Below are 56,657 nucleotides of genomic sequence, written 5' to 3' on the forward strand. Positions count from 1 at the left end.
CCGGTGTGGGGTCCGGGTCGGCCGGTGTGGGGCTCGGGTCCTGGACGGGTGGGGTGGCCGGTGTGGGGTCCGGGTCGGCCGGTGTGGGGCTCGGGTCCTGGACGGGTGGGGTGGCCGGTGTGGGGTCCGGGTCGGCCGGTGTGGGGCTCGGGTTCTCGACGGGAGGGGGATCCGCGGGAGTCGAGGGCTCCGGGTCCGGAGCGGGGTCGGGTGTCGGTGCGCTCGGGGTCTCGGGTCCGGGGGTGCCCTCGGTGGGAGCTTCCGGTGCCTGAGGGGGCTCTTGGACGGGCTCTTCGACGGGCGGTGCCGGCGTGGTGGGGGGCTGCTCAGTGGGCGGTGCCGACGTCTTCGGAGGTTCCTCGGTGGGGGGCTCCGGTGTCTTGGGGGAGTCCTCGGCAGGGGGTGCCGGAGCCTCCGGGTCGTCCTCGCCCGCCCCTCCGGTCGTCGGCGGTGCCGGATCCGCGCCTCCAGGCGTGCTGCCACCAGGCTCCTCCGGCGGCGCGGTCTCGGTGGGCGGCGGCGTAGCGGCCACCGGCCCCTCCTCCGCCTCCGCCTCCGTCACACCGGTTACGCCCCCGCTCCCGCCCTCGGCCCGAACCTGCACACCGCGCTGGACGTCGGCCGCCCCCTCCGCCGTACCGCCGCTCTCGACCCCGTCACCCGTCGCCGGCGCCTCCGCCACCGGAACCTGGGCCACCGGTGCCTCGGCAACGGGCGCCCGCTGAGCCGGAATCGAGCCGGACTCGACGGGCCCGAGGGCGAGGAACACCGCGGCGGCACCCACCACCACGGCACCCGCGGCGGCCGCGGCCTTGGACCCCCCGACCGAGCTGTGCCGCATTCCGTCCAGCAGCCCGCCACCGGATCCGCCGAAGGCGGTCGCCGTACCCGCGAACCCCAGCAGGAACTTGCCGGTCCCGCCCACCGCGAACACCAGCAGCGCGGGCCCGACCAGCGCCGGCAGCCGGTTGTTGGCGCTCATCAGCGCCGCCAGCCGCGCCCGGCAGTCGTCGCACGCGTCCACATGCCCGAGCAGCCGCTCGGACTGCCGGGCGGTGGCGGAACCCCGTACATAGGCAGGCATACGAGCCCAGTGCACCTGGCACGCCGGATCGTCGGGCGCACCGGTCTGCGTCCGCAGAAACGCCAGCCGCATCCCTTCCCGCGCCCGATGCAGCAGTACGGCGGTGGCGCCCTCCTTGGTCCCGAGCTGCGGCCCGATCGCCGCGAGCGGCTGCCCCTCCGCCTCGGCCAACCACAGTGCCTTGACCCACCGTTCGGGCAACTGCCCCAGCACCCGCACCACCATGTCGACGGAGGACACGTGCTCGGCCGGATCGTCCCCGTGCCGCCCGGCCTCGGCCTGCTCGCCGGCCTGCGGATCCTGCGGGGTCTCCCGTACGGCACTCCCCGCGGCGCTCGCCAGATGCCGCACGGTCGTCATCAGATACGCCGGCACGTTGTCGATCCCGTGCCCCGCGGCCAGCCGCCGCCACACCCGGAAGTGCGCCTCGGCGACGAGGTCTTCGGCGGTGTGGGCGTTCCGGGTCAGGGAGCGGGCGTACGCGACGAGACGCGGCTGCTGCTCCTCGTAGATCCGGGCGTAGTCGGCGGTGGAAACGGCGGTGGAAACGTCGGACATGGCGAAACGCTCCAGGGGCCTGCTCTAGGGCGGGGAAGGATTTGTAAGCCTAGATGGCAAAAGTTTCAAACAAAGTTTCAGCCATCGCGGAAAGTGACGCACGTCACTCCCGTAACGGCGTAATCAGAGACCCCTCCAGTCGCTCGTACACACGTATCGGCCCAACCAGCCCCACATCGGAGCCCGTCCATGTACTTCGCCCTGGAACAGCCCACCGGCGCGCGTCTGCTCACCGAGGACGACGAGGAGCTGGCGGTCCCCGTGACCCTCCGCTACGCCTCGGACGACCCGCTGGCCGTCCACTTCGTCTTCCCGCCCTGGATCTCCCTCGACGGCGACGAGGTCACCTGGACCTTCGCCCGCGGCCTGCTGGAAGAGGGCCTCGGCTGCCCGGCCGGAGTCGGCAACGTCCACGTCCAGCCGTACGGCCCGTCCCGCACCGCCGTGGAGTTCCGCGCACCGGAGGGCATCGCGCTGGTCGTCTTCGAGACGACGGCACTGCACCGGTTCCTGCTCCGCTCGTACGCCGTCATGGAACCGGGCGGCGAGCCCCTGGAACCGGCCCTGGAGCGTGGGTTGGCGTCCTTGCTGGGCGGGGTGTGAGCTAGGTTCACGGGATGGTCGACTGGAAGACCGGCGACGGAGTGTCGGGCATCGACGACCCCGCCGAGGTGGACGCCGCGTTCGAGCGCGGTGAGTGGCCGCTCGGTACGGCGGTGATCGCGCTGGCCTTCAACTGCTCGCTGGAGGAGGCGTCGCCGCGGATCGTCAGGGCGACGCGGTTGCCCGATCGCGATCAGCGGTGGTTCGCGTTCACGGCGGTGGCTGTGGCGGCGCGGCTCAACGGGGCGTTGACGCCGGAGCTGTACGCCGTGCTGCGGGCCGCGGGTCTGCAAGGGACCGCCGAGGACGCCGTCAGGGACACGCTGACATTCGTGCCGTACCGGGATCTGCCGCCGTGGCTCAAGCGGCTGCGGCTGCGGCTCACGGTCGTGGACAAGCTGGACTACTGGAGGCTGGTCGTCACATACGCGGCCGAGGACGTCTGGAAGGCGCTGCGCGGACGCCGTTCCTGAACCCCGCCCGTCTCAGCTGCCCTTGGAGCCCTTCTCCTCGGTCTGCACCTTGCCCTCAAGGCCCTTGGCCAGTTCGTCCTCCAGCTTCTTGAACTCGCGGACGACGGCGTCGGACATCTCGGCCAGCGCTCCGAGCTGCTGGGTGATGTCCTCGCGGCCGTCCTCCCAGTTGGACTCGAAGTCCTCGAGGGCGTCATTGACGCTGCCGTCGCCGATGTCCTCCTTGTACTGGGCGAACAGCTTCTTGGTGTGGTCCAGGCGAGTGTTGATCGAGCGCAGCCGGCTGCCGTATCCCTCGAGTTCGGCGAGCGGGAGCGAGAGGTCCTTGCCTTTGCCCATGATTCAGATCCCCCGGATACGTGTTGGGTCAGACGAAGCGGAAGGTACCCGTCACCGCGTCGAAGATGTCGTGGAAGGCCTCGGCCAGGTCCAGCACGGGACTTGCCCCGGAGACCAGGACTACCTGGTCAGTGGCACCGGGAACAGGGATGTACGTCTGCATCATCACCATCCGCAGCGTACGGCTGTCACCCCGCTCGACGGGCACGTCCTCGACGCCGAACGTCCGCGCCGCCGTGCCGACTTCGGGAATGTCGACGGTCGTGACCTTGCGCCATGCGTCGCCCTCGCGGCGGGGCGTGACGGTGGAAAGGCTCTCGGCGATGACGCGGGGGTCCGTGGACAGCGCCACACCCTGCTGGTTCTTCGCCCCCACCACGGAGACCGTCACGGTCGCGGTGAGCGGAATGCCGTCGAAGTTCTCCGCCATGCACCCCATGTAGATCGCACCGGACTCCTGCGCGTCCTTGGCCATCTTGCGGAGCATGGCGGTCAAGTCGGCGCGGTAGGGCTCCAGTTCGGGCGTCGCCCGGACCCGCTCGTCGACGAGGGCGCGGATCGTGGCCTCGCGGCCTTCGGGGCGGACGTCGAACTCCCACCACGATTCGGGGACCGACAGGGAGATTCCGACGGGGGCCGGTTCCCTGGCGGCGTCCTGGGGTTCGTTCTCCGAGGGGGTGGTGGCGCGGTGGGAGCCGTCGCCTGCGGGCAGCCAGTCCAGCAGGTCTTCCGAATCCTCGGAGACCACCGCGTCGGTCGTGAACGAGAGCGGCAGCCCCAGCGTGGCCACGCGGGTCATCAAGGTCGGCGAAAGGACGACCTGAGTGCGGGGGCGCACAAGACCGCTGAGGTCGAGTTGTACCGTCAGCCCGGAATCGCGAAGACCCTGAATTCTCTCCAGAGCGCCGGAGATCTGATTCCCCAGCTCGTCCAGTGAGTACTCCGGTCCTTGGTCCTCGGTGCCAGTCACCTGGAAAGCCCAGAGGCCTTCGCCGGAACGGAATGAGGCAGGGGATCCGGATTCCCGAGAAGTCGTCGGATAAATCCCCAGCCGGCGCGTGACATCGTCCGGTACCAGTTCGGCTCCTGTGATGAGCAGGGTAGCCGTGGGGCCGGACCAGGAGTTTGCCGAGGTCGACATGGCTCTCGCTATCGTTCGCTGGTGCTGGGGGAGACGACGAAGGGAATGTTCAGCGCCGCCACCTGCGAAATGGCATCAGGGGTCAAGCTGAATGTGCTGCCGCGGCCGACGAAACCCGAGACATTGATCGAGACCTCGTATCCCCGCGCCGCCAGGGAGGAGATCGACGGGGCATGAGGGGTGATCTGACGAAGCAGTTCACGGAGTTGGTCGTCGATCCCGCCGGGCAGCCTTCTGTGCACGGCCAGCGACCAGACACCTTCGTCGGGGAGGCCGAGGCGTCGGGATTCGTCGGTCGGAAGGCTTACGGCGGTGGGGGTCAACGGAAGCTCGCGCGCGAGGAGATCGGGGTCCAGATCGGACTTCCGGATGAGGAGCTTGACGTCGGTCTCGACCCAGGCTCCCTCGGTGTAGTCGTACTGCATCTGTCGTCCGGCTCCTTCAGAAGATCTCACGGCAGGCGGCCCAGTGTACGTCTCCCATACCGGCCTTCAGCAGCTCGTCAAGCTTTGTCCGTTCGGCGACGGTGACCGAATTCTCCATGACGCTGAAACTCATTCCACCCGACCCTGCCGGTGCTGCAAGTGTGTAGTTGGGAATCTCGTCTCCGGCGCGGGCTATCTGAAGTGCTTCGCCGGGGTAGACGCCGGCTTCCACGGACACACCGTGCAGGCCTCCGAGTTGATCGCCGTGGTCTACGTAGAACGACACCGATGTGCCTTCCGGAACCTTTATCGTGCCGGCGCCTTGCTCCAGGAATCCGTGACCGGCGAGAACCGTTCCATCGGTTCTGCCTCCCTGGAATACGCGAGTCGCGTAATAGTGGCCCTGCTCGGCTGTATAGGTCTTCTTCGACATTTGGAGGCCGGCGTTCATGAGCGCTTGTTTGACTGCGCCCACTTCAGGGATGGAACCCCCGGATCCGCGAGACGCCATGCCCTTGAGCCACGATCCGTCGAAACCGCGGAAGATGTTCCGCGCGCTCCCGCCGAGGTTGCGGATGCCGTTCGCGAGGTTTTTGAGGCCGCCGCCGATGCCGCCCATGGCTCCTGCGCCGAGGGCCCGCAACCCTCCGGCTTTCCAGAGCATGCCGAGTTTGGCGATGCTGGTGAGGCCTTTGGTGGCGGGTATGCAGTCGAGGAGGGCCCAGGCGAGATCGCCCCAGCCGGCTGTGCCGTTGAGTACTTTTCGTGCGGTGTCGGCGAGGACGACGAGGGCGGCGGCGAAGACGAGCCAGCCGAGGGGTCCGCCGATGATCATGACGATGATGCCGACGATGGCCACGACCCATTTGCAGACGGTGACGATCTCGTCCCAGTGGTCGGCGACCCAGTCGCCGATCTCCTCCCACCAGTGGCGGTTGGGGATGCCGGCGTCGGAGGCTTCCTTGAGTTTGGTGACGGTGCGGCGGGCGGCTTCCTCGCGCAGTCCTTTGGCCTGGCCGGCGAGTTTCTTGGCGGCGTCGAGGGCGTTCTGTGCGCTTTCGACGTTGCGTTCGGCGGTGGCCTGGCGGGACTTGGCGTGCTGGGCGTCGCGGGTGGCGCGGCGGACGTCGGCCTCGTCGGGTTTGGGGACGTCCTTGCCGGGGTTCTTGGCCGGGTCGTAGGAGTCGACCTTGGTGGTGGCGGTGTGGACCCAGTCGTTGGCGCCGGACAGGGCGGTCTGTGCGGTGCCGAGTTCGTCGCGGGCCTTGCGGCCGTCGCGCAGGGCCTTGTCGGCCTTGGTCTGGGCGATCTCCAGGTCGGGCCAGAAGGAGGCGAGGGCGTCGCCCGCGAGGTCGTAGGACTTGCGGAGTTTGCGCAGTTGCTTGGGGGCGTCGCCGAACTGGTCGGCGAAGGTCTTGGCGGTCTTGCCGGCCCAGGAGAGGATCTCGTCCTCGGTGGCTATGCCTTTGAGGTCGCGCAGGGCGTCGGCCACGTCGTCGGCGAAGTCGTGCAGGGTGCCGGCGAGTTTGCGGATGCGTTGCGGGTCGCCCGGGGTCGGGTCCTTGTCCAGGTCGAGTATGTGCCAGTCCGTCGGCCTGTGTGACATGTGTTGCCCCCGTAACACCTGCAACGCTTACATCAGAACTTGCGTGTGAATGTAGCGCATGAGGTCGCTGGTGCCGGAGGGGGTTGGGTTCGCGTTTCTCCGTGGGTTGCGCCTCATCCGAAGTACTTGTGGATCTTCTGGGGAGGGCGTCCGCGCCTCTGCCACTCGGCCGCCGGATGGGCGGCGAGCAGGGGAAACCTCTGACCGCGTCCCGTTCCTCCGAGGAGCCCGAGAGGCTTCCGCCGCTCGGACTCATGCGGAGGGCGGGGATGGGGGTGCCGTTCGAGTCCGCGGGGCGGATTGAGTCGGACCGCTCGTCGAGGAGGAGGAACACCTCGTACGTGCCGTCGACTTCGCCTCTGCAGAGAGGGGCGGGGGAGTGGGTGTCAGAGGTGCGTGTGAGGCGGAAGAAGTAGGTCACCGAGGTTCCGAGGGAGGAGGGTGGGAACGATGTGGGCTGACTGGCAGGATCTACGCCATGGGCCTCACCCCGACCCTCACCCTCACCGAGCGCCGATCGCCATGGGTTGTCTTCACGCGTGGTGACGACCCGTGGGTGTACGTCGAGACTGCCGAACTCCGGAAGTCGGGCGGGCGCGTCTTCCGCCTGGACGGGCGGGAACTGCTGGAGCCGACCGCTCTGTTCGCCGTGTTTGCCCGGGAACTCGGTTTCCCCGGCTACTTCGGCCACAACTGGGACGCGCTCGTCGACGGTCTGCACGACCGGCACGACACGACGGACAGTGTGGTCCGGATCGAGCATGCCGATGGTCTGCTCGGCGCCGACTTCCTGGGGGTCTTCGTCTCCGCGCTGTGCCAGGCCGCGTGGCGGGCCAATCTGCAGCTGGACGCTGACGGGGTGCCGGATCCGGACCGGACGCCGTTCGCCCTCCACTTCGTCCTTCTCCTCGACGACACCCTGCCCGCCGACTTCGCAGAGGCTGCCGGGGGTGGGCTGGACGTGGAGGTGTCGTTGGGAGAGGGCCGGCTGGTGGCGACCCTCTCCGGGGAGGACTGGCCGGAGGCGTAGGTGTTGGTCAGCGGGAGTCGACGTGCTGCCAGTCGAGGGCGGTGATCCGGGCGGCCTTCGGCGTCAGTTCGGCCATGCCCTGTCCCTGGAAGACATCAGTGATCAGGTCGCCCCTGATGGCACCGAGAGCGGCCTGTTCCTCGCTGGGGACGAGTGAACGGCTGGAGCGGTAGGCGGACTTCACCAGGATCTCCTGGTTGTGCGCGGAGGGGAACAGGGCCAGGACGCCGCCGTCCGCGGTCCGCAGCGCGTACACGCTCGGGTCGGCCGGGGGCTTGGCGAAGAACATCTTGGTGGCGACGCCGTCGGCGGTGCCGTTGGTACTGCTGTCCTTGTAGATCCCGACGGCCTGCTTGACCAGCTTCGTGGAGGCGAGGTTCTTGCCCTCCTTCTTGCCGCCGGTCGCGAGGAGGTCTTCGTAGGCGGCGCTGACGTCGGACGGGGAGAGCTTGCCGACCTCGGTGTCGGCGTCGACGGCCTCCGCGAGCCCTTGCTGGTCCACGGCGAGCTTGGGCAACGGCTCTCCGTCGTCGGCCCACAGGGACAGCACCATCTTGTGGGTACCGCCGACCTTGTCGAAGACCAGCAGTACCGAGCTCTTCTCGTCCTCGCTGGATGTGGCCTGGACGGCGAACCAGTCACCTGTGCCCTTCTCCGGGATCACGTACCGGCGGTCCCGGTAGTAGAAGGGCTTGGCGTAGGCCTTCCGGTCCTTTGCGGAGAAGGTCGGGACGAGGGTGTAACTGGCCTTGTCCATCTCGTAGACCTGGCCGCCCTCGACCGTGCCCAGCAGCTTCTCGTCCAAGGCCGCGTTGGCTTTGTTGTTGACCTTCTCGTAGTTGGCGAACACCGAGGCGGCGGCCTTCGCCGTCAATACGCCCTGCGGCGCGGCGCTCGCGGAGGCGTCGCCGTTCGCGCCGTCCGCCTCCCCGCCTCCGCCGCACGCGGTCAGAGCGGCCGACGCGGCCATGCCGAGCACGGTTGCGGTGAGGCGGTGCCTGTACGGGGCGTGGGAGCGGGACGTCATCAGGCTCTCTTCTCTTGTCGTCGTGGAGGGTTGGCGGGCGGACCGGACGCCCGTCAGCGGTTGATCGACTGGATCTCCTGGACGTTCATGTCCTGCGTCGTCTCGAAGGTCCCGTCGGGCAGGTCGCCGCCGGTGCCGTTCGCGCCCTGCCAGGTGATCTGCCAGGTCACCGAGGCCGACAGGCGGTACGGCGTGCCGTCCGTGGCCTTCAGGTAGCGGATGCCGCAGGGCGGGGTCCGGTCGGAGTCGCCCTTTTGGTACGGCGTGCCGATCGATCCGTCCTCGTTGATCTCGCAGTTGCCCGAAGCGGGGATGGCTTGCGCGTACTCCGTGCCCGGGTTCAGGTGCAGGGCGACCGGCTTCGCGGTGGTCTCCGCCCACAGACCCGTGTTCGGGAGCTCCGCGCGAACCTTGATCTCCCTGAAGGTCCCCTTGTCCAGCCAGACCCAGGTCGGGGCGTTGACCGTGGACTTGGTCGCCGGCTTCAGCTCGATCTCGGTGCCCGGGACCTTGACCTTGTCGTACGCGTACTCGGCGAGGGTCTTCGGCGTGGGGGCGTTCGGTACGTCGGGGATGTCGCCGGCGTTCTGCCAGAACATGACGCGCTCACAGCCGAACGAGTCCGGGTCGGAGGTGTCCCGGGCAACGCCGCGCCAGAAGTAGCCCTTCTTGCCGATGTTGTAGTTGTCGTACCCCTCGCGGGACACGAGCGCGTTGTCCTCGTAGTTGTACGCGACCTTGCTGTCCCGGTAGTGGTCCGTCCACAGCTTCTGGCCGCCCCACATTTCGTGAGGGCTGACATATCCGAGCGGATTGTCACCCTCCGAGAACGCCTTGAGCTGCTCCGGTGTGTAGACGGGCTCGTACCAGCAGGGCGGTGGCTCCCAGTTCACGTCCGTCGAGGAGATGCTGCCGGTCTTGCCGCCGGTGGGGCCGCTGACCTGGGTGACCTTGATCCGGGACACGGCGGCGGACAAGTCACCGTTGTTGTCGGCGTTGCCCGACGTCGGGGGAGGAGTCGTGTTGTCGGCGGGTCCGTTCGCGTGAGCCGTGCCGCCGGTCCACAGCACCGCTGCCGCGCCGACGAGGCCGCACCGGCGCAGCAACCGTCGTGAGGGAGTCACGGCCGGCACTCCTTCGCCTTGCCGATCACCTCGATGGTGAAGGCTCTCCACACCTTTGAGGAGCCGGACGGGGGGATCATGCGCAGCCGGAACGTCTGGTAACTCGCCAGGTTCTCCTCCGAGTAGAGGACCTTCCCGCTCTTGATCTCCTTGCCGTAGAACTTGGCCTGGTTCCGGCAGAACTCGACCAGGACGCCCTGGCCACCACTCAGGGTGCTGACCTCTTCGTCGTAGTACTTGTCCGTCCCGGTGACGGTCCAGCCGCCCTTCTTCCAGGTCTCGATCTGCGACTTGGCGTACTGCGCGGCCTGGTTGAGCGAGTAGTAGCGGTACGCCGGGTCGTTCGGGTCCTGCTGGTCGATGCCGTGATCCAGCGCACGGATGTAGTTCTGCGCGCCGGCGAGCGCCGCCGCATGCTTCGCGTCGGACGGCTCGTCGAAGTCGAAGACCAGGTCGAGGTCCTTCGGAACGCTGATGTCGGGTGCGCCTGCCGGCGTCGACGCCGAAGCCGAGGCCGACGGACTCCCCGACGCCGTGCCCGCCCCCTTGATGTCGTCCGGAGACCCCCCGTCACCCCCACCGCACGCGGTGAGCAGAAGGGTCGCCGTCATGGCGAACGCGGCGGCGGTGACGGGCAGGGCGCGGCGGGCCACGATGGATCTCCCCCGGAGGTCGGCGTGTGCAACGGGGAACGAAGCTATCAGGGGCAGGTAAGGGGCCTTTGACTACCTGCGGGGGATTGTGTAGAGAGCGTGAGGGTGTGGCGTGGCGATTGCGAACGATGCTCGCGGTCGGAGCTCAAAGGGGCGTCAACTCGGGCATGTCCGGCAGGTCGTGAGGAAGTGAACCGAGAGTGTGTCCACAGGGCCCTGCCCGACCTTCGACGCCGTACATAAGATCTCTGTAGGCTCAGTACACCCCTCAGGACACCCACACCCACTCCCTCCACACACCACCCAGGACACCCGCCATGCCGCGACGCCGCACTTCCAGCTCGTCAAGCTCGACGGGAAGCTCGACGGGCAGCCCGAGTACCCCGAGGAACCGGACCCCGCAGGCCGTGCGGATCCGGCGGCGCTCGTTCGGGGACTTCGTCAAGGCGTTCTTCGCGTTCGTCGCGCTGCTCGTTCTCGTGGTGGGAGTGCCGGGGGCGCTGGCTGTCGCCGTCGGGTGGCCGCTGCCCAACGGGGTGCCCAGCCTCGACTGGCTGCAGAAGCCGATCACTACCGGCACCTTCCTGCACATCCTGACCGTCATCGTCTGGCTCGCCTGGGCCCAGTTCACCGCCTGCGTGCTCGTCGAGATAAAGGCCGCCGTCTCCGGCGTCGGTGTACCCGGGCGTGTTCCCGGCGGCGGTCCGAGCCAGCTCCTCGCCCGCCAGCTCGTCGCCGCCCTGCTCCTCGTGGGCGCCACCGCCGCCAGCCTCACCCCGGGGCTGTCCCAGCTCGGGCACAGCTTCGACGAGAACCAGCGTGGGACCGTCGCCGCCGCCCAGCAGACCCCCGGCGGCGGCCTCTTCGCCCAGCAGCAGGAGCAGGCCGCCAGTACCGCCGCCGCCCTCGCCGAGCAGGCCGCCGGCGCCGCCGCGCACGCCGATGCCGGGGGCAGCGCGTCCAAGGCCGACGACACGAAGTACTACCGGATCCAGCCGCCCGAGGGCCGCCACCACGACTCCCTCTGGGAGATCGCCGAACGGCACCTCGGTGACGGGCGCCGGTACAAGGAGATCTTCGACCTCAACAAGGACCGGGTGCAGCCGGACGGCTCCAAGCTGTCCGAGGCCAGCCTCATCCGGCCCGGCTGGATCATGGAGATGCCGGGCGACGCCCGGGGCGGGGACCTCGTCGAGATGCCCGAGGCGTCCGGAGGCTCCGCCGCCCAGCAGCAGATCCACGACTACGGCCAGAGCGGCGACCACGCCCAGGGCGGCGGAGCACAGCAGGGCGGCGGGGCCGACCAGGTCTCCCTCCCGGAGCAGCGCCCCGCCCCCGACCAGCAGACCGGCCACCAGGAGCAGCACCAGCAGCACGCCACCTCCACGAGCGCCGCCTCCGACGCCTTCGGCCTCCCGCAGGCCCTCGTCGGCGCCCCCCTCCTCGCCGCCGGTCTCCTCGGCGCCCTCGGCCGTCGCCGCCGGCAGGCCCTGTGGCAGTCGGCCTTCGGCGCCGTCGGCGGCCGGCGCGGCATGGAGCCGCCCACGCCGACCGGGGACGCCGCCGACGCGCAGGACGCCCTGCTCGTGGGCGCCGACCCCGAAGGCGTACGACTGCTGGACCGCTCCCTGCGTGGGCTCGCCGCCTCCCTCGGCGCCGAGTCGCGTCCCCTGCCCACCGTCTACGCGACCTGGCTCAGCAACAACGGCGACCTTCACCTCCAGCTCGCCCAGCCGTCCGGAAACCCGCCGGCCCCCTGGCAGCTCGGCCAGGACCAGACGTTCTGGATGCTCGCGCGCACCGACGCCGAGCGGTACGAGGACGTCGACGCCGCCGCCCCCTACCCCGGCCTCGTCAGCCTCGGCACCTTGGACGACTCCCGGCTGCTGCTCAACCTGGAGTCGGTGCCCGGCATCGTGTCGCTGAGCGGCAGCGAGGCCGACCGTGCCGCCGTCTTCGCCTCCGTCGCCGCCGAACTGGCCACCAACGGCTGGTCTGACCGCATGACCATCACCCTCGTCGGCTTCGGCGAGGACCTCACGCCCCTCGCGCCCAACCGGCTGCGGCACATCGAGGGGATCGAGGACCTCGTCGAGACCATGGAGGCCGAGACCCGGCAGCGGCGCGGTGCGCTGGGGGCCGCCGGGCACGACTCGGTCCTCACCGGGCGTACCGGCCCCGCCCAGCACACCCGTTGGGCCCCGCACCTCGTCCTCCTCGCCGCCGAGCCCTCCGCCGACGACGCGATGAAGCTCGCCGAACTCGCCGCGGACGCCGGGCGGCTCGGCATCGGCTATCTCGTCGGCACCGAGAGCGGCGATCTGCCCGGCGCCGCCTGGGAGATGGAGATCACCGGCGAGGGCAAGCTGCTCGCACCGCTGCTCGGCCTCGAACTCGACGCCCAGCTCCTGCCCGTGCCCCTGCAGCGCGCGGTCGTCGAACTGTTCGTCGAGTCCGACCCGGAGCGCGAACCGCAGGGACCGGCCACCGCACCCCCGTTCCTCGTCGACGTCAGCGAGCAGGGACGGCCGGCGGTGTACGCGCGGCTCGTCGGGCCGTACGAGATCATCGGCCTCGACACCCCCGACGGCGATCGCAGCGCCCTGCTCCACGAGGCGCTCGCCCTGCTGCTCCTGCACCGCGAGGGCGTGCACCCGCGCGTGCTGTCCTCCGCGCTCTGGCCGCGCGGCGTCACGGACGACGTACGCGAGGCCCTCCTCGACCGGCTCCGGGCCTGGCTCGGCACCGACCCCGACGGCTCGCCGCGCCTCAGGACCGACAGCACCGGACGGCTCACGCTCGCCAAGACCGTCGTCTCCGACCTCGACGTACTGCGCTCCCTCTACCACGAGGCCACGCAGGGCCGCGGTGTCGACAGCCGTGCCGTGCGCGGCCGGCTGCTCACCGACGCGCTCGTCCTGGTGCGCGGCCCGCTCCTCGCCGACCGGCCCGAGGGGCGCTACCGCTGGCTCACCCACGAGATCATCGACGCCCAACTCCCGCTCCTCGTCGCGGACATCGGCCTCGCACTGTCCGAGTTCCACCTGGTCAAGGACCGTGCGGAGAAGGCCATCGAGGCCCTCGGCGCCGCCCTCAACTCCGCGCCCGGCGACGAGCGCCTCTGGCACGAACTGCTCCGCGCCACCCACGCCACCGGCGACACCGACCGGCTCCGGACCCTCGCCGCCGACCTCATCAACCGCAGCGGGGCCCGCGGCCTGCCGCCACGCACCGAGGCACTCCTCGACGAGCTCCTGCCGACGTGGCGCAACGGCGTCGCGGCCGTGGGATGACCACCTTCCTCGTGATCGCCGCCGCGCTGTGGGGCGCGGCGGCGGGTGCCTTTCTGCCGAGGGCCGCCTATCGGTTCTCCGTCCCGTCGGGGGAGGAGTGGCGGACCACCTGCCCGGGTGAGCATCCCCTCGGGGGGTGGATCGGATGGGCGCGCTGCAAGCGGTGCGAACAGCGCGAACAGTCCTACGGCCCTCCCGCGGCCCTCCTCTCCACCCTCACCGCCCTCGTCTGCGCCGCCCTCGCCGCCGCGACCGGCACCCGGCCCGAGATCGCCGTCTGGCTGCTGCTCGCTCCGGTCGGCGTACTGCTGGCCGTGGTCGACCTGCGGGTGCAGCGGCTGCCCGACGTCCTGACCCTGCCGCTCGCGGGCGCCGCCCTCGCACTGCTGGGCGTGATGGCGTTCGTGCCCGAGCACACCGGGGACTGGCCGACAGCACTCCTGGGCGCCCTCGCGCTCGGCGGCGGCTACTTCGTGCTGTTCCTGATCAACCCCGCCGGCATGGGCTTCGGCGATGTGAAGCTCGCGCTCGGGATGGGGGCGGTGCTGGGCTGGTACGGCTGGCCGACGGTCATGCTGGGGACCTTCGCAGGGTTCCTGCTGGGGGCGCTGTACGGCGGTGCGCTGGTCGTCGCGCGGAAGGCGGGGCGCAAAACGGCGATCCCGTTCGGACCGTTCCTGATCATGGGGGCGTTCGTCGGGCTGCTGATCGGCGCGTACGCGGCCTGACGTGTGCCTCGCAAAACCGCTGGCGTAGGCTGGCGCAGTCCGTCCATTACGGATGGTTCCGTCCACAACCCTTGACGAAAGGGACGCTCCGGTGACCGAGAAGGCCGACCTTCAGTCCGTCCTCGACCGCGCCGCATCCGGTGGGCGGATCACTCCGGAGGAGGCGCTCGACCTCTACCGCGACGCCCCGCTGCACGCGCTCGGCGCGGCCGCCGACGCGGTACGACGCCGTCGGTACGCCGGGACCGAGCACATCGCGACGTACATCATCGAGCGGAACATCAACTACACCAACGTCTGCGTGACGGCGTGCAAGTTCTGCGCGTTCTACGCCCCGCCGACCGCCAAGGACAAGGGCTGGACGCGCGACCTGGACGACATCCTGCGCCGCTGCGCGGAGACCGTCGAGCTGGGCGGTACGCAGATCATGTTCCAGGGCGGCCACCACCCGGACTACGGCGTCGAGTACTACGAGAAGCACTTCTCCGCCATCAAGCAGGCCTACCCGCAGCTGGTGATCCACTCGCTGGGCGCGTCCGAGGTCGAGCACATGGCGCGGATCTCGAAGGTCAGCGTGGACGAGGCGATCCAGCGGATCCACGCCGCCGGTCTCGACTCCTTCGCCGGCGCCGGTGCCGAGCTGCTGCCCGAGCGTCCCCGCAAGGCCATCGCGCCGCTCAAGGAGTCCGGCGAGCGCTGGCTGGAGATCATGGAGACCGCCCACAGGATGGGCGTCGAGTCGACGTCGACGATGCTCATGGGCACCGGCGAGACCAACGCCGAGCGCATCGAGCACCTGCGGATGATCCGTGACGTCCAGGACCGCACCGGTGGTTTCCGGGCCTTCATCCCGTACCTCTACCAGCCGATGAACAACCACCTGAAGGGCCGCACGCAGGCCACGATCTTCGAGTACCTGCGGATGATCGCGATCTCCCGGCTCTTCATGGACAACATCGCCCACATCCAGGGCTCCTGGCTGACCACCGGCCAGGACGCCGGCCAGCTGACCCTGCACTACGGCGCGGACGACCTCGGCTCGATCATGCTGGAGGAGAACGTCGTCTCGGCGGCCGGTGCCAAGCACCGCTCCAACCTCCAGGAAATGATCGACATGATCCGTACGGCGGGGCGGGTCCCGGCCCAGCGCTCCACCACGTACGAACACCTCGTCGTCCACGACGACCCGGCGAACGACCCCGTCGACGCGCGGATCGTGTCCCACATCTCGTCGACGGCGATCGAGGGCGGCACGGCGCATCCCGAGCTGAAGATCCTCGCGTCCAACTAGCCCGCAGATGGAGACGATTCACGCCGCCGACGAGGTCCGGTACACCTGGACCTCGGAGCCGATCAAGGGCGGTGCCGTCCTGGTGGGGCGGGACCGGGTCGGCGCCGTGGGGACGCTGGAAGAGCTGCGCGAGCGGTTTCCCGGCGCCCGGGTCCGCAGGTGGCCCGGTGTCCTGGGCCCCGCCCGCATCCACGAGGGCCCGCTCCCGGACGCCCCGAGCCCACGTGAACGCATCCACGCCGTACTGAAGTCGGGCGCGGTGGCGGTCCTGGAGGAGTACGCCGACACGCCTGAACTCCGCGCGGCGGCCGAGCGGAACGACGTGGTCGTGCTCCCCGGTGTGCAGTCCACAGCGATCAGGGAAGTGGGCCGCGCGGATCTGGCCGTCTTCGACGAGAGCGGCGAGTGCATCGCGACGGTGTGCGCGGGCCGGCTGGTCCACAGACGCCGCTAGCGACGCGCCCCGAAAGGGGCGCGGGGAACCGCGCGACCGGCCTCCACCGGGCCCGCAGCCGACCCACTACTCCGCGAACGCCTCCGCGAACGCACCCGAACTCTGCTTCACCCCGCTGCAGTTGGTGAGCTCATCACCCTCGTCGTCACACTGCTGGTCCCGGAACGTCGACCACATCGACACCCACCCGATCTCCTTCTCCTCGGCGAAGGAACGCACCTGAGCCGCGTCCGACAACGTGAACGTCTCGTTGTCGACGTCGTTGACCCCGATCATCGACGTCAGCGCGATCGCTCGCCACGCAACGGCGTCCGACGTCCCGAAGACATCCCTCAGCTGTGTGTGCGCGGCCTTCGCCGAGGTGATCGCGTAGTCGCCCATGTCCTCGTCGTACGACTCGCTGTAGTTCATGGTCATGAGGTTGATCGTGGAGACCTGTACGGCACTGTTGTTGGCGGACTCCAGCAGCGCGATGCTGTCGTCGTCGAGCCCCGACGGCATCACGGGCAGCGTGAAGGACACGGTGAGGTCGCTGCGCGACTTCTGCAGCAGCGCGATCGCCTCCGACCGCAGCTCCACCGACGCGGAGTCCGTCAGCGCGTCACCCTCGATGTCGAAGTCGGCCTGGGTGGAGCCGGCCGCGTCGAGGGCCTCGCCGTACGCCTGCGCGAGCGCCGTCGCACTGTCGCAAGTCTCCGCCAGCTCCTTGCCCGACGCCCCGCCGAAGGAGACCCGGACACTCGCGCTGTCCTCCTTGAGCTGCGAGATCCGGGAGGCCACCGAGGTGTTGCCGATGGCGTGCGAGTCGTTCCACGTGGGCGTGCAGTCGCTGCCGTCCGCGATCACGAAGGCCAGGTTGTACGTCGTCGGAGCGCCGGCCGAGTCGTTGTCGGAGGCTTCCGTGGCGCTGACGTAGGGGGCGTACGACGTGCTCGACGAGGTCTCTTCGGAAGCCTCGGCGGACTGGGCCGGCGTCGCTTCCGAGGTGGTGTCGGTGTCCGAGGAACAACCCGCCGTGGCCAGGGCAAACAGGCAACTCAGCCCTGCCGCCGGCCTCAGGAAACGCCGCATTCGGCATGCACCCGCTCTCGTGATTTCTGTCTCAGGATGGAAACAAACTGTGTTGGGCGAGTGGAAATCTCTCACACGGGGCTGAGCTTCATGAGGACAAGATTTACACAGAGAACGCATGGGCATGCGTGAATAAAACGGCCTATTCGGTCACCTAAAGCGGACGATCAACCCCTTTCCCCTCCGTGGGAGTTGCGCAGGCGTTCCAGTGAACTCTCAGAGAAGAGACAGGTTAAGACGTTTCTCATACGGGCCTCACATGGATTCCTGAGTTTCGGACACATAAAGACTCTCTAACGTCCGGGGAATGCATTCCGAGCCTGCCATCGAAAACCGCGCCGAACGTGGTCGCCGCCGCAAACGCCGCGGCAACGAGTCCGCCGACGGGCCCGTGTTCGTTGACAACTCCGGACGCCGCTCCAAGCTGCTGCGCCGGATCGGTCTTCTCGTCGGTGTCCTGTGTGTGGGGTACGCCGTCGTCCTGGGCCTCGCCTTCATGGGCATCGGCACCTCGAACCCGTCCTCGCTGCTGCCCTTCGGGGGCGGTCAGGGCCAGGGAGGTCCGGGCACCCAGAACGGCAACGGACCCGGCACCCAGCCGCAGGGCGGCATCGGCAACAGCGTGAAGCCCAGCGGCTCTCCGCCCGCGCTGCCGTCGGGCGTGCCCACGCCGTCCGCCTCCGCGACCGCCAACTGACCGGAGCGCAGCCACCCTTATGACTACGACGACTCCCTCCCGCGGCCGCCGCCGCGCCCCCTCGCGCCTGGGGCGGGCGGCGGGCAAGGCCGCGGCGCTCCAGAAGCCGCGCGTCCTCCTCGCCGGCCTGCTCCTGCTCGCGCTGACCAGCGTGATGCTGCTCGACGGCTATCTGCGCGCCGAGGTCGGCGGCGACGAGCGGGTCCGCGACGGGGCCAGCTCCAGCAAGGTGCCGGACAAGATCCTCGACGGCGGCCCGATCATCAGCTTCCGCGGCGGCTCGGCGACGAGCGTCTCCGTCCCGGACAAGACGATCGCGCTGACCTTCGACGACGGTCCCAACCCGACGTACACGCCGCAGGTGCTGAAGATCCTGGAGAAGTACGACGTCCCCGCCACGTTCTTCGTGGTCGGCTCGATGGTCTCGCGCTACCCGGGCATCGTGAAGGACATGGTCGAGCAGGGCAACGAGGTGGGCATCCACACCTTCACCCACGTCGACCTCTCCTACCAGAGCGACGCCCGGGTCAACCGTGAGATGCAGCAGACCCAGTTGGCACTCGCGGGCGCGGCGGGCATCACCACCACGCTGTTCCGGGCGCCGTACTCCTCGGAGACGGACGCCATCGACAACTACAGCTGGCCCGTCTACGAGAAGCTCGGCGAGGACGGCTACACCAGCGTCTTCGTCGACACCGACAGCGACGACTGGAAGAAGCCGGGCGTCTCGAAGATCGTCAAGTGGGCGACGCCGGACGACAACGACGGGGCGTCCGTGCTCTTCCACGACGCCGGTGGTGAGCGCTCGCAGACGATCAAGGCGCTGCCCGAGTACATCGAGAAGATGAAGGCGAAGGGGTACACCTTCACCACCATCAGCGGGGTCATCGAGAAGGAGCAGTCGGCGAACGGCCAGCAGGCCGGTGGACCGGCGGCCGCGGACGGCCGGCAGCCCGGCGGAGGCACGGGTGCCGGCAACCTCCAGGCCGCCCACCGCGAGGCCACCGGAGCGACCCTCTACGAGGGCGAGGCCCTGCTCGCGGCCGTCGCCGTCGCCGAGTACGCCGTACCCACGCTGTCGGTCGGCCTCATGGTCGTCGGCGTCGCCGTCATGGGGCGGTTCGGGATGATGCTGATCCTCGCCCGCCGCCACTACAGACAGCGCAACAAACGCCGCTTCAGCTGGGGGCCGACGGTCACCCGGCCGGTGAGCGTGATCGTCCCGGCGTACAACGAGAAGGAGTGCATCGCCAACACCCTCAGGTCGCTGGCGCAGAGCACCCATCCGATCGAGATCATCGTCGTCGACGACGGTTCGACGGACGGCACATCCGAGATCTCGCGCAACGCCGCCTACGAGCTGGGCATGACGAACGTCCGGGTCATCCGCCAGGAGAACGCGGGCAAGCCGGCCGCCCTCAACAACGGGGTGCGCAACGCCAGTTACGACATCGTCATCATGATGGACGGCGACACCGTCTTCGAACCGGACGCCGTGCACCAGCTGGTGCAGCCCTTCGCCGACCCCGAGGTGGGCGCGGTCGCCGGCAACGCCAAGGTCGGCAACCGGGACACGATCATCGGTGCCTGGCAGCACATCGAGTACGTGATGGGCTTCAACCTGGACCGCCGTATGTACGACCTGCTGCGCTGCATGCCGACGATCCCCGGCGCGATCGGCGCGTTCCGCCGCGAGGCGGTCCTCGAGGTCGGCGGTATGAGCGAGGACACGCTCGCCGAGGACACCGACATCACCATCGCCATGCACCGCGGGGGCTGGCGGGTCGTCTACCAGGAGCACGCCAAGGCCTGGACGGAGGCGCCGGGTTCGCTGAAGCAGCTGTGGTCGCAGCGCTACCGCTGGTCGTACGGCACCATGCAGGCGTTGTGGAAGCACCGCAAGTCCCTGACCGACAAGGGTCCTTCGGGCCGCTTCGGCCGGGTCGGGATGCCGCTGGTGGTGATCTTCCAGATCGTCACGCCGGTCTTCGCGCCGCTGATCGACGTCTTCACCGCGTACTCGATGATCTTCATCGACTTCCAGGCGGCGCTGCTGGCCTGGCTCGCGGTGCTGGCGGTGCAGCTGGTCTGTGCCGCGTACGCCTTCCGGCTGGACAAGGAGAAGTACCGCTATCTGCTGATGATGCCGCTCCAGCAGCTGGCCTACCGGCAGATGATGTACCTCGTCCTCATCCACTCCTGCATCACGGCCCTCACGGGCGGCCGGCTGCGCTGGCAGAAGCTGAAGCGCACCGGCGAGGTCGGGACGCCGGCGGGGGCGAGCTGATGAGCTGGGAGCAGCAGGGGTACCAGCAGCAGGGGTACGGCTACGGATACGGGGACGGGAACGGACAGGCGTACGGCGGCAATGAGCAGCCGCGGTACGCACAGCCGCAGTACGTACAGCCGACGTATCCGCAACAGGCGTATCCGCAACAGGCGTATCCGCAGCAGCAGTACGTGGACTACGGGCAGCCGGTGGCGGTGGAGGAGACGGCTCCGCTGCCGCCGGTCGAGCCGGAACCCGAGCCCGAAGTAGCGGTCGTGGGGGAAGAGCCCGCGGACGAGGCGGCGGAGGAGAAGCCGCCGCCGAAGCCCGCCGGTCGCGACCGCTACTTCGACACCCTCCGGGCCGTCGCCCTCATCCGGGTCGTCACCTATCACACCTTCGGGTGGGCCTGGTGCGGGATGGTCTTCCCCTCCATGGGGATCATGTTCGGCCTGGCCGGCACCCTGATGGCGAAGTCGCTGGAGCGGCCCGCGCTGAAGGTCGTGAGGAGCAGGCTCCGCCGGCTGCTGCCCCCGTTCTGGTTCTGGGGCTTCTTCGTGGTCCTCGCGATGCTGATCCACGGCTGGATGCCGCACTGGGAGATCGTCTACTGGATCGTGCCGTTCGGCGATCCGCCGGGGAACCAGTGGGGCGTACAGGCCTGGGAGATCCTCTGGTACCTGCGGACGTATCTGTGGTTCGTGCTGCTGTCCCCGCTGCTGCTGAAGGTGTTCCGGTCGGCGCCCGTCCCGGTGCTCTTCCTCTCCCTGGCGCCGATCCTGGTCCTCAACTTCGTGTGGTCCGGGCCGGAGGGACGGCTCGGCAACGAGATGTGGGACTTCTCGACGTACCTCTTCTGCTGGATCCTCGGCTTCGCGCACCGCGACGGCGTGCTCCAGAGGATGAAACCGGCGCTCGTGGTCGTCCTGTCCTTCGCCGCGATCGGCTACGGCGGCTGGTACGCCTTCTCCCACCAGGGCGAGGTCGGCACCTACGACCTCGACGAGATCCCGCTCGCGCAGGCCTTCTGGTCGGCCGGGTTCGTGATGCTGCTGATGTGGGCCAAGGCGTACTTCGCGATCGACTTCGTGTGGCTCACCCGCTTCAAGCGGCTCGACCGGGTCGTGACGGTCTTCAACGCGCGCGCGGTGACGATCTACCTCTGGCACGAGATCGCCTTGATCCTCGCCGTACCGCTGATCGACCAGTTCTGGAACGTGCCGGCCTTCGAGAAGTACCTGCCGCTGGAGAGCCAGTGGTTCATGTTCGGGATCGGGTGGGTGCTGATCGCGGTGTTCGTCCTGGCCTGCGGCTGGGTGGAGGACGTGGCGGCGAGGAAGAAGCCGAAGCTGCTGCCGTGAGCGGGGCCTCGGCCGCTTCCTCGGGGGCGGCTGCAAGAATGGGCCCGTGACCCGCGCTTCCCTGAACAAGCAGCCGCACGAAGTCGCCTCGATGTTCGACGACGTGGCGGAACGGTACGACCTGACGAACGACGTGCTGTCGCTCGGCCAGGACCGGGCGTGGCGCAGGGAGGTCGCCAAGGCGGTCGACGCCCGGCCCGCGCAGAAGATCCTGGACCTGGCGGCCGGTACGGCCACCTCGTCCCTGCCCTTCGCGCGGACCGGCGCCTACGTCGTCCCCTGCGACTTCTCGCTGGGCATGCTCAAGGTCGGCAAGAAGAACCACCCGTGGCTGCCGCTGACGGCGGGCGACGCGACGAAGCTGCCGTTCAAGGACGACACCTTCGACGCGGTCACGATCTCCTTCGGGCTGCGCAACGTGCAGGACTTCGACGCCGGGCTGCGTGAGATGTACCGGGTGACCAAGCCCGGCGGCCGGGTCGTGATCTGCGAGTTCTCGCACCCGACCTGGGCGCCCTTCCGCACGGTCTACACCGAGTACCTGATGCGCGCCCTGCCGCCGGTGGCCCGCGCGGTGTCCTCCAACCCCGACGCGTACGTCTACCTCGCCGAGTCCATCCGCGCCTGGCCCGACCAGCCCGCGCTGGCCGAGCACCTGCAGAAGGCGGGCTGGTCGAAGGTGGCGTGGCGGAACCTGACGGGCGGGGTCGTGGCCCTGCACCGCGGGTTCAAGGCGAGCTGAGGGTTCAGGGCGGGCCGATCCCGACGGTGCAGGGGTCGCCGGGTTCGTCCAGCTCGCGCTGCAGTCCGCCGCCCGACGGGTTCGGCACGCGCGGCTCGCGCATGCCTCCGCCGCCCTCGCCCGGACCGAAGTCCAACCACACGTAGACCATCGACTCCCGCGGCACCTCGGCGCCGGGCTGCGGGTACTGGCGTACGACGTAGTCGACGACGGCGAGGTGGAAGTCCTGCCGGTCCGGCGCATTGATGGACAAGCCCTGTGCCTTGGCCGTCTCGCGCGCGTCGACGGCCATCAGACCGACCAGACGAGGGACGCGCACTTCGGGCGTTTTGGGTGTTATTCGCACAGATGTCACCCCCAGCGGTATTGGCAGAGTAACCGCACTGGGGCGCTACCTGGAAGCGCTGAGTATTTTTCTGTAGCCGATTATCACTCTGCGTCACAGATCAAGGCGGAAGCACAGCGCGTCCTCCGGCAGCCGCGGATGCGGGAACGTCTCCGCCGCCACCATGCCGAGCCGCCGGGTGACCGCGATGGACCGTTCGTTGCCGGGTCTGACCAGCGCCACGACGTTGGTGACGCCCGCTGCCCGCAGCCGTTCCAGCGTCATCTGCGCGGCCGCGGTGGCGTACCCCTTGCCCCAGTGCGCGCGCCCGAGCCGCCAGCCGATCTCGATCTCACCCTTGGGGCCCCAGTCCTGCGGCCAGGGCTGGGCGCCGGTGAACCCGATGACCTGCCCGTTCTCGTCGACCATGGTCCACAGACAGAACCCCCGCTCGGCATCGTGCCGGCGCTGGCGGGCGGTGAGTTCCTCATAGACGTACAGCTCCGCCGACCTGCCTCCGTGGAACTCCATGACGTCCCGGTCGTCGAAGATCCGGTGCCAGGCGACGGCGTCCTCGTCGGTGGGGACGCGCAGCCTTACTACAGGGAGAGCTCGGTTCACGGGGCAGCCCTTCAGCCGGGTGATCAATCGTGCTGAATAGACTGCCCATGTCCAGTGCCGGTCGGCACGCAGATTTCGAACTTGGGGAGATCCCGCCGTGACCGCCGTGACCGAGCCCCACTCCGAGCCCCTTTCCGAGAACACCGCCGATGTCATCGTCGTCGGCGCGGGGCCGGCCGGCTCCACGACCGCGTACTACCTCGCGAAGGCCGGACTCGACGTGCTTCTCCTGGAGAAGACGGCGTTCCCGCGCGAGAAGGTCTGCGGCGACGGCCTCACCCCGCGCGCCACCAAACAGCTGGTGGCCATGGGCATCGACATCTCCGAGGAGGCGGGCTGGCTGCGCAACAAGGGCCTGCGCATCATCGGCGGCGGCGTCCGCCTCCAGTTGGACTGGCCGGAACTCGCCTCCTTCCCGGACTACGGCCTCGTCCGCAAGCGCGACGACTTCGACGAGCAACTCGCCCGCCAGGCGCAGAAGGCGGGCGCCCGGCTCTACGAGCGCTGCAATGTCGGCGCCCCGATCATCGACGACCGCACCGGTCGCATCACCGGCGTGCACGCCAAGATCGGCGACACGGGCGAGAAGCGGGAGGTCACCTTCCATGCGCCGCTCGTGGTCGCGGCCGACGGCAACTCCACCCGGCTGTCCCTGGCGATGGGCCTGCACCGCCGCGAGGACCGTCCGATGGGCGTGGCCGTCCGTACGTACTTCGAATCGCCGCGCCACGAGGACGACTACCTGGAGTCCTGGCTGGAGCTGTGGGACCGCCGGGGGCCCGAGCCCCGGCTGCTGCCGGGCTACGGCTGGATCTTCGGCATGGGCGACGGCACCTCGAACGTCGGCCTCGGCGTGCTCAACACCTCCGACTCCTTCAAGGAGCTCGACTGGCGCGAGGTGCTGAAGGCCTGGTGCGCGTCGATGCCGGAGGAGTGGGGCTACACGCCGGAGAACATGACGGGCCCGATCCGCGGCGCCGCCCTGCCGATGGCCTTCAACCGCCAGCCCCACTACACCAAGGGCCTGCTCCTGGTCGGTGACGCCGGCGGCATGGTGAACCCCTTCAACGGCGAGGGCATCGCCTACGCCATGGAGTCCGGCAACATCGCCGCCGACGTCATCGTCCAGGCCCACGCCCGGGCGACGCCGGCCCAGCGTGAGATCGCGCTCCAGCGGTACCCGCAGGTCCTCAAGGACACCTACGGCGGCTACTACACGCTGGGCCGCGCCTTCGTGAAGCTCATCGGCAACCCGAAGGTCATGAAGATCGCGGCCCAGCGCGGCCTCACCCACCCCCTGCTCATGAAGTTCACCCTGAAGATGCTGGCCAACCTCACCGACCCGACGGGCGGCGACGCGATGGACCGCATCATCAACGGGCTGAGCAAGGTGGCCCCGAAGGCCTGAGTCAGCTGCTCAGCGCCTCGATGTTGGCGGCCCGGCGTGCGAAGACCTCCTCGCGCCGGTCCGCCACCTGTCGTAGCGCGTCCTTGCGTTCGCGCCGGGAGAGCCGGTCCAGGTAGACGTGTCCGTCGACGTGGTCGGTCTCGTGGGCGAGGCAGCGGGCGAAGTAGCCGGTTCCCTCGATCGTGATCGGCTCACCGTCCTTGTCGAGCCCGCGCACGACGGCCCGGTCCGGACGGGGTACGTCCATCACGGCGCCCGGCACGGAGAGGCAGCCCTCGTGGTCGTCGAGGAGCCTGCGTCCGGCGGGATCGAGACGCTCCAGCACCGGGTTGACGATGTGCCCGACGTGCCGGACCCCGTCGTCGTCCGGGCAGTCGTACACGAACAGCCGCAGATCCACCCCGACCTGGTTCGCCGCGAGCCCGGCCCCCTCCGCGATGTACATCGTCAGGAACATGTCGTCGATGAGCGCGGCGAGATCGGGCCCGAACTCGGTCACGTCCCGGCACGGCCTGTGCAGGACTCCTTCGCCGACCTCGGTGATGCGCCGTACCTGTCCGCGCCGGGCCTCGGGCGCGAGGCGGGGGTAGGAGTCGGCCGGCCTGCCTTGAACGAACACGCTGGGCATGTTTCTCCCTGTTGTGTGGATGCTGTGGGCGGTGGGTCATCGGGGTTCCGGCCTCCGGGGCCTCTCCCTACCCTCCGTTGCCCATGACAACAGAACACATGGAGCAGACCGACGGCCACACCCGCAGACGGTTCCTGGCCGGTACGGGGGGAGTGGCCGGCGCGCTGGCGTTATGGCCCGCCGGGAGCGCGAAGGCGGCTTCCGGCAGGCGGGTGGCCGTCCTCGGCGGCGGTGTCTCGGGCCTCAGCGCCGCGCACGAACTCGCCGAACGCGGCTACGCCGTCACCGTCTACGAGTACTACGACGCCCTCGGCGGCAAGGCCCGCTCGATGCCCGTCCCCGGCACGGCGGCCGGCGGCCGCGCGGACCTCCCCGCCGAGCACGGCTTCCGATTCTTCCCCGGCTTCTACCGGAACCTGCCGGACACGATGCGCCGCATCCCCTTCGCCGGCAACGCGAACGGCGTCCACGACAACCTCGTCAGCGGTACGGAGGCCCTCTTCGCACGCTCGGGCGGCCGTCCCGACCTGCACTTCCCACTGCGCCGCGCCACCACCCCGCCCGCCCCCGGCGACCTCACCCCGTCCTGGATCCGTGACCAGATCCTCTCCGTCCTGGACCTCGGCACCCGCCTCCCCGCCCACGAGGCCGCCTACTTCGCCGACCGCCTCCTGGTCCACCTCACCAGCTGCGACGCCCGCCGCGAGGACCAGTGGGAGAAGGTCGCGTGGTGGGACTTCATCCGCGCGGAGGAGATGAGCGCCGAGTACCAGACGCTGCTCGGCATCGGCCAGACCCGCAACCTGGTCGCCACCCGCGCGGAGGTCGCCTCCACCCGCACCGTCGGCCGCGTCATCATCGAGGCGCTGCTCCTGTGGGGTCTCCTCGGCCGCGGCATGGACGGTGACGCCGACATCGACCGCGTCCTCAACGCCCCCACCAGCGAGGCCTGGATCGACCCCTGGGAGCGGCATCTGCGCACCCTGGGCGTCGAGTTCGTCCTCGGCACGCAGGTTCACGACGTCCTGTACGCCGGCGGCCGGGTGACCGGCGTCCGCGTCTCGGCCCGCGACGGCGGCGACGACCGGACCGTCACCGCCGACCACTACGTCTGCGCGCTGCCCGTCGAGCACGCGCGCGTGACGTGGGGCTCGGCCCTGCGCGCGGCGGATCCGCAGCTCTCCCGGTGCGACGCGCTGCGGACCGACTGGATGACCGGCGTGATGTTCTACCTCCGCACGCCCGAGCCGGTCGTGCACGGCCACATCAACTGCCTCGACTCACCCTGGTCGGTGACGGCCGTCGGCCAGGCGCAGTTCTGGCCCGGACGGGACTTCCCGCGCGACTACGGCGACGGACAGGCGCACGACTGTCTCTCGGCGATCATCTCCGAGTGGGACAAACCCGGCATCCTGTACGGCAAGACGGCCAAGGAGTGCACGAAGGACGAGGTCGTCGCCGAGCTCTGGGCCCAGTTGAAGGACGGCCTCAACGACGCCGGCAAGACGACCCTCGTGGACGCCGACCGGCTCGGCTGGTTCATGGACCCGGCTGTGACGGGCCTGGGCGGCCCTGAGCCGCGCAACCGCGAGCAACTCCTCATCCACCCCACGGGCACGCTCCACAACCGCCCCACGGCCCGCACAAAGGTGCCGAACCTCTTCCTCGCGGGCGACTACGTCCGCACCGACGTCGACCTGGCGACCATGGAAGGCGCCAACGAGTCCGCGCGACTGGCCGTCAACGCACTGCTGGACGCGGACAATTCGGACGCCGAGCGGTGTGAGATCCAGGAGCTGTACCGGCCCCCGGAGATGGAGCCGCTGAAACGGATCGACGAGGTGCGCCACCGGCTGGGGCTGCCCAACACCTTCGACCTCGGCTAGGCGGGCTCCGCAAGAGGCGGAAGGGCCGCTGCCCCCGAGCGGCTGCGGCCCTTCCGGCGTTCGTGACGCGCGTGCGTGCTCGTCAGAGTACGCGCACCGCGCCCGACGCCGGGTATCCGGACAGGTCCTGGATGACGACACCCTTGGAGGGGTTGGCCGCGTCCAGGTACTGGCCATTACCGATGTAGACGCCCACGTGGTAGGCGGAACCCTTGCCGCCCCAGTAGAGGATGTCGCCGACCTGGATCTGCGACAGCGGGATGTCGGTGCCCTGCATCGACTGGTCCTGCGAGACCCGCGGCAGCTCGACGCCGACCTGCTTGAACGCGGCCTGGACCAGGCTGGAGCAGTCCCACGCGTTGGGCCCGGTGGCCCCCATGACGTAGGCGTCGCCCACCTGCGCCTTGAGGAAGGCGATGACGGTCGCGACGCTGCCGCTGGCGGGCGCCGAGGCGGTCGTGGTCGTCGAGGCGGAAAGGGTGGTCCGCTCCGAGGAACGCGAGGCGGCGGCCTCCGCGGCGGCCTTGCGGGCCTCCTCGGCCTTCTTCTTCGCCTCGGCCTTCTTCTTCGCCTCAGCGAGGTCCTTCTTGGCCTCCTTGGCGGCAGCGGCGGCGGCCGCGTCGCGCTCGGCCTGGAGCTCGTAGTTCGCGGCCGCCTGCTGCGTGGCGTCCGCGGACTCGGCGACCTGGACGGCCAGATCGGCCGTCAGGGTGGGCAGTTCGAGGGTCTGCGTCGTCGACTCGGCGGCGTACGCCGAAGCCGACGCGCCCGCCGCTGCCATGCTGAGGACGCCACCGGCGACTCCGGCGCGCACGGCGATCGAAGTCGTCGCGCTGCGGCGGGGCTTCCGGTGGCTACGTATGTGAGCGGTGTGGGACATGAGACCAAGCGGTATCAGGGGCTCCTCCATACCTTCAAGAAACGTGTGCTGCGCCACAGTTGTTCAATGGCCGCCCCGAATTCCTGGTCCGCCGCTCCTTATTGACGCCGTAACGGACATTGCGGACGCGACCCAACAAGGCCTTGATCACGCACTTTCGTGTTTACGTCCGAATTGCCCCGCGCCTACCACCGGTTGGGACAGGTGGCCAAGCCCGGTTCTCGGAGGTCTCGCATCGATGTGGCGGAGGTCACGCAACGGTTACAGCGGCGGCTGCGTCACGCGCATGCATCCCGCCCTCACCCGCTCGTGAATGTGTGCACGCGTCCACATCACGCCTCGCGACTCCTCCTGATGTGTGAACACGGCGCACTACCAAGCAGTCGAGTCCAGCGCCAATTTGCATGCAAGGGAACCATCTTGATATGGAGACGCCTACTCCCAGCTGCGCCGACGAGCCAAGATGTCACCTCTGGTGATCGCTCGGACGCTTCACGTACGAAGATCACCGCTCATCCGACTTCATGATCCTTCGTCGGGTGGTGGAGATCACAAAGCTTGTGCAATACCCCGTGTCGCAGATCACAGACCGGCGGGCATAAGATGCGGGTCAGTTGGGCTTGTGACCTGCTTCACATGTTCGCGATCTTCGCCGGGACGGGCGGGACTTGCGGGACGGGTGGGGCGGAAGCGAACTCGACGCCATCGCCAGCAGTCAGTGCCGACTGAGAGGAGCGAGGAGCGGTGAACGCGTATGCGCCCATCCTCGTACTGGGAGCCCTCGGGGCAGGCTTTGCGATCTTCTCCGTGGTCATGGCCACGCTGATCGGTCCGAAGCGTTACAACCGGGCCAGGCTCGACGCCTACGAGTGCGGGGTCGAGCCGACCCCCACGCCGGCCGGCGGCGGGCGCTTCCCCATCAAGTACTACCTGACGGCGATGCTCTTCATCGTCTTCGACATCGAGATCGTCTTCCTCTACCCCTGGGCCGTCACCTTCGACGCCCTGGGTGTTTTCGGGCTCGTGGAGATGCTGCTCTTCGTGCTCACCGTCTTCGTTGCGTACGCGTACGTGTGGCGGCGCGGCGGCCTGGAATGGGACTGAGGGGCCTCCAACTCATGGGACTCGAAGAAAAGCTGCCGAGCGGCTTCCTGCTGACCACCGTCGAGCAGGCCGCGGGCTGGGTGCGCAAGGCGTCCGTCTTCCCGGCCACCTTCGGCCTCGCCTGCTGCGCCATCGAGATGATGACCACCGGCGCCGGACGCTACGACCTGGCCCGCTTCGGCATGGAGGTCTTCCGCGGCTCACCCCGCCAGGCCGACCTCATGATCGTCGCCGGCCGGGTCAGCCAGAAGATGGCCCCGGTGGTCAGGCAGGTCTACGACCAGATGGCGAACCCGAAGTGGGTCATCTCCATGGGGGTCTGCGCCTCCTCGGGCGGGATGTTCAACAACTACGCGATCGTCCAGGGCGTCGACCACATCATCCCCGTCGACATCTACCTCCCGGGCTGCCCGCCGCGGCCCGAGATGCTGCTGGACGCCATCCTCAAGCTCCACGAGAAGATCCAGGGCTCCAAGCTCGGCGTGAACGCCGAGGAGGCGGCCCGCGAGGCGGAGGAAGCGGCGCTCAAGGCCCTGCCCACCATCGAGATGAAGGGGCTGCTGCGGTGAGCGAGGCGAACGGCGCCGGCGACGGCGCGAACCCCGAGAAGGACCTCAGCGCCTCCAACCTCCCCGGTCAGCGCGGCCAGGGCGGCGAGGAGATCCGCGTCCAGCGCGGCATGTTCGGCGCCAACAACGGCGGCGACACCTCCGGCTACGGCGGCCTGGTGCGCTCGGTCCGCCTGCCGGGACCCGCGGCCCGCCCCTACGGCGGCTGGTTCGACGAGGTCGCCGACGAACTCGAGGGAGCACTGGAGGAGCAGGGACTCCTGCCCGACAACGCGATCGAGAAGACGGTCGTCGACCGCGACGAGCTCACCTTCCACATCGAGCGCGAGCACCTGCTGCGCGTCGCCCGCACCCTGCGCGACGACCCGGCCCTGCGCTTCGAGCTCTGTACCGGCGTCAGCGGGGTGCACTACCCGCACGACAAGGGCCGCGAGCTGCACGCCGTCTACCACCTGCGCTCGCTCACCCACAACCGGCTGATCCGCCTCGAGGTCAGCGCCCCGGACGCCGATCCGAAGATCCCGTCCCTGGTCTCCGTGTATCCGACCAACGACTGGCACGAGCGCGAGACCTACGACTTCTTCGGGATCGTCTTCGACGGTCACCCGGCCCTGACGCGGATCATGATGCCGGACGACTGGCAGGGCCACCCGCAGCGCAAGGACTACCCCCTCGGCGGCATCCCCGTCGAGTACAAGGGCGCCCAGATCCCGGCTCCGGACCAGCGGAGGTCGTACTCGTGAGCACGCAGTCAGCATCCGCCCGGGAGACCACCGAGGGCACCGTCTACACGGTCACCGGTGGCGACTGGGACGAGGTGGTCCAGTCCGCGGCCCGCGCCGACGACGAGCGCATCGTCGTCAACATGGGCCCGCAGCACCCGTCCACGCACGGAGTGCTCCGCCTGATCCTGGAGATCGACGGCGAGACGGTCACCGAGGCCCGCTGCGGCATCGGCTACCTCCACACCGGCATCGAGAAGAACCTCGAGTACCGCACGTGGACGCAGGGCACCACGTTCGTGACGCGCATGGACTACCTGACGTCCTTCTTCAACGAGACCGCCTACTGTCTCGCCGTCGAGAAACTCCTCGGCATCGAGGACCAGATCACCGAGCGAGCCAAGATCATCCGGGTGCTCCTGATGGAGCTGAACCGGCTCTCCTCGCACCTGGTGTGCATCGCCACCGGCGGTATGGAACTCGGCGCCACCACGATCATGATCTACGGATTCCGCGATCGTGAAATGATTCTCGACATCTACGAGCTCATCACGGGCCTCCGGATGAACCACGCGTTCATCCGCCCGGGCGGACTCGCGCAGGACCTGCCGCCCGGCGCGGTGGACCACATCCGCGAGTTCGTGAAGAAGATGAAGAAGAACCTCCCGGAGTACGACAAGCTCGCCACCGGGAACCCCATCTTCAAGGCCCGTATGCAGGACATCGGCTATCTCGACCTGGCCGGCTGCATGGCCCTCGGCGCCACCGGCCCGATCCTGCGCTCCACCGGGCTGCCGTTCGACCTGCGCAAGGCGCAGCCGTACTGCGACTACGAGACCTACGACTTCGACGTCCCGACCGCCGACACCTGTGACTCCTACGGCCGCTTCCTGATCCGCATCGAGGAGATGCGCCAGTCCCTCAGGATCGTCGAGCAGTGCCTGGACCGGCTCCAGCCCGGCCCGGTCATGGTCGCCGACAAGAAGATCGCCTGGCCTGCCCAGCTCGCCCTGGGCCCCGACGGGCTCGGCAACTCCCTCGACCACATCAAGAAGATCATGGGCACCTCCATGGAGGCTCTGATCCACCACTTCAAGCTGGTGACCGAGGGCTTCCGCGTCCCGCCGGGACAGGCGTACGCGGCCGTCGAGTCGCCCAAGGGCGAACTCGGGGTGCACGCCGTGTCCGACGGCGGTACCCGCCCCTTCCGGGTCCACTTCCGGGACCCGTCCTTCACCAACCTTCAGGCCATGGCGGCGATGTGCGAGGGCGGCCAGGTCGCCGACGTCATCGTCGCCGTCGCGTCCATCGACCCCGTGATGGGAGGCGTCGACCGGTGACCACCTCTTCTTCCGAGCAGGGCGTCAGCCTGGGCATGCCCGAACTGCCCGCGCCCGTCTACCCGGACGACGTTCGAGCCCGGCTGGAGGCGGACGCGCGCGAGGTCATCGCCCGCTACCCCGACTCCCGGTCCGCGCTGCTTCCGCTGCTGCATCTCGTGCAGTCGGAGGAGGGCCATGTCACGCGCACCGGGATGCGGTTCTGCGCGGACGTACTGGGCCTGACCACCGCCGAGGTCACCGCGGTCGCCACCTTCTACACCATGTACCGGCGCAGGCCGAGCGGTGACTACCAGGTGGGCGTCTGCACCAACACCCTGTGCGCGGTGATGGGCGGTGACGCGATCTTCGAGGAGCTCCAGGAGCACCTCGGCGTCGGCAACGGCGAGACCACCGAGGACGGCAAGGTCACGCTGGAGCACATCGAGTGCAACGCGGCCTGCGACTTCGCGCCCGTCGTGATGGTCAACTGGGAGTTCTTCGACAACCAGACCCCGGCCAGCGCCAAACACCTCGTCGACGACCTGCGTGCGGGCCGGACGGTCGAGCCCACGCGCGGGGCGCCGCTGTGCACCTTCAAGGAGACCGCGCGGATCCTCGCCGGCTTCCCCGACGAGCGGCCAGGGGCCGTCGAGGCAAGCGGCGGCGCGGGACCCGCGTCGCTGGTGGGCCTCCGCCTGGCCAGAGGAGAGGCCGCACCCGCGCGCGTGGTCCACCCGCGCGACGGCGGCCCGCACGACGAGCCGCAGGACAGGGCCGTACACGACCCGTCACCGACACAGCATCTGAGCTCGCACGACGCGCCTCAGGACACGTCGGCCTCCGACCCGGCCCACCCGGCAGGGCCTACCGCCGAGGAGGGGGAGTGATGACCTTGGCACCCGAATTGAAAGACACCAGCCCCGAGAAGCTGCTCGCACCCGTGCTGTCGGCCTTCTGGGACGAGGACAAGTCCTGGTCTCTGGACGTCTACCGAAGGCACGAAGGATACGAGGGGCTCCGCAAGGCGCTCGCCATGTCACCGGACGACCTGATCGCGTACGTCAAGGACTCCGGTCTGCGCGGCCGCGGCGGCGCGGGATTCCCCACGGGAATGAAATGGCAGTTCATTCCCCAGGGTGATGGAAAGCCGCACTATCTAGTTGTCAACGCCGACGAATCGGAACCGGGAACCTGTAAGGACATCCCGCTCCTGTTCGCGAACCCGCACAGCCTCATCGAGGGCATTGTCATCGCGTGTTATGCCATCAGGTCGTCGCATGCCTTCATCTATCTGCGGGGTGAAGTCGTCCCGGTCCTGCGGCGGTTGCACGAGGCCGTGCGCGAGGCCCGTGAGGCGGGCTTCCTCGGCGAGAACATCCTGGGCAGCGGGCTCGACCTGGAACTCACCGTGCACGCGGGCGCAGGCGCGTACATCTGCGGTGAGGAGACCGCACTGCTCGACTCGCTCGAAGGCCGCCGCGGTCAACCGCGGCTCCGTCCCCCTTTCCCTGCCGTCGCGGGCCTCTATGCGTGCCCGACTGTGGTGAACAACGTGGAGTCGATCGCGTCGGTTCCCGCGATCCTGCAAAAAGGAAAAGACTGGTTCAGGTCGATGGGCAGCGAGAAGTCCCCGGGCTTCACGCTCTACTCGCTCAGCGGCCATGTCACCAGCCCCGGCCAGTACGAGGCCCCGCTCGGCATCACGCTTCGCCAACTCCTGGAGATGAGCGGCGGAATGCGGCCCGGGCACCGGCTGAAGTTCTGGACGCCGGGCGGCTCCTCGACGCCGATGTTCACCGACGAGCACCTCGACGTCCCCCTCGACTACGAGGGAGTGGGCGCCGCCGGTTCCATGCTCGGCACCAAAGCCCTCCAGTGCTTCGACGAGACGACCTGCGTCGTGCGCGCCGTCACCCGCTGGACCGAGTTCTACGCCCACGAGTCCTGCGGCAAGTGCACACCCTGCCGCGAAGGCACGTACTGGCTCGTGCAGTTGCTGCGCGACATCGAGGCCGGCAAGGGCGTCATGTCCGACCTCGACAAGCTCAACGACATCGCCGACAACATCAACGGCAAGTCGTTCTGCGCCCTCGGCGACGGTGCCGCCTCGCCGATCTTCTCCTCGCTCAAGTACTTCCGCGAGGAGTACGAGCAGCACATCACGGGCCGCGGCTGCCCCTTCGACCCGGCCAAGTCGACGGTCTGGGCCGACTCCCGCACGGAGGTGAACGCATGACGGTGACCACGAGCGCTCCCTCCGGTGGGGGAGAGGCGGCGGTCCCGCCGGAAGATCTCGTCTCGCTGACCATCGACGGCGTCGAGATCAGCGTGCCCAAGGGCACCCTGGTCATCCGCGCCGCCGAACAACTCGGCATCGAGATCCCCCGCTTCTGCGACCACCCCCTCCTCGACCCGGTCGGCGCCTGCCGCCAGTGCATCGTCGACGTCGAGGGCCAGCGCAAGCCGATGGCGTCCTGCACCATCACCTGCACCGACGGAATGGTGGTGAAGACCCATCTCACCTCGCCGGCCGCGGAGAAGGCCCAGCACGGTGTGATGGAGCTCCTCCTCATCAACCACCCGCTGGACTGCCCCGTCTGCGACAAGGGCGGCGAGTGCCCCCTGCAGAACCAGGCCATGTCCCACGGCCAGGCCGACTCCCGCTTCGAGGGCAAGAAGCGGACGTACGAGAAGCCCGTACCGATCTCCACACAGGTACTCCTCGACCGCGAGCGGTGCGTGCTGTGCGCCCGCTGCACCCGCTTCTCCAACCAGGTCGCGGGCGACCCGATGATCGAGCTGGTCGAGCGGGGCGCGCTGCAGCAGGTCGGCACCGGCGAGGGCGACCCCTTCGAGTCGTACTTCTCCGGCAACACCATCCAGATCTGTCCGGTCGGCGCGCTCACCTCGGCGGCGTACCGCTTCCGCTCGCGCCCCTTCGACCTGGTGTCCTCCCCGAGCGTCTGCGAGCACTGCTCCGGCGGCTGCGCCACCCGCACCGACCACCGGCGCGGCAAGGTCATGCGCAAGCTCGCGGCCAACGACCCCGAGGTCAACGAGGAGTGGATCTGCGACAAGGGGCGGTTCGGATTCCGCTACGCGCAGCAGCGCGACCGCCTGGAGACGCCCCTGGTGCGCAACGCCGACGGTGTCCTCGAGCCCGCCTCCTGGCCCGAGGCCCTGGAGGCCGCCGCTCAGGGACTTGCCGCGGCCCGCTCCCGGACCGGAGTCCTCACCGGTGGCCGGCTCACCATCGAGGACGCCTACGCGTACAGCAAGTTCGCGCGCGTGGCGCTCGACACCAACGACATCGACTTCCGCGCGCGTGTGCACAGCGGTGAGGAGACCGACTTCCTCGCCGCGCGGATCGCCGGACGCGGCCGTGACCTCGACGGCACGGGCGTCACCTACACCGCGCTGGAGAAGGCGCCCGCCGTCCTGCTGGTCGGGTTCGAGGCCGAGGAGGAGGCGCCCGGCGTCTTCCTGAGGCTGCGCAAGGCCTGGCGCAAGCACGGGCAGAAGGTGTTCGCACTGGCCACGCACGCCACGCGCGGTCTGGAGAAGGCCGGCGGCACGCTGCTCCCCGCCGCTCCCGGCACCGAGACCGAGTGGCTGGACGCGCTCGCGGGCGAGGTCGGCCTGGAGGGCGACGGAGCTCAGGCCGCCGAGGCGCTGCGCTCCGAGGGCGCGGTACTCGTCGTCGGTGAACGGCTGGCCGCAGTGCGGGGCGGACTGACCGCCGCCGTACGGGCCGCGTCCGCGACCGGCGCGCAGCTGGTGTGGATCCCGCGCAGGGCGGGAGAGCGCGGCGCCATCGAGGCGGGCGCGCTGCCGTCGCTGCTGCCGGGCGGACGTCCGGCGACCGACCCACGCGCGCGTGAGGAGGTCGCCGTGGCCTGGGGCGTCGCCGAACTCCCGCACCGCTACGGCCGCGACACCAGCCAGATCGTCGAGGCCGCCGTCACCGGAGAACTCCAGGCGCTGGTCGTCGCGGGCGTCGAGGTCACCGACCTCCCGGACCCGGCACGCGCACGTGAAGCACTTCACGAGGTCGGCTTCCTGGTCTCGCTGGAGCTGCGGCCGAGCGAGGTCACCGAACACGCGGACGTGGTCCTGCCGGTCGCCGCGGTCGCCGAGAAGGCCGGCACCTTCCTCAACTGGGAAGGCCGGGTGCGCTTCTTCGAGGCCGCGCTCAAGCCCGAGCAGATGACCCGCCGCCTCGCGCCCACCGACGCGCGCGTGCTGCAGATGCTGGCCGACGCCATGGACGTCCACCTGGGTCTGCCGGACCTCAGGACCGTGCGCGGCGAGATCGACCGGCTCGGCGCCTGGGACGGATCCCGGGCCACCGAACCGCTCGAGACCGCGGCCCAGTTGCCGCGGCCGGCCGCCGGAGAGGCCGTACTGGCCGGGCACCGGCTGCTGCTCGACCAGGGCCGCCTCCAGGAAGGTGACGAGGCGCTCGCCGGGACACGGCACGCGGCCCACGCGCGTGTGTCGGCCGCGACCGCCGCCGAGGCCGGAGTGAAGGACGGCGACGTGCTCGCCGTGACCGGTCCCGCCGGTGCCGTCGAACTCCCGCTGCAGATCACCGAGATGCCCGACCGCGTGGTCTGGCTCCCCCTGAACTCCGCGGGCGGGGGTGTCGCCTCCGACGCCGGTGCGGTGCCCGGCTCACTCGTCCGCATCGGCCCGGCGACGCTCGCCGCCGAAGCCCCCAAGGAGGTGGAGGCATGAGCCCGTACCTCGCCGCTGAAGACCTCTCGATGTTCGGCACCGACCCGTGGTGGCTGGTCGTCATCAAGGCGGTGTTCTGCTTCGCCTTCCTGATGTTGACCGTGCTGTTCTCCATCGTGTGGGAGCGCAAGGTCGTCGCCTGGATGCAGCTGCGCATCGGCCCCAACCGGCACGGACCCTGGGGCATGCTCCAGTCGCTCGCCGACGGCGTCAAGCTGATGCTGAAGGAAGACCTCATCGTCAAACGCGCGGACAAGGTCGTCTACGTCCTCGCACCGATCATCGCGGCCATCCCGGCCTTCATGGCGATCGCGGTGATCCCCTTCGGCCCGGCCGGCAACGAGGTCTCGATCTTCGGCCAGCGCACCACGATGCAGCTCACCGACCTGCCGATCGCGATGCTCTACATCCTCGCGGTCGCCTCGGTCGGCATCTACGGCATCGTGCTTGCGGGTTGGAGTTCCGGATCCACCTACCCGCTCCTCGGCGGTCTCCGCTCCTGCGCGCAGATGATCTCGTACGAGATCGCCATGGGCGCCGCGTTCGCCTCGGTGTTCCTCTACTCCGGGTCGATGTCGACCTCGGCGATCGTCGAGGCGCAGCAGGACCGCTGGTACGTCATCCTGCTGCCGGTCTCCTTCATCATCTACATCATCACGATGGTCGGTGAGACCAACCGCGCCCCGTTCGACATGCCCGAGTCCGAGGGCGACCTGGTCGGCGGCTTCAACACCGAGTACACGTCGATCAAATTCGCGCTGTTCATGCTCGCCGAGTACGTGAACATGGTGACGGTCTCGGCCGTGTCCGTGACGCTCTTCCTCGGCGGCTGGCGGGCCCCCTGGCCCATCAGCACCTTCTGGGAGGGCGCGAACCACGGCTGGTGGCCGATGCTCTGGTTCGTCATCAAGGTCCAACTGCTGCTGTTCTTCTTCATCTGGCTGCGCGGCACGCTCCCTCGTGTCCGCTACGACCAGCTGATGAAGCTCGGCTGGAAGGTCCTCATCCCGGTCTCCGTGGTGTGGCTGATGCTCGTCGCGACCGTGCGGACCCTGCGCAACGAGAACTACGACTTCGCCGACATCGCCCTCTACGTCGGCGGCGGCGTCCTGCTGCTCCTGCTGCTGTCCTTCGTCGCGGACATGTTCCGCGGGAAGCCGAAGGAGGAGCCCGCCCCGCCCGTCGGCTTCGACCCGATGGCCGGCGGATTCCCCGTACCGCCGCTGCCCGGACAGGAGTTGCCACCCGCGCCCAGGCGCCGTCCGCGCCGGGAGCGGGAGCTGATTGTCAGTGGCGGGCCCGATACTCAGAGTGACGGATCTCTGGATGGAAAGGAGGCGTCCGATGGCTGAGGAGTCCAAGGAGGCCGGGCAGTCGTCGCCCGGATTCCAGAACCCCGTGGCCGGCTTCGGCGTGACCTTCAAGGCCATGTTCAAGAAGCGGCTGACCGAGCAGTACCCCGAGCAGCAGAAGACCACCGCTCCCCGTTTCCACGGACGGCACCAGCTCAACCGCCATCCGGACGGCCTGGAGAAGTGCGTCGGCTGCGAGCTGTGCGCCTGGGCCTGCCCCGCCGACGCGATCTACGTCGAGGGCGCGGACAACACGGAAGAGGAGCGCTACTCGCCGGGCGAGCGGTACGGGCGCGTCTACCAGATCAACTACGCCCGCTGCATCCTGTGCGGCCTGTGCATCGAGGCGTGCCCCACGCGCGCGTTGACGATGACCAACGAGTTCGAGCTCGCCGACTCCAGCCGGGCCAACCTCATCTACACCAAGGAGCAACTGCTCGCCGGGCTCGAAGAGGGCATGGTCGACTCGCCCCACTCGATCTTCCCGGGGACGGACGAGCAGGACTACTACCGGGGACTGGTGACCGAGGCCGCGCCCGGCACGGTCCAGCAGGTCGCCGTCTCCAAGGGAGACAAGCCGGAGGAAGAGGAGGTCGGCGCATGAGCATGCAGCTCGCCGCCACAGCCACTCTTTCTGCCGGCACCTCCACCGGCGAGGCCTTCCAGTTCTGGGTGCTCGGCACCGTCGCCGTGATCGGCGCCCTGTGCACCGTCTTCATGAAGAAGGCCGTGCACAGCGCGCTCTGTCTCGCCGGCACCATGATCATCCTGGCGGTGTTCTACCTCGCCAACGGCGCCTACTTCCTGGGCGTCGTGCAGATCATCGTCTACACCGGCGCGATCATGATGCTGTTCCTCTTCGTGGTGATGCTCGTCGGCGTCACGGCCGCGGACTCCCTGAAGGAGACCATCAAGGGCCAGCGCTGGCTGGCCCTTCTCTGCGGCCTCGGCTTCGGCATCCTGCTGGTCGCCGGCATCGGCAACGCCTCCCTCACGGAGTTCAACGGGATGGCGCAGGCCAACGCCAACGGCAACGTGGAGGGTCTCGCGACCCTCATCTTCACCAAGTACGTGTTCGCCTTCGAGATCACCGGCGCCCTGCTGATCACGGCCACCGTCGGCGCCATGCTGCTCACCCACCGCGAGCGCACCGAGCGCGCCAAGACCCAGCGGGAGCTGGCCGAAGAGCGCGTCCGCGAGGGCAAGCACCTTCCGCCGCTGCCCGCGCCCGGTGTCTACGCCCGGCACAACGCCGTGGACATCGCGGGCCTGCTGCCCGACGGCACCCCCTCCGAGCTCACCGTCAACAAGACGCTGCGCGAGCGCGGCCAGATCCGTGACGTCTCGACCGAGGCGCTCAACGATCTGCGCGCACTGGAACAGCGCGCCGAGGAGCGCCTGGAGCGGACCGACACGGCACCGGCGAACCTCAAGCGGGCCGAGGAGGCGTCGAAGTGAACCCCGTCAACTATCTCTACCTCGCGGCGCTGTTGTTCACGATCGGCGCCACCGGCGTACTGATCAGGCGTAACGCGATCGTCGTGTTCATGTGCATCGAGCTCATGCTCAACGCCTGCAACCTGGCGTTCGTCGCCTTCTCCCGGATGCACGGCAACCTCGACGGCCAGATCATCGCCTTCTTCACGATGGTCGTCGCCGCCGCGGAGGTCGTGGTCGGGCTCGCGATCATCGTGTCCCTGTTCCGCTCCCGCCACTCGGCCTCGGTCGACGACGCCAGCCTGATGAAGCTCTGAGGGGTCGCTGAATCGTGGAGAACCTGATTGCGCTGCTGGTGGCGGCGCCTCTGCTCGGAGCGGCCGTACTGCTGTGCGGCGGCCGGCGGCTCGATGCCGTCGGCCACTGGATCGGCACGGCCCTCGCGGCCGCCTCCTTCGTGATCGGCGCCGTACTCTTCGCCGACCTGCTCGGCAAGGACGCCGAACACCGGACCCTGACGAGCCACCTGTTCAGCTGGGTCCCGGTCGAGGGCTTCCAGGCGGACATCGCCTTCCGCCTCGACCAGCTGTCGATGACGTTCGTGCTGCTGATCACCGGCGTCGGCTCGCTGATCCACCTGTACTCCATCGGGTACATGGAGCACGACGAGCGGCGCCGCCGCTTCTTCGGCTATCTGAACCTGTTCCTCGCGGCGATGCTGCTGCTCGTCCTCGCCGACAACTACCTTCTGCTGTACGTCGGCTGGGAGGGCGTCGGTCTCGCCTCCTACCTGCTGATCGGCTTCTGGCAGCACAAGCCCAGCGCCGCGACCGCCGCGAAGAAGGCCTTCCTGGTCAACCGCGTCGGCGACGTGGGCCTGTCGATCGCCATCATGCTGATGTTCACGACGTTCGGGACCTTCGCCTTCGGACCGCTCCTCGGCAGCCATGAGGAGCCCGGGCTCGTCACCGGCGCCTCCGAGGCCACCCTCACCGGCATCGCCCTGATGCTGCTGCTGGCCGCCTGCGGCAAGTCCGCCCAGGTGCCGCTGCAGTCCTGGCTCGGCGACGCGATGGAGGGCCCGACCCCGGTCTCGGCCCTCATCCACGCCGCGACCATGGTGACCGCGGGCGTCTACCTGATCGTCCGCTCCGCCAACATCTTCAACCTCGCTCCGGACGCCCAGCTCGTCGTCACCGTCGTCGGTGCCGTCACGCTCCTGTTCGGTGCGATCGTCGGTTGTGCGAAGGACGACATCAAGAAGGCGCTGGCCGGCTCGACCATGTCGCAGATCGGCTACATGGTGCTGGCCGCGGGCCTCGGCCCCATCGGCTACGTCTTCGCGATCATGCACCTGGTGACGCACGGCTTCTTCAAGGCCGGGCTGTTCCTCGGCGCCGGATCGGTCATGCACGGCATGAACGACGAGGTCGACATGAGGAAGTACGGCGGCCTCCGGAAGTACATGCCGGTCACCTTCATCACCTTCGGCCTCGGCTACCTCGCGATCATCGGCTTCCCGGGTCTGTCCGGCTTCTTCTCCAAGGACAAGATCATCGAGGCGGCCTTCGCCAAGGGCGGCACCGAGGGCTGGATCCTCGGCGGCTGCGCGCTGCTGGGCGCGGCCATCACGGCGTACTACATGACGCGCGTGATGCTGATGACGTTCTTCGGCGAGAAGCGCTGGCAGCCGGACGCCGAAGGCCACGAGCCGCACCCGCACGAGTCACCCAAGTCCATGACGATCCCCATGATCGTGCTGGCCTTCGGATCGGTCTTCGCGGGCGGCATCTTCGGCATCGGCGACCGCTTCCTGCACTGGCTCGAGCCCATCACCGGGCACGACCACGGCGACGCGCCCATCAGCGCCACGACGGTCACGGCCGCCACGGTCGCCGTGATGGTCATCGGCGTCACCTTCGCCTACCTCCAGTACGGCCGCCGCCCGGTCCCGGTCGTCGCCCCGCGCGGATCCCTGCTCACCAGGGCCGCCCGACGCGACCTGCTCCAGGACGACTTCAACCACGTCGTCCTGGTCCGCGGCGGCGAGCACCTCACGCGGTCCCTGGTGTACGTCGACCACACCCTGGTCGACGGCGTGGTCAACGGTACGGCGGCCTCCATGGGCGGCCTCTCCGGACGGCTCCGCAAACTGCAGAACGGCTACGCGCGGTCGTACGCGGTCTCGATGTTCGGCGGTGCGGCAGTGCTGATCGCCGCGACCCTGCTGATGAGGGCGGTCTGATACCGATGTCCTTTCCTCTGCTGACAGCGACGGCGGCGCTCCCGGCGATCGGCGCGATCGCCACGGCCGCCGTACCGGCCGCGCAACGCACCGCGGCCAAATGGCTCGCGCTGCTCGTCTCGCTCGCCACACTCGTGCTCGCCGCGATCGTCCTGGTCCGCTTCGACCCGGACGGCGACCGCTACCAGCTCACCGAATCCCACTGGTGGATCAAGGACTTCGGGGTCAGGTACGAGCTGGGCGTGGACGGCATCGGGGTGGCGCTCCTCGCGCTGACCGCGCTGCTGATCCCGTTCATCATCCTCGCGGGCTGGCACGACGCCGACCCGCTGGAGACCGGCAACACGAGGTGGCGGCCGACGCAGGGCTTCTTCGCCCTGATCCTGGCCGTCGAGGCGATGGTGATCCTCTCCTTCGAGGCCACCGACGTCTTCCTCTTCTACATCTTCTTCGAAGCCATGCTGATCCCGATGTACTTCCTCATCGGCGGCTTCGGGGACCGTGCCCACGAGCACGGCGAGGAGACGGCGTCGACACAACGGTCGTACGCCGCCGTGAAGTTCCTCCTCTACAACCTGGTCGGCGGTCTGATCATGCTGGCCGCGGTGATCGGCCTGTACGTGGTCGCCGGGAACTTCAGCCTTCAGGAGATCGCCGAGGCGCGGGCCAACGGCTCGCTCGACATGGCCACCAACACCGAACGCTGGCTGTTCCTCGGCTTCTTCTTCGCCTTCGCGGTGAAGGCGCCGCTGTGGCCGCTGCACACCTGGCTGCCCAACGCGATGGGCGAGGCCACCGCCCCGGTCGCCGTCCTCATCACGGCGGTCGTCGACAAGGTCGGCACCTTCGCGATGCTCCGCTTCTGCCTCCAGCTCTTCCCGGAGGCCAGCAAGTGGGCGACGCCCGCGATCCTCGTCCTGGCGGTGATCAGCATCATCTACGGGGCGCTGCTCGCGGTCGGCCAGCGGGACATCAAGCGGCTGGTGGCGTACGCGTCGATCTCGCACTTCGGCTTCATCATCATGGGCATCTTCGCGATGACCAGCCAGGGCCAGTCCGGCGCGACGCTCTACATGGTCAACCACGGTATTTCCACCGCCGCGTTGATGCTGGTCGCCGGGTTCCTGATCTCGCGGCGCGGGTCGCGGCTCATCGCCGACTACGGCGGGGTGCAGAAGGTCGCTCCGGTGCTCGCCGGCACGTTCCTGATCGGCGGTCTGGCGACGCTGTCGCTGCCGGGTCTCGCACCGTTCGTGAGTGAGTTCCTGGTCCTGGTCGGCACGTTCGCGCGCTACCCGGTGATCGGGATCATCGCCACCTTCGGCATCGTGCTCGCCGCGCTCTACACCCTCGTCCTCTATCAGCGGACGATGACGGGCCCGGTGAAACCCGAGGTCGCGACGATGCCTGACCTCAGGGTGCGTGAACTCGTGGTGGTCGCGCCACTGGTCGTACTGCTGATCTTCCTGGGCGTCTACCCGAAGCCCGTCACGGACATCGTCAACCCGGCGGTCAAGGCGACCATGTCCGACGTACAGAAGAAGGACCCCCAGCCCGAGGTGGAGGCGGCCAAGTGAGCGCATCAGCCGTCCACAGCCTGTGGACAACTGCGGCCGATCCGATCTCGAAGATCGATACGCCGAAGATCGAATACGGACAATTGTCACCCACGTTGATCGTCGTCGGTGCGGCGATCATCGGAGTGCTGATCGAGGCGGCGGTACCGCGCAAGCAGCGGTACTACGCCCAGGTGTTCGTCTCCGCGGCAGCGCTGATCTCGGCCTTCGCCGCGGTCGTCGCGCTCGCGGAGGGCGGATACGCCACCACCAAGGCGGGCATCGTCGCGATGGGCGCGATCGCCGTCGACGGACCGGCCCTCTTCCTTCAGGGCACGATCCTGCTGGCGGGCCTGGTCGGCCTGTTCACCTTCGCCGAACGCCGCCTGGACCCGGTGGAGCACGGAAAACAGGTCGACTCCTTCGCCGCACAGGCCGCCTCCGTGCCCGGCAGCGACAGCGAGAAGGCCGCGGTGAAGGCCGGTTTCACCACCACCGAGGTGTTCCCGCTGCTGCTGTTCGCCGTCGCCGGCATGCTGATCTTCCCGGCGGCCAACGACCTGCTGACGCTGTTCATCGCGCTGGAAGTCTTCTCGCTGCCGCTGTACCTGATGTGCGCCCTGGCCCGCCGTAAGCGGCTCATGTCGCAGGAGGCCGCGGTCAAGTACTTCCTGCTCGGCGCCTTCGCCTCCGCGTTCACCCTGTTCGGCATCGCACTGCTGTACGGGTACGCGGGCTCGGTGTCCTACGCGACCATCGCACAGGTCGTCGACGGCACGGTCACGAACGTCGACCCGGCCCTCGCGGACACCATGGGCAACGACGCGCTGCTGCTCATCGGCGCCGCGATGATCGTGATGGGCCTGCTGTTCAAGGTCGGCGCGGTCCCGTTCCACATGTGGACGCCGGACGTGTACCAGGGCGCGCCGACCCCGGTGACCGGGTTCATGGCGGCGGCGACCAAGGTGGCCGCGTTCGGCGCGCTGCTGCGGATCCTCTACGTCGTGCTGCCGGGCCTGCGCTGGGACTGGCGGCCGGTCATGTGGGGCGTCGCGATCGTCACCATGCTCGGCGGTGCGATCGTCGCGATCACCCAGACCGACATCAAGCGACTCCTGGCGTACTCGTCGATCGCGCACGCGGGCTTCATCCTCGCGGGCGTCATCGCGACCACGCCGGACGGCATCTCGTCCGTCCTCTTCTATCTGGCGGCGTACTCGTTCGTCACGATCGGCGCGTTCGCCGTGGTGACGCTGGTACGCGATGCCGGTGGTGAGGCGACGCACCTGTCCAAGTGGGCCGGTCTCGGACGCCGTTCGCCCCTCGTGGCCGCCGTGTTCGCGGTATTCCTGCTGGCCTTCGCCGGCATTCCGCTGACCTCAGGGTTCGCCGGGAAGTTCGCCGTGTTCAAGGCGGCGGCGGAAGGCGGCGCGGCGCCGCTGGTCGTGGTCGGCGTGATCTCGTCGGCGATCGCGGCGTTCTTCTACATCCGCGTCATCGTGCTGATGTTCTTCAGCGAGCCGCGACCCGAGGGCCCGACGGTCGCCGTGCCGTCGCCGCTGACGATGGCGGCGATCGGGATCGGCGTGGCGGTCACGCTGGTGCTCGGTGTGGCGCCGCAGTACTTCCTGGACCTGGCGAACCAGGCGGGAGTGTTCGTGCGCTGACCTGCGGTACCTGTGCCCGCGGCGCTTGTACGGCGGCCCCGGTTCCCTTCGTGGGAGCCGGGGCCGCCGCGTTGCGCTCAGGCCGTCGGGTCGAGGTTGTCGAGGTTGGACACCCAGTCGGGCACGGTGGTCGTGGTCGTGGTCGCCGGTGTCGGCGCGGAGGCGCACTTCACGGCGGGGTTGAAGGGTTCGAAGAGCCCGTCGGGGTTGTCCTCGTAGATCCACGCGTGAAGCGTGTAGTAGCCGGGCACCTCGGTGCTGCGGAACGTCTCGCCGAACAGCTGCGGCGCGGCCTGTCCCGTGTTCTTGACGGCCCACCCCACCGCGACCAGATCGCGATCGCTGGTGTCGGACCCGCCTTCGTACAGCAGGATCTCCGGCTTGTCGGGGTCGACGACGGTGTCGGCGAGGTACTCCGCGTTGACGTAGCGGTAGCCCATCTCGGGCACGCAGTCGCCGGTGGCGGCCCAGCCGTCCGGCGGGGCGAGCGGCTCGTAGGAGTACTTGGCGGTGTCCGTGTACGTCGGGACCAGGTCCACCCAGACGAACGGGTCGGGCTCGGGCGCCGCCTGCGCGGGGGTGGCGGTCAGGGAGAGAGCGCCGGCTATCGCCATGGTGATGGCGGCCTTGAGGGGCCGAGAGGACATGATGGGGCTCCTTGAAGCGGAAGAGGCGCACGCTCCTGTGAGGCACGCCGTCCGGAGAGAGACGGGCCTCCCCTGGCCCGCCTGAGCAGCATGTCCCGGTGACCATGAGGGCGCCATGTGACCGAGGCCATTCGCATGAGCGCGGAGTGTGACGGGGCGAGCCTGTGGATAACTCCGGCGTTGTCGGTGCGGACCCCTATCGTGGACGCAGTGGTCGAGGGACTACGTACGGGGACAGGGCTATGCGCGGGATGGGTGGGATCAGCGAGATGCCAAGGGTGACCGAGGTGGCGGATACGGCCGAGAGTGAGGCGCTGGCCACGCTGCACCGGGTCTTCGGGTACGAGGCCTTCCGCGGCGAGCAGGGCGCGGTCATCGAGCACGTGGTCGCGGGCGGCGACGCCGTGGTCCTCATGCCGACCGGTGGCGGCAAGTCGCTGTGCTACCAGATCCCGTCCCTGGTCAGACCCGGTACGGGCATCGTGGTCTCGCCACTCATCGCGCTGATGCAGGACCAGGTGGACGCGCTGCGGGCGCTCGGCGTGAACGCCGGGTTCATGAACTCCACGCAGGACTTCGACGAGCGGCGGGTGGTGGAGGCGGAGTTCCTGGCGGGCGAGCTGGACCTGCTCTATCTCGCACCGGAGCGGCTGCGGCTCGACTCCACGCTGGAACTCCTCTCGCGCGGCAAGATCTCGGTCTTCGCGATCGACGAGGCGCACTGCGTGTCCCAGTGGGGCCACGACTTCCGCCCCGACTATCTGTCCCTCTCCCTGCTCGGCGAGCGCTGGCCGGACGTCCCCCGGATCGCGCTCACCGCGACGGCCACGGACGCGACCCACCAGGAGATCACCCAGCGGCTGAACATGCCGACGGCCCGGCACTTCGTGGCGAGCTTCGACCGGCCCAACATTCAGTACCGGATCGTGCCCAAGGCCGACCCCAAGAAGCAGCTGCTGAGCTTCCTGCGCCAGGAGCACGAGGGCGACGCGGGCATCGTGTACTGCCTCTCGCGCAACTCGGTGGACAAGACGGCGGAGTTCCTCAGCAAGAACGGCATCGAGGCCGTGCCCTACCACGCGGGGCTCGACGCGGGCACGCGCGCGGCGCACCAGTCGCGGTTCCTGCGCGAGGAGGGCCTGGTCGTATGCGCGACCATCGCCTTCGGCATGGGCATCGACAAGCCGGACGTCCGCTTCGTCGCCCACCTCGACCTGCCCAAGTCGGTCGAGGGCTACTACCAGGAGACCGGCCGCGCCGGACGAGACGGACTGCCGTCGACGGCCTGGATGGCCTACGGACTCAACGACGTCATACAACAGCGCAAGCTGATCCAGTCCGGCGAGGGCGACGAGGCGTTCCGCCGCCGGGCCGCCTCCCACCTGGACGCGATGCTGGCGCTGTGCGAGACGGCCCAGTGCCGGCGCGGGCAGTTGCTGAACTACTTCGGCCAGGAGCCGGACCCGTCGGGCTGCGGCAACTGCGACACCTGCCTCACCCCGCCGGAGACCATGGACGGCACGGTCGCCGCGCAGAAGGTGCTGTCGACGGTGGTGCGGCTGCAGCGCGAGCGCGGTCAGAAGTTCGGCGCGGTGCAGATCGTCGACATCCTGCTCGGCAAGCGCACCGGCAAGGTCATCCAGTTCGACCACGACCAGCTGTCCGTCTTCGGCATCGGCGAGGAACTCTCCGAGGGCGAATGGCGCGGTGTCGTCCGTCAGTTGCTGGCACAAGGACTGCTCGCGGTCGAGGGGGAGTACGGCACGCTGGTGCTGACCGAGGCGAGCGGTTCGGTGCTGCGACGGGAACGCGACGTACCGCTGCGCAAGGAGCCGAAGAAGCCGGCCTCCGCGAAGACCGCCGGGTCCTCTTCCGGGCGGGGCGAGCGCAAGGCGAAGACCGCCGCGGTGGAACTGCCCGAGTCGCTGATGCCGGCCTTCGAGGCGCTGCGGGCGTGGCGGGGCGAGCAGGCACGGGAACAGGGCGTCCCGGCGTACGTCATCTTCCACGACGCCACGCTCAGGGAGATCGTGACCGTGTGGCCGACGTCGGTGGCACAGCTCGGGACGGTCGGCGGCGTCGGCGAGAAGAAGCTGGTGACATACGGGGAGGGCGTGCTCGCGGTCCTGGCCGGGCTCGGCGACGGCCCTCCGGCCGCGAGCGCGCCGAGTCCGGAGGGCGACGTGGATCCGGGTGCGGACCACTGGCCCGAGATGGACGAGGAGCCGGAGCCCGACTGGACTTAGGGACGATCGGGGGCGCCGACTTCGGCGCCGGAACGGACAGGGGCTCCGGCGCCGGTCCCGTCACAATGCCCGGGTCGCGTACGCCCTGACGTCCGCGTCCGAGTCCGTCGTCGCCGTGGCCAGGGCCGCGCGGGCGTCCTCGGTGGCCGTGTGGCGGGTCAGGGCCAGGACCGCCGCCTTGCGGACGTCGGCGTTCTGGTCGGCGAGGGTCTTGGCGAGGGCGGGGACGGCGACATCCGGTTCGGCCGCGGACAGTGCGGTCGCGGCTCCGGACCGGACCTGCCAGGCGGGGTCGCCGAGGGCGTTCACCGCGCGGGCGGCCAGGGGCTCGGAGCAGCCAGTGGTGCCCAGTGCGGCGTAGGCGGCGGCACGTACCAGGGCGTCGGTGTCCTCGGTGAGGTCGGCGAGAGCGGTGAGAACGGCCTCGACCGGATGTTCCGTCGACACCGTCGCCAGGCTCTTGGCGATCGTGACCCGGACCTCGCGGGACGGCTCGGACGGTGCCGCGTGGGCGAGTTGCTCCGCGGCGTCGACCGAGACGAGGGCGCGTACCGCCTCGATGCGGACGGCGATGTCGGGGTCCGTCAGCGAGCCGGCGAACAGCTCCGTGTCGCCCAACCGCAGGGCGCGCAGGACGTCGAGGGCGGCTGCGCGGACGACCGGGTCGGGCTCGGCGAGGGCGGCGGCGAGGCCGTCACGGAGGGCGGGTTCGGGCGGAAGCGTCTCGACGAGCTCGCGCAGTGAGGCCGCGGCGGCGGCGCGTACCTCGGCGGCGGAGTCGCGGAGGGCTTCGGCCAGGGCGGGGCCCGTTCCCAGCGGCAGCGCCTCCGTCAGCACGGCGACGGCTTCGCGTCGCACGGCGGGCGCCGGGTCGCTCAAGTAGGTCCGCAGGGCGGCGAGTTCGGGCTCCTCCTCGGCGAGGGCGACGAGTTCGAGGAGGCGGGCGGAGGAAGTCTCGGGGGTGGGGTGGGGTGGGTGGGGAGGGGGAGGGGCCCCCTCCCCGACACCGACACCGACCCCGAGACTTCCTCCGCCGCCCCCACCGACTCCGCCCCACCCGCCCCCTGCGGCACCCCCGCAGCCATCGGCGCGCGGTCTCGGGAACCGGCCGTCGCCACGTCCTCCGGATGCACCTCGCCCAGCTGCCGGGAGGGGCCGCCCGTCGGGGTGAACTCCTCGACGGGGACCAGGTAGGGAGCCACGGGGCGGGCCGTGAACTCCATTGTGCCGGAGGGGGACTTGTACAGGTCGAGGTGGTGGAACCAGGAGGCGTCGTCGCGCTGGGGGTGGTCGAGACGGTCGTGGTAGAGGCCCCAGCGGGACTCCGTGCGGGCCAGGGAGGCGCGTGCGGCCATCTCCGCGCAGTCGCGGATGAACGAGACCTCGGCGCAGCGCATCAGTTCGTGCGCGGTGCGGGCGCCCATCTCCGCGATGTCGGTGCGCATCCGCTCGAAGGCCTCCAGGGCGAGCGAGAGACGGGCGCCGGACTTCGGCGGGGCGACGTAGTCGTTCACGAAGCGGCGCAGTTTGTACTCGACCTGGGGCTGCGGCGGGCCGTCCGGGTTGCGCAGCGGGCGGTAGATCAGTTCGTGGGCCTCGCGGAGTTGGTGAGGAGGCAACTCGCCCTCGTACGGCCGGTACTGGGCGGCGTCCGCGCCGGCCAGGTCGCCGAAGACGAAGGCGCCGATCATGTAGTTGTGGGGGACGCAGGCGAGGTCGCCGGCGGCGTACAGGCGGGGGACGGTCGTACGGGCGTGGTCGTCCACCCGTACTCCCGAGGCCGAATGACCGCCGCACAGGCCGATCTCGGAGATGTGCATCTCGATGTCGTGGGTGCGGTAGTCGTGGCCCCGGCCTTCGTGGAAAGTCCCCCGGGTGGGCCGTTCCGTCGAGTGCAGGATCGACTCGAGGGACGAGATCGACTCCTCGGGCAGATGGCTCAGCTTCAGGTAGACCGGTCCTCGGTCCGAGGCCACCTCCGCCGCGAACTCCGCCATCATCTGGCCCGACCAGTAGTCGGAGTCGACGAAGCGTTCGCCGTGCCGGTTGACCTGGTAGCCGCCGAAGGGGTTGGCGACGTAGGCGCAGGCGGGGCCGTTGTAGTCCTTGATCAGCGGGTTGATCTGGAAGCACTCGATGCCGGTGAGCTCGGCGCCCGCGTGGTACGCCATCGCGTAGCCGTCGCCCGCGTTGGTCGGGTTCTCGTACGTGCCGTACAGGTAGCCGGATGCCGGGAGGCCCAGGCGGCCGCAGGGGCCGGTGGCGAGGATGACGGCGCCCGCGCGAACCGTCACGAAGGCGCCGGTGCGGGTGTTGAAGCCGACCGCGCCCACGGCCCGCCCGTCCTCGGGAGCGGTGAGCACCCGGACCGGCATCACCCGGTTCTCGATGCGGATCCGCTCCCGCATCTCGCGCCGGCGCAGCTGGCGGTACAGGACCTTCTTGACGTCCTTGCCCTCCGGCATGGGCAGCACGTAGGAGCCGGAGCGGTGGACCTGGCGGACCGCGTACTCGCCGTGCTCGTCCTTCTCGAACTTCACACCGTAGGACTCCAGTCGCTGCACCATGGCGAAGCCGCGGGTGGCGGTCTGGCGGACGGTGGACTGGTCGACGATGCCGTCGTTGGCGCGGGTGATCTCGGCGACGTAGTCGTCGGGCTCGGCGCGGCCGGGGACGACCGCGTTGTTGACGCCGTCCATGCCCATGGCGAGGGCGCCGGAATGCCGGACGTGGGCCTTCTCCAGGAGGATCACGTCGGCGCCGTGCTCGGCGGCGGTCAGGGCGGCCATGGTGCCGGCGGTGCCGCCGCCGATGACGAGGACGTCGCAGCTCAGCTCCTCGGCGTCGGTGAGTGCGGGGATCTCCAGGGGAGTGTTCACGGAGGCGGTCACCAGGGGGCCTTTCAGGTACCGAGCGAGGTGAGGACTTCGCGCCGCAGGGTCAGGCGCGCGGGTTCTTCGTGTGCCGTGCGGTCACGCGGGCGGGGTATTTCGCGTACGGCGGTGAGGCGGCCGGCGCCGAGGAGGGCCACGCGGTCGCCGAGGAACAGGGCCTCGTCCACGTCGTGGGTGACGAAGACGACGGTCGCGCCCGTGCCCCGCAGCACCTCTACGAGCAGGTCCTGCATGCCGGCGCGGGTCTGGGCGTCGAGCGCGCCGAAGGGTTCGTCCATCAGTACGGCGCGGGGCGCTCCCGCGAGGGCCCGGGCCAGCTGGGCGCGTTGGCGTTGCCCGCCGGAGACCCGGTGCGGCAGGTGCCGGGCCCGGTCGGCGAGTCCTACGCGGTCCAGCCAGGACTCGGCCTGGGCACGGCGTTCGGTGCGGGGCACCCCCTTGATGGCGAGGGGGAGTTCGACGTTGGCCCGCAGGGTGCGCCAGGGCAGGAGGGCGTCCTCCTGGAAGACCAGGGCGCGGTCCGCGGCCGGGGCGGTGATCGGGTGGCCGTCCTGCTCCACGGTTCCGTCGAGCGGGGGCAGCAGCCCGGCGAGGGTGCGCAGCAGCGTCGACTTGCCGCAGCCGGAGGAGCCGACGACGGTCAGGATCTCGCCGGGCGCGATGTCCAGGTCGACACCGGACACGGCGGGGGCGCCGGGACGTCCGAGACCGGCGCCGGTGAGGGTGAGACGGGTGCCGCGGACGGGGGTGGCGGCCGGAGCCTCGGCACCGGAGGCGTGCCGGTCCGGGGCGGCGCCCGCTCCGGCACCGGACGCCTGCGCGACGGCGCGGGTGACGCCGGTCGGCCCGGAATCCTTTGAGGTCGCACCAGTTGGGACGGTTGCCGCGGAAGCCTCCGATGCCGTGCCGGTCGTGACAGCGATCCCGGAACCGGAAGTCTCCGAGGCCGCGCCCGCCGCGCCGCTTGCGCTGGACGCCTCCGAGGCCGCGCCGACCGCCTCCGGTCCCTCACCGATCGCGTCGACTGTCCCCGACACCCCGGCCGTGCCGCCCGTCGTGCCGGTCGTCTCAGACGAGGTGCTCATCACGTGCCTCCTCGGTCCTGGAGTCGGACCCCTTGTCCTTGGGCCTGTCGTGCACGGCTTCCTCGTCCGCGGCCCCGATGGCACCCGCCCCCTTGCCCACGCGAGTCGGCGGCACCGCCCCTGCGGACCGCGAGGTCCGCGGTCGAGGGCCGGCCCCCACGTCGTACGACGTCCGTGGCAGCCACCGCGTCAGTCGGCGGCCCAGTGCCTCGACCGCCGTGGAGGTGAGCCAGCCGAGGATGCCGATCGTGACCATGCCGACGAAGACGCCGGGGTAGTCGACGACGGTGTAGTCCTGCCAGGTGCGGTAGCCGACGCCGTACTGGCCGGAGATCATCTCGGCGGAGATCACGCAGATCCACGAGACGCCGATGCCGACCGACAGTCCGCCGAAGATGCCGGGCAGCGCGCCCGGCAGGACGACCGAGGCGAGGATCCGTGACCGTCCGCCGCCCATCGTCAGCACCGCCTCCTCCCAGGCGGGGGTGAGCGCGCGGACGGCGTGCCGGGTGGAGACGAGGACCGGGAAGAACGCGGCGGTGAAGGTGATGAAGACGATGCCCTGTTCGTTGGAGGGGAACAGGAGGATGGCGACGGGGACCAGGGCGATCGCCGGGATCGGGCGGATCACTTCGAGGACCGGTCCGAGCAGGTCCTCGGCGAGGCGGGAGCGCGCCACGAGCACGCCCGTCGCCACACCGAGCACCGCGGCGAGCAGGAAGCCGCTCAGGATGCGGGTGAGGCTGTCGGTGAGGTCGGTCCAGTAGTCGGGGCCGGACAGCCGGTCGGCGAAGGTACGGGCGACGTCGGTGACCGTGGGGAACTGCGAGAAGCGCAGCCACAGGTCGATGTCGAGGCTGGTCAGCAGCTGCCACACGCCGAGGGCGATCGCGAGCGAGCCGGCCCGCAGGGCGAGGCGGCCGGCCCGGCGTGGATACCGGGGCGCCCGCCGTGCGTACCGGCTCACGACGCCTGCTCCAGTGCGGCGGCGTACGGGACGACGTGGGCGCCACCGTGTTCGGCGACGTACGCCTGCGCGGTCGCCGGGGTGACGAAGGGCAGCAGCTCCTTGCCGTCGGCCACCCAGATGGCCTTGTCGGCGAACCACAGGGTGCCGGTGGTGGCGTCGGGGACGTACGCGGCGCGGATGCCGGACCTGTGCTCGGCGACGTAGGCCAGCAGTTCGGCCGGGGTCTTGAAGGCGCGGGTCTCGGCGGCGCCCTTGGGCCAGACCTCGCTCGCGGACGCCGGGGGAGTGGTGGCGAGCCGCTTCGCGTAGTCGGTGCCCAGGGCCTTCTTCACGTACTGGTCGTCGACGAAGGCGTCCACGTCCACGTCGCCGGTCAGCTTGGCCGATTTCAGGACCGAGACGTCCTGCTTCAGGGCGGAGATCAGCTGGGGCTTGATCGCCGGGTCGAAGGTGGAGATGCCGTGGGCGCCGTTGTAGAGGTAGACGACCTCGGCGGGCAGGCTGGTGGCCTCGGCGACCTTCTCCGCGGCGGGCACGGGGTGCTCGTCGAGGTAGTCCGTGGCCTCGGCCTGGGCCTTGAGGAAGGCCTCCAGGACGGCCGGGCGCTCCTTGGCGAAGTCCTCGCGGGCGGTGACGCCGTGGAAGGTGGGGAGGTTCAGCTGGGCCCCGTCGTAGAGGGCCTTCGCCTTGCCCTGGTAGGCGAGCAGGCCGGGCCAGGCGACGAACTGGGAGAGCGCGTCCGCGCTGCCGGCGGAGAGGGCGGAGGCGCCCACCGCGGGCTGCTGGTTGAGCTTCTCGATGCCCTTGTCGGGGTCGATGCCGGCGCGCTGCAGGGCGCGGACGAGGGTGCCGTCGGCGGCGGAGCCGATGCTGGTCGACACCTTCTTGCCCTTGAGGTCCGCGAGGGAGGCCAGTTTCGAGTCCGGGGCGGTGACGATGGTGTTGAGGCCGCCGCGGAGGTTGTAGCCGGTGACGGAGACCAGGTGGGTCGGCTTGCCGAGCTGCTTGCCGCGGGCCGCGTTGATGAGGAGCGGGAAGTCGCCCATCGAGCCGATGTCGATCTTCCCGGCGGTCATCTGGGCAGTGATGGGGGCGCCGGTGGCGTAGTCCTGCCAGTCGACCTTGTACGTCTTGCCGTCGCCCAGCGAGTTCAGCTGCTTCTCGAAGTAGCCGAGGGAGCGCAGCAGGGTGCCGGCGGTGACGGTGTTGATGGTCTTGGACTGGTAGCCGACGGTGACGGTCACCGTGGAGCCGTCGCCGGCCCGGGCGCTGCCGCCGCAGGCCGTCAGGGGCGCGAGCAACAACACTGCTGAAGCGGCAACTGTCTTGTGTTTCATGGGAGTTCGGGACCTCTCACCGGAGCAGATAGGGCATGTTGACCGTGACGGCTCCGGTGGGACAGCGGGCCGCGCAGGGGCCGCAGTACCAGCATTCGTCGACGTGCATGTAGGCCTTGCCGCTGCTGTCGTCGATGGCGAGGGAGTCCAGCGGGCACATGTCCACGCAGAGCGTGCAGCCGTCGATGCACTTCGACTCGTCGATGGTCACGGGCACGTCGGCCCGCTGGGGCGCCAAGGGCATGGCTGTCTCCAGAGATGTCCTGAGATTTCCTGCGCGGCGGTGAACCGGGCGGGATCTGCCGAACGATGAAGAGGTGGGAGGGGGTGGTCAGAGGGAGCGGTGCAGCAGGCCGCTCATGGTGATGCGGTCGCCGCGGAAGCGGATGAACTCCAGGTCGACCGGGCGGCCGTCGGCGAGGTGGGTGAGGCGTTCCAGCATGAGGACGGCCGCGCCGCGTGGGGCCTCCAGGACGGCGGCGGAGTGGGTGTCCGCGTTCACCGCCTCCAGGGTGATCTCGGCGTGGCCGAGATGCTGGCCGGTGATCGTCTCCAGGAGGCGGAAGACGTCGGTGTTCTCCAGGTCGGCGCCGAGCAGGGCGGTGCCGATGTCGAGTGGGATGTAGGTGAGGTCCAGAGAGAGGGGAAGGCCGTTCAGGCGGCGCAGGCGTTCGATGTAGAGGACGTCGGTGCCGGGTGTGACCTGGAGGCGTTCGGCCACCGGGGCGGGTGCGGGGGCGGGGCCCATGGTGCGGACCTCGTTGGTGACGGTGCCGTGTTCGTGGAGGGTTTCCGCGAGGCCCATCAGACGGTCCAGGCCGTGGGGGTACTTCTGGGCGACGACCACGGTGCCCACTCCGGGCAGGCGGTCGACGAGACCTTCGGCGCGCAGCAGGTCCAGGGCCAGGCGGACCGTGTTGCGTGAGGCCCGGTAGTCGGTGGCCAGGGTCGACTCGTGGGGGAAGGTGTCGTCCGCGAAGCCGCCGGTGAGGATCTGGTGGCGCAGGAGGTCGGCGAGTTGCCGGGCCTGGTCCGCGCGCAGCCGGCGGCGCGCACGGTGGGCGGCGACGGTGGTCGCGCCCTGGCCGGCGTGCTCGCGGATGCGGTCGGAGGGAGGCATGGCATGAACCATAGCGAGGAGGTAGGAAAAGGGGTGTTGCGGCAGTGTTGCGCCACCTGCCGGGGTGTCAGGCACCCGGCTGACCTGCGTAAACGGCTGTCGTTGAGCAAGATCTGCCAGGTTAGGCCAGTGCTGTCAGCCCCGGTCCGAAGGCGATCAGCAGGGGCAGCAGGGGGACCAGGGCCGCCACTGTCGCCGTCAGTGCCCGGTGTCTGCGCAGCAGGCGTGGCTGGGGCTCCAGCAGCCGGTCGACCCGCTCGCCCAGCAGGCGGTGGCTGGAGGAGCAGGACAGGACGCCCCGGTGCTGGTTCAGCTCGATCAGGGCCAGGGCGGTGGTCAGGTGGCCGCAGCGGCGGGAGGCCGTGTCGTCGGCGGCCAGTTCGACCAGGCGGTGGGTCTCGTCGCAGAAGTGGGCGAACAGGGGCACCCGGGGGAAGCCGGTGGCGAGGGCGGTCGAGAGGTGGAGCAGCCAGTCGTGGTGGGAGCGGGCGTGGTCGCGCTCATGGGTGAGGACGGCGTCCAGCTGGTGGTCGGTCAGGCGGTGCAGGGCGCCGGTCGTCACCACGAGCTGGGGCGGGCTGCCCGGCATCCACCAGGCGTCGGGGTATTCGTCCTCCAGCACCAGCAGGGGGCCGCGCGCGGCCTTCTCCAGGCCGCCGGGCAGTTCGGGGGCGCGTTCGCGCAGATGCGCCCTGGTCAGGCCGCGGTGGCGGCGCGCCTCCACGAGCTCGCGGGCCAGCATCGCGGTCGTCCAGGCGGCTCCGCAGGCCAGCAGGAGGGTCAGCAGGGCCGCCCAGACGGGGGCGGCGGACAGGTCGTAGGCCGCGGTCACCGCCGGTGGCGCGGGGGCGAAGACATGGTCGCGGACCGTGTGGAAGACGGCGGCGGCGCCGAGCACCAGGGCCGTCAGACAGCACATCAGGACGGTGGCGACCAGGCATTGCCACACCCAGAGCCCCACCACGGGTTCCCGTTCGGGCCAGGCGGCCCGGGTCAGCGCACGGGGGGCCGGCACGGCGGCGGCCAGCGCGACGGCGCTGAGCAGGAGCAGGCAGAACGTCATCCCACGGGCTCCGGATCCGGTCGGTGGAGGAGGTGGCTAGGGGTGGGCCGACGCGTTCGTCCGCTGTGTCGCCCGCCGCCAGTATGACGGCGGCGGGCGGTGCACGGCAGACCTCGGGACGACCCCCGGCCCGTACTTCAACTCACCGTCGACCACGTCACCGCGACACCACCTGTCCCACCACCTCACCCAGTCCCACCCGTACCCCGTCCGGCCCGGGTGCCCAGGCCGACAGTGTCACCACGTCGCCGTCCTCCAGGAAGGTCCGTTTGCCGTCGGGGAGTTCGAGGGCGTCGCGGCCGTTCCAGGTCAGTTCCAGCAGGGATCCGCGTTCGTGCTCGGAGGGTCCGCTGACGGTTCCGGAGCCGTAGAGGTCACCGGTCCGCAGGGAGGCGCCGTTCACCGTCATGTGGGCCAGTTGCTGGGCGGCGGTCCAGTACATGGTGGAGAAGGGGGGCTCGGAGACCAGGTGCCCGTTGATCGACACGGAGATACGGAGGTCGTAGCCGCCCGGGCCGTCACCGGAGGCCGAGTCGTCGAGGTACGGCAGCAGTTCGTGTGTGCGCTCCGGTGGCGCCACCCGTGCCTCCTCCAGCGCGTCCAGCGGGGTGATCCACGCCGACACCGACGTGGCGAAGGACTTGCCGAGGAACGGGCCGAGGGGGACGTACTCCCAGGCCTGGATGTCGCGTGCGGACCAGTCGTTGAGGAGGCACAGCCCGAAGACGTGCTCCCGGAAGTCGCCCAGCGCCACCGGCGAGCCCATGGCCGAGGGCACGCCGACGACGAAGCCGACCTCCGCCTCGATGTCCAGGCGGACCGAGGGGCCGAAGACGGGGGCCGTGTCCGAGGGGGCCTTGCGCTGGC

The 56,657-nt window shown here is 69.5% G+C and carries 50 protein-coding genes and 2 pseudogenes (1 of these 52 only partly in view); 28 read left to right on the forward strand and 24 right to left on the reverse strand.

Annotated elements, in window-relative coordinates; translation table 11 throughout:
• Nucleotides 1-1,642, reverse strand: a 1,642-nt coding sequence (locus ACWD3I_RS37490; protein WP_451084285.1) for a sigma factor, incomplete at its 3' end; no start/stop codon positions are given.
• A gap of 189 nt (nucleotides 1,643-1,831) precedes the next feature.
• Here ACWD3I_RS37490 and ACWD3I_RS37495 point away from each other — a divergent pair.
• Nucleotides 1,832-2,245: an SsgA family sporulation/cell division regulator gene (locus ACWD3I_RS37495; protein ID WP_365394022.1), complete on the forward strand. Its 414-nt coding sequence runs from the start codon at nucleotides 1,832-1,834 to the stop codon at nucleotides 2,243-2,245.
• 14 nt (nucleotides 2,246-2,259) lie between these two features.
• Nucleotides 2,260-2,718: a hypothetical protein gene (locus tag ACWD3I_RS37500; protein ID WP_365394023.1), complete on the forward strand. Its 459-nt coding sequence runs from the start codon at nucleotides 2,260-2,262 to the stop codon at nucleotides 2,716-2,718.
• 12 nt (nucleotides 2,719-2,730) lie between these two features.
• Here ACWD3I_RS37500 and ACWD3I_RS37505 read toward each other — a convergent pair whose 3' ends face one another.
• The 5 genes and pseudogenes from ACWD3I_RS37505 to ACWD3I_RS37525 all read right to left on the reverse strand — a co-directional run bounded on the left by ACWD3I_RS37505 (nucleotide 2,731) and on the right by ACWD3I_RS37525 (nucleotide 6,229).
• Nucleotides 2,731-3,057 (reverse strand): hypothetical protein, encoded by a 327-nt coding sequence (locus tag ACWD3I_RS37505; RefSeq protein WP_365394024.1) that lies wholly within the window; start codon nucleotides 3,055-3,057, stop codon nucleotides 2,731-2,733.
• A gap of 28 nt (nucleotides 3,058-3,085) precedes the next feature.
• Nucleotides 3,086-3,544 carry a hypothetical protein gene (locus tag ACWD3I_RS37510; RefSeq protein WP_365394081.1) on the reverse strand — a complete coding sequence of 153 codons (459 nt, stop codon included), beginning with the start codon at nucleotides 3,542-3,544 and terminating at the stop codon, nucleotides 3,086-3,088.
• A 285-nt stretch (nucleotides 3,545-3,829) separates the two neighbouring features.
• Nucleotides 3,830-4,198 (reverse strand): annotated as a pseudogene (locus tag ACWD3I_RS37515) (DUF4279 domain-containing protein); the annotation flags it as partial.
• 8 nt (nucleotides 4,199-4,206) lie between these two features.
• Nucleotides 4,207-4,623: a DUF4279 domain-containing protein gene (locus ACWD3I_RS37520; RefSeq protein ID WP_365394025.1), complete on the reverse strand. Its 417-nt coding sequence runs from the start codon at nucleotides 4,621-4,623 to the stop codon at nucleotides 4,207-4,209.
• Between the two features lie 16 nt (nucleotides 4,624-4,639).
• Nucleotides 4,640-6,229, reverse strand: coding sequence for a putative adhesin (locus ACWD3I_RS37525; RefSeq protein ID WP_365394026.1), 1,590 nt, complete (start codon nucleotides 6,227-6,229; stop codon nucleotides 4,640-4,642).
• 478 nt (nucleotides 6,230-6,707) lie between these two features.
• Here ACWD3I_RS37525 and ACWD3I_RS37530 point away from each other — a divergent pair, with 478 nt between their 5' ends.
• Nucleotides 6,708-7,259 carry a barstar family protein gene (locus ACWD3I_RS37530; RefSeq protein WP_365394027.1) on the forward strand — a complete coding sequence of 184 codons (552 nt, stop codon included), beginning with the start codon at nucleotides 6,708-6,710 and terminating at the stop codon, nucleotides 7,257-7,259.
• Between the two features lie 7 nt (nucleotides 7,260-7,266).
• Here ACWD3I_RS37530 and ACWD3I_RS37535 read toward each other — a convergent pair whose 3' ends face one another.
• The 3 genes from ACWD3I_RS37535 to ACWD3I_RS37545 are packed head-to-tail and all read right to left on the reverse strand — an operon-like array spanning nucleotide 7,267 to nucleotide 10,063.
• The gene (locus ACWD3I_RS37535; RefSeq protein WP_365394028.1) at nucleotides 7,267-8,286 is read right to left on the reverse strand and encodes a hypothetical protein; all 1,020 of its coding nucleotides are present in this window, start codon (nucleotides 8,284-8,286) and stop codon (nucleotides 7,267-7,269) included.
• 53 nt (nucleotides 8,287-8,339) lie between these two features.
• The gene (locus ACWD3I_RS37540; protein WP_365394029.1) at nucleotides 8,340-9,410 is read right to left on the reverse strand and encodes a hypothetical protein; all 1,071 of its coding nucleotides are present in this window, start codon (nucleotides 9,408-9,410) and stop codon (nucleotides 8,340-8,342) included.
• Nucleotides 9,407-10,063: a hypothetical protein gene (locus tag ACWD3I_RS37545; protein ID WP_365394030.1), complete on the reverse strand. Its 657-nt coding sequence runs from the start codon at nucleotides 10,061-10,063 to the stop codon at nucleotides 9,407-9,409. The genes ACWD3I_RS37540 and ACWD3I_RS37545 overlap by 4 nt, the downstream gene beginning before the upstream one ends.
• Nucleotides 10,064-10,380: 317 nt before the next feature.
• Between ACWD3I_RS37545 and ACWD3I_RS37550 the strand changes: the two genes are divergently transcribed.
• From ACWD3I_RS37550 to ACWD3I_RS37565, 4 genes are all read left to right on the forward strand, one after another.
• Entirely contained in the window at nucleotides 10,381-13,356 is a 2,976-nt protein-coding gene (locus tag ACWD3I_RS37550; RefSeq protein ID WP_365394031.1) for a BTAD domain-containing putative transcriptional regulator, read from the forward strand.
• On the forward strand, nucleotides 13,353-14,084 hold the full coding sequence (locus ACWD3I_RS37555; protein ID WP_365394032.1) for a prepilin peptidase: 732 nt from the start codon (nucleotides 13,353-13,355) through the stop codon (nucleotides 14,082-14,084). Before ACWD3I_RS37550 ends, ACWD3I_RS37555 begins: the two co-directional genes overlap by 4 nt.
• Nucleotides 14,085-14,175: 91 nt before the next feature.
• Nucleotides 14,176-15,375: a cyclic dehypoxanthinyl futalosine synthase gene (gene mqnC, locus ACWD3I_RS37560; protein ID WP_365394033.1), complete on the forward strand. Its 1,200-nt coding sequence runs from the start codon at nucleotides 14,176-14,178 to the stop codon at nucleotides 15,373-15,375.
• A 7-nt stretch (nucleotides 15,376-15,382) separates the two neighbouring features.
• Nucleotides 15,383-15,829, forward strand: coding sequence for an imidazolonepropionase-like domain-containing protein (locus tag ACWD3I_RS37565; protein WP_365394034.1), 447 nt, complete (start codon nucleotides 15,383-15,385; stop codon nucleotides 15,827-15,829).
• A 66-nt stretch (nucleotides 15,830-15,895) separates the two neighbouring features.
• Here the strand turns inward: ACWD3I_RS37565 and ACWD3I_RS37570 are convergent, their stop codons facing one another.
• Nucleotides 15,896-16,900, reverse strand: a complete 1,005-nt coding sequence (locus ACWD3I_RS37570) for a chitinase (RefSeq protein ID WP_365394035.1) — start codon at nucleotides 16,898-16,900, stop codon at nucleotides 15,896-15,898.
• A gap of 307 nt (nucleotides 16,901-17,207) precedes the next feature.
• Between ACWD3I_RS37570 and ACWD3I_RS37575 the strand changes: the two genes are divergently transcribed.
• Genes ACWD3I_RS37575 through ACWD3I_RS37590 form a run of 4 tightly spaced genes read left to right on the forward strand, consistent with a single transcriptional unit; the run spans nucleotide 17,208 to nucleotide 21,969 of the window.
• Complete coding sequence (locus ACWD3I_RS37575) at nucleotides 17,208-17,597, forward strand: hypothetical protein (RefSeq protein ID WP_365394036.1); 390 nt, start codon at nucleotides 17,208-17,210, stop codon at nucleotides 17,595-17,597.
• Nucleotides 17,598-17,616: 19 nt separating this feature from the next.
• Nucleotides 17,617-19,884, forward strand: coding sequence for a bifunctional polysaccharide deacetylase/glycosyltransferase family 2 protein (locus ACWD3I_RS37580; RefSeq protein WP_365394037.1), 2,268 nt, complete (start codon nucleotides 17,617-17,619; stop codon nucleotides 19,882-19,884).
• Nucleotides 19,884-21,227: an acyltransferase family protein gene (locus ACWD3I_RS37585; RefSeq protein ID WP_365394038.1), complete on the forward strand. Its 1,344-nt coding sequence runs from the start codon at nucleotides 19,884-19,886 to the stop codon at nucleotides 21,225-21,227. The genes ACWD3I_RS37580 and ACWD3I_RS37585 overlap by 1 nt, the downstream gene beginning before the upstream one ends.
• Before the next feature lie 46 nt (nucleotides 21,228-21,273).
• Entirely contained in the window at nucleotides 21,274-21,969 is a 696-nt protein-coding gene (locus ACWD3I_RS37590) for a demethylmenaquinone methyltransferase (protein WP_365394039.1), read from the forward strand.
• 4 nt (nucleotides 21,970-21,973) lie between these two features.
• On the opposite strand, the gene ACWD3I_RS37595 is transcribed toward ACWD3I_RS37590, so the two are convergent.
• Both ACWD3I_RS37595 and ACWD3I_RS37600 read right to left on the reverse strand, forming a co-directional pair.
• On the reverse strand, nucleotides 21,974-22,288 hold the full coding sequence (locus tag ACWD3I_RS37595) for a PASTA domain-containing protein (RefSeq protein WP_365394040.1): 315 nt from the start codon (nucleotides 22,286-22,288) through the stop codon (nucleotides 21,974-21,976).
• Nucleotides 22,289-22,408: 120 nt separating this feature from the next.
• Nucleotides 22,409-22,915 carry a GNAT family N-acetyltransferase gene (locus ACWD3I_RS37600; RefSeq protein WP_365394041.1) on the reverse strand — a complete coding sequence of 169 codons (507 nt, stop codon included), beginning with the start codon at nucleotides 22,913-22,915 and terminating at the stop codon, nucleotides 22,409-22,411.
• Between the two features lie 106 nt (nucleotides 22,916-23,021).
• On the opposite strand from ACWD3I_RS37600, the gene ACWD3I_RS37605 reads away from it, so the two are divergent.
• Nucleotides 23,022-24,323 carry a geranylgeranyl reductase family protein gene (locus ACWD3I_RS37605; protein ID WP_365394082.1) on the forward strand — a complete coding sequence of 434 codons (1,302 nt, stop codon included), beginning with the start codon at nucleotides 23,022-23,024 and terminating at the stop codon, nucleotides 24,321-24,323.
• A gap of 1 nt (nucleotide 24,324) precedes the next feature.
• On the opposite strand, the gene def is transcribed toward ACWD3I_RS37605, so the two are convergent.
• Complete coding sequence (gene def / locus ACWD3I_RS37610) at nucleotides 24,325-24,951, reverse strand: peptide deformylase (RefSeq protein ID WP_365394042.1); 627 nt, start codon at nucleotides 24,949-24,951, stop codon at nucleotides 24,325-24,327.
• Between the two features lie 83 nt (nucleotides 24,952-25,034).
• Between def and ACWD3I_RS37615 the strand changes: the two genes are divergently transcribed.
• Nucleotides 25,035-26,837 (forward strand): hydroxysqualene dehydroxylase, encoded by a 1,803-nt coding sequence (locus ACWD3I_RS37615; protein WP_365394043.1) that lies wholly within the window; start codon nucleotides 25,035-25,037, stop codon nucleotides 26,835-26,837.
• 82 nt (nucleotides 26,838-26,919) lie between these two features.
• Here ACWD3I_RS37615 and ACWD3I_RS37620 read toward each other — a convergent pair whose 3' ends face one another.
• Nucleotides 26,920-27,747, reverse strand: coding sequence for a C40 family peptidase (locus ACWD3I_RS37620; RefSeq protein ID WP_365394044.1), 828 nt, complete (start codon nucleotides 27,745-27,747; stop codon nucleotides 26,920-26,922).
• Between the two features lie 714 nt (nucleotides 27,748-28,461).
• Here ACWD3I_RS37620 and ACWD3I_RS37625 point away from each other — a divergent pair.
• From ACWD3I_RS37625 to nuoN, 14 genes are read left to right on the forward strand one after another with little or no spacing between them, the layout of a single operon-like run.
• On the forward strand, nucleotides 28,462-28,821 hold the full coding sequence (locus ACWD3I_RS37625) for an NADH-quinone oxidoreductase subunit A (protein ID WP_046261007.1): 360 nt from the start codon (nucleotides 28,462-28,464) through the stop codon (nucleotides 28,819-28,821).
• Nucleotides 28,822-28,835: 14 nt separating this feature from the next.
• On the forward strand, nucleotides 28,836-29,390 hold the full coding sequence (locus ACWD3I_RS37630; protein ID WP_365394045.1) for a NuoB/complex I 20 kDa subunit family protein: 555 nt from the start codon (nucleotides 28,836-28,838) through the stop codon (nucleotides 29,388-29,390).
• Entirely contained in the window at nucleotides 29,387-30,133 is a 747-nt protein-coding gene (locus ACWD3I_RS37635; RefSeq protein WP_365394046.1) for an NADH-quinone oxidoreductase subunit C, read from the forward strand. Before ACWD3I_RS37630 ends, ACWD3I_RS37635 begins: the two co-directional genes overlap by 4 nt.
• The gene (locus tag ACWD3I_RS37640) at nucleotides 30,130-31,452 is read left to right on the forward strand and encodes an NADH-quinone oxidoreductase subunit D (protein WP_365394047.1); all 1,323 of its coding nucleotides are present in this window, start codon (nucleotides 30,130-30,132) and stop codon (nucleotides 31,450-31,452) included. The genes ACWD3I_RS37635 and ACWD3I_RS37640 overlap by 4 nt, the downstream gene beginning before the upstream one ends.
• A complete protein-coding gene (nuoE, locus tag ACWD3I_RS37645; RefSeq protein WP_365394048.1) occupies nucleotides 31,449-32,321 on the forward strand; it encodes an NADH-quinone oxidoreductase subunit NuoE in 873 nt (290 codons plus the stop codon). Before ACWD3I_RS37640 ends, nuoE begins: the two co-directional genes overlap by 4 nt.
• Nucleotides 32,321-33,670, forward strand: a complete 1,350-nt coding sequence (gene nuoF, locus ACWD3I_RS37650; protein ID WP_365394049.1) for an NADH-quinone oxidoreductase subunit NuoF — start codon at nucleotides 32,321-32,323, stop codon at nucleotides 33,668-33,670. Before nuoE ends, nuoF begins: the two co-directional genes overlap by 1 nt.
• A complete protein-coding gene (locus tag ACWD3I_RS37655; RefSeq protein WP_365394050.1) occupies nucleotides 33,667-36,171 on the forward strand; it encodes an NADH-quinone oxidoreductase subunit G in 2,505 nt (834 codons plus the stop codon). The genes nuoF and ACWD3I_RS37655 overlap by 4 nt, the downstream gene beginning before the upstream one ends.
• A complete protein-coding gene (gene nuoH / locus ACWD3I_RS37660; RefSeq protein WP_365394051.1) occupies nucleotides 36,168-37,523 on the forward strand; it encodes an NADH-quinone oxidoreductase subunit NuoH in 1,356 nt (451 codons plus the stop codon). The genes ACWD3I_RS37655 and nuoH overlap by 4 nt, the downstream gene beginning before the upstream one ends.
• Entirely contained in the window at nucleotides 37,516-38,127 is a 612-nt protein-coding gene (gene nuoI / locus ACWD3I_RS37665; protein ID WP_365394052.1) for an NADH-quinone oxidoreductase subunit NuoI, read from the forward strand. The genes nuoH and nuoI overlap by 8 nt, the downstream gene beginning before the upstream one ends.
• The gene (locus ACWD3I_RS37670) at nucleotides 38,124-38,981 is read left to right on the forward strand and encodes an NADH-quinone oxidoreductase subunit J (protein ID WP_365394053.1); all 858 of its coding nucleotides are present in this window, start codon (nucleotides 38,124-38,126) and stop codon (nucleotides 38,979-38,981) included. The genes nuoI and ACWD3I_RS37670 overlap by 4 nt, the downstream gene beginning before the upstream one ends.
• Nucleotides 38,978-39,277: an NADH-quinone oxidoreductase subunit NuoK gene (gene nuoK, locus ACWD3I_RS37675; protein WP_003974374.1), complete on the forward strand. Its 300-nt coding sequence runs from the start codon at nucleotides 38,978-38,980 to the stop codon at nucleotides 39,275-39,277. Before ACWD3I_RS37670 ends, nuoK begins: the two co-directional genes overlap by 4 nt.
• A gap of 14 nt (nucleotides 39,278-39,291) precedes the next feature.
• Nucleotides 39,292-41,205, forward strand: a complete 1,914-nt coding sequence (gene nuoL / locus ACWD3I_RS37680; protein WP_365394054.1) for an NADH-quinone oxidoreductase subunit L — start codon at nucleotides 39,292-39,294, stop codon at nucleotides 41,203-41,205.
• Between the two features lie 5 nt (nucleotides 41,206-41,210).
• Nucleotides 41,211-42,782 carry an NADH-quinone oxidoreductase subunit M gene (locus ACWD3I_RS37685; RefSeq protein ID WP_365394055.1) on the forward strand — a complete coding sequence of 524 codons (1,572 nt, stop codon included), beginning with the start codon at nucleotides 41,211-41,213 and terminating at the stop codon, nucleotides 42,780-42,782.
• Nucleotides 42,779-44,428, forward strand: coding sequence for an NADH-quinone oxidoreductase subunit NuoN (gene nuoN, locus ACWD3I_RS37690; RefSeq protein WP_365394056.1), 1,650 nt, complete (start codon nucleotides 42,779-42,781; stop codon nucleotides 44,426-44,428). The genes ACWD3I_RS37685 and nuoN overlap by 4 nt, the downstream gene beginning before the upstream one ends.
• Nucleotides 44,429-44,505: 77 nt before the next feature.
• On the opposite strand, the gene ACWD3I_RS37695 is transcribed toward nuoN, so the two are convergent.
• Nucleotides 44,506-45,075, reverse strand: coding sequence for a hypothetical protein (locus tag ACWD3I_RS37695; protein ID WP_365394057.1), 570 nt, complete (start codon nucleotides 45,073-45,075; stop codon nucleotides 44,506-44,508).
• 242 nt (nucleotides 45,076-45,317) lie between these two features.
• Between ACWD3I_RS37695 and recQ the strand changes: the two genes are divergently transcribed.
• Nucleotides 45,318-47,321: a DNA helicase RecQ gene (recQ, locus tag ACWD3I_RS37700; protein WP_451084286.1), complete on the forward strand. Its 2,004-nt coding sequence runs from the start codon at nucleotides 45,318-45,320 to the stop codon at nucleotides 47,319-47,321.
• A 60-nt stretch (nucleotides 47,322-47,381) separates the two neighbouring features.
• Here recQ and ACWD3I_RS37705 read toward each other — a convergent pair.
• From ACWD3I_RS37705 to fahA, 9 genes and pseudogenes are all read right to left on the reverse strand, one after another.
• Nucleotides 47,382-48,269: pseudogene (locus tag ACWD3I_RS37705) on the reverse strand (HEAT repeat domain-containing protein); the annotation flags it as partial.
• Nucleotides 48,197-50,188 (reverse strand): fumarate reductase/succinate dehydrogenase flavoprotein subunit, encoded by a 1,992-nt coding sequence (locus ACWD3I_RS37710; protein ID WP_451084289.1) that lies wholly within the window; start codon nucleotides 50,186-50,188, stop codon nucleotides 48,197-48,199. The gene ACWD3I_RS37710 and the pseudogene ACWD3I_RS37705, both read right to left, overlap by 73 nt.
• Nucleotides 50,189-50,223: 35 nt before the next feature.
• Nucleotides 50,224-51,138 carry an ABC transporter ATP-binding protein gene (locus ACWD3I_RS37715; protein WP_451084290.1) on the reverse strand — a complete coding sequence of 305 codons (915 nt, stop codon included), beginning with the start codon at nucleotides 51,136-51,138 and terminating at the stop codon, nucleotides 50,224-50,226.
• Between the two features lie 145 nt (nucleotides 51,139-51,283).
• Nucleotides 51,284-52,267 carry an ABC transporter permease gene (locus ACWD3I_RS37720; RefSeq protein WP_365394059.1) on the reverse strand — a complete coding sequence of 328 codons (984 nt, stop codon included), beginning with the start codon at nucleotides 52,265-52,267 and terminating at the stop codon, nucleotides 51,284-51,286.
• The gene (locus tag ACWD3I_RS37725; protein ID WP_365394060.1) at nucleotides 52,264-53,607 is read right to left on the reverse strand and encodes an ABC transporter substrate-binding protein; all 1,344 of its coding nucleotides are present in this window, start codon (nucleotides 53,605-53,607) and stop codon (nucleotides 52,264-52,266) included. The genes ACWD3I_RS37720 and ACWD3I_RS37725 overlap by 4 nt, the downstream gene beginning before the upstream one ends.
• Nucleotides 53,608-53,623: 16 nt before the next feature.
• Nucleotides 53,624-53,851 (reverse strand): 4Fe-4S dicluster domain-containing protein, encoded by a 228-nt coding sequence (locus tag ACWD3I_RS37730; protein ID WP_016437651.1) that lies wholly within the window; start codon nucleotides 53,849-53,851, stop codon nucleotides 53,624-53,626.
• An 87-nt stretch (nucleotides 53,852-53,938) separates the two neighbouring features.
• Nucleotides 53,939-54,727 carry a GntR family transcriptional regulator gene (locus ACWD3I_RS37735; protein ID WP_365394061.1) on the reverse strand — a complete coding sequence of 263 codons (789 nt, stop codon included), beginning with the start codon at nucleotides 54,725-54,727 and terminating at the stop codon, nucleotides 53,939-53,941.
• A 121-nt stretch (nucleotides 54,728-54,848) separates the two neighbouring features.
• Entirely contained in the window at nucleotides 54,849-55,790 is a 942-nt protein-coding gene (locus ACWD3I_RS37740; RefSeq protein WP_365394062.1) for a M56 family metallopeptidase, read from the reverse strand.
• A 157-nt stretch (nucleotides 55,791-55,947) separates the two neighbouring features.
• Nucleotides 55,948-56,657 carry the 3' portion of a fumarylacetoacetase gene (fahA, locus tag ACWD3I_RS37745; RefSeq protein ID WP_365394063.1) on the reverse strand. It continues 508 nt past the right edge of the window, so 710 of the gene's 1,218 nt are visible here — the last part of the coding sequence; the start codon falls outside the window, past its right edge; its stop codon occupies nucleotides 55,948-55,950.

The sequence above is a fragment of the Streptomyces sp. NPDC002817 genome (genome assembly GCF_053592055.1).

What these genes read in the sequence shown, in the direction of transcription:
- ACWD3I_RS37510 (WP_365394081.1), bottom strand. Translation starts at nt 3,544, where the DNA reads ATGCTCCGCAAGATGGCCAAGGACGCGCAGGAGTCCGGTGCGATCTAC.
- ACWD3I_RS37740 (WP_365394062.1), bottom strand. Translation starts at nt 55,790, where the DNA reads ATGACGTTCTGCCTGCTCCTGCTCAGCGCCGTCGCGCTGGCCGCCGCC.
- ACWD3I_RS37725 (WP_365394060.1), bottom strand. Translation starts at nt 53,607, where the DNA reads ATGAAACACAAGACAGTTGCCGCTTCAGCAGTGTTGTTGCTCGCGCCC.
- ACWD3I_RS37525 (WP_365394026.1), bottom strand. Translation starts at nt 6,229, where the DNA reads ATGTCACACAGGCCGACGGACTGGCACATACTCGACCTGGACAAGGAC.
- ACWD3I_RS37685 (WP_365394055.1), top strand. Translation starts at nt 41,211, where the DNA reads ATGTCCTTTCCTCTGCTGACAGCGACGGCGGCGCTCCCGGCGATCGGC.
- ACWD3I_RS37575 (WP_365394036.1), top strand. Translation starts at nt 17,208, where the DNA reads ATGCATTCCGAGCCTGCCATCGAAAACCGCGCCGAACGTGGTCGCCGC.
- ACWD3I_RS37550 (WP_365394031.1), top strand. Translation starts at nt 10,381, where the DNA reads ATGCCGCGACGCCGCACTTCCAGCTCGTCAAGCTCGACGGGAAGCTCG.
- ACWD3I_RS37570 (WP_365394035.1), bottom strand. Translation starts at nt 16,900, where the DNA reads ATGCGGCGTTTCCTGAGGCCGGCGGCAGGGCTGAGTTGCCTGTTTGCC.
- def (WP_365394042.1), bottom strand. Translation starts at nt 24,951, where the DNA reads ATGCCCAGCGTGTTCGTTCAAGGCAGGCCGGCCGACTCCTACCCCCGC.
- ACWD3I_RS37735 (WP_365394061.1), bottom strand. Translation starts at nt 54,727, where the DNA reads ATGCCTCCCTCCGACCGCATCCGCGAGCACGCCGGCCAGGGCGCGACC.
- nuoH (WP_365394051.1), top strand. Translation starts at nt 36,168, where the DNA reads ATGAGCCCGTACCTCGCCGCTGAAGACCTCTCGATGTTCGGCACCGAC.
- recQ (WP_451084286.1), top strand. Translation starts at nt 45,318, where the DNA reads ATGCGCGGGATGGGTGGGATCAGCGAGATGCCAAGGGTGACCGAGGTG.
- ACWD3I_RS37615 (WP_365394043.1), top strand. Translation starts at nt 25,035, where the DNA reads ATGACAACAGAACACATGGAGCAGACCGACGGCCACACCCGCAGACGG.
- nuoF (WP_365394049.1), top strand. Translation starts at nt 32,321, where the DNA reads ATGACCTTGGCACCCGAATTGAAAGACACCAGCCCCGAGAAGCTGCTC.
- ACWD3I_RS37555 (WP_365394032.1), top strand. Translation starts at nt 13,353, where the DNA reads ATGACCACCTTCCTCGTGATCGCCGCCGCGCTGTGGGGCGCGGCGGCG.
- ACWD3I_RS37495 (WP_365394022.1), top strand. Translation starts at nt 1,832, where the DNA reads ATGTACTTCGCCCTGGAACAGCCCACCGGCGCGCGTCTGCTCACCGAG.
- ACWD3I_RS37620 (WP_365394044.1), bottom strand. Translation starts at nt 27,747, where the DNA reads ATGGAGGAGCCCCTGATACCGCTTGGTCTCATGTCCCACACCGCTCAC.
- ACWD3I_RS37730 (WP_016437651.1), bottom strand. Translation starts at nt 53,851, where the DNA reads ATGCCCTTGGCGCCCCAGCGGGCCGACGTGCCCGTGACCATCGACGAG.
- nuoI (WP_365394052.1), top strand. Translation starts at nt 37,516, where the DNA reads ATGGCTGAGGAGTCCAAGGAGGCCGGGCAGTCGTCGCCCGGATTCCAG.
- ACWD3I_RS37530 (WP_365394027.1), top strand. Translation starts at nt 6,708, where the DNA reads ATGGGCCTCACCCCGACCCTCACCCTCACCGAGCGCCGATCGCCATGG.
- ACWD3I_RS37630 (WP_365394045.1), top strand. Translation starts at nt 28,836, where the DNA reads ATGGGACTCGAAGAAAAGCTGCCGAGCGGCTTCCTGCTGACCACCGTC.
- ACWD3I_RS37670 (WP_365394053.1), top strand. Translation starts at nt 38,124, where the DNA reads ATGAGCATGCAGCTCGCCGCCACAGCCACTCTTTCTGCCGGCACCTCC.
- ACWD3I_RS37535 (WP_365394028.1), bottom strand. Translation starts at nt 8,286, where the DNA reads ATGACGTCCCGCTCCCACGCCCCGTACAGGCACCGCCTCACCGCAACC.
- ACWD3I_RS37695 (WP_365394057.1), bottom strand. Translation starts at nt 45,075, where the DNA reads ATGTCCTCTCGGCCCCTCAAGGCCGCCATCACCATGGCGATAGCCGGC.
- ACWD3I_RS37655 (WP_365394050.1), top strand. Translation starts at nt 33,667, where the DNA reads ATGACGGTGACCACGAGCGCTCCCTCCGGTGGGGGAGAGGCGGCGGTC.
- ACWD3I_RS37565 (WP_365394034.1), top strand. Translation starts at nt 15,383, where the DNA reads ATGGAGACGATTCACGCCGCCGACGAGGTCCGGTACACCTGGACCTCG.
- ACWD3I_RS37500 (WP_365394023.1), top strand. Translation starts at nt 2,260, where the DNA reads ATGGTCGACTGGAAGACCGGCGACGGAGTGTCGGGCATCGACGACCCC.
- ACWD3I_RS37580 (WP_365394037.1), top strand. Translation starts at nt 17,617, where the DNA reads ATGACTACGACGACTCCCTCCCGCGGCCGCCGCCGCGCCCCCTCGCGC.
- ACWD3I_RS37505 (WP_365394024.1), bottom strand. Translation starts at nt 3,057, where the DNA reads ATGGGCAAAGGCAAGGACCTCTCGCTCCCGCTCGCCGAACTCGAGGGA.
- ACWD3I_RS37585 (WP_365394038.1), top strand. Translation starts at nt 19,884, where the DNA reads ATGAGCTGGGAGCAGCAGGGGTACCAGCAGCAGGGGTACGGCTACGGA.
- ACWD3I_RS37520 (WP_365394025.1), bottom strand. Translation starts at nt 4,623, where the DNA reads ATGCAGTACGACTACACCGAGGGAGCCTGGGTCGAGACCGACGTCAAG.